We start from the raw sequence: 56492 nt of genomic DNA, 5'->3' as shown, positions 1-56492 counted from the left end.
GCACAGCCGCAGCTCAAGTCGTACGAGAGTCGGACCTCCGGGACGCACGACGTTCGTTACCGCGTCACCAGGTCGGGCGTCGTCGTCGAAGGCCATGACGGTCTGACGGTCGTCGAAGCGACGCCGACCCATGTGGTCATGACCGAGCCGAACGGCCCGCAACGGCGTTTCGAGGTCGCGCGCTACGGCGACCTGGTGTGCATCGACTCCGCACTCGGCCCGGTGACGGTCCGACGTTTGCCGCGCTTCATCGACCCGTCGGCGCAAGTTGCCGCCGGTTCGTTGCTCGCGCCGATGCCGGGCTCGGTCATCCGGTTGGGTGCTGAGGTCGGCGCGGAAGTAACGGCAGGACAACCGATCCTGTGGCTAGAGGCGATGAAGATGGAGCACAAGATCGTCGCACCCGCTGCGGGTGTGCTCACCGAATTGAACGTCACCGTCGGCCAACAGGTCGAGGTCGGAGCCGTGTTGGCAGTAGTCGAGAACGAGGAGTCGAAATGAGCTTTATCGAGACCGAAGAGCAGAAGGAACTACGCGCGGCGGTTGCGGCGCTCACGGAGAAGTACAACTACCGCGACTACGTGCTACCCAAGGCACGGGTCGGCGAAGCACTGACCGAATTGTGGGACGAGGCAGGCAAACTCGGCTTCCTCGGCGTCAATCTGCCGGAGGAGTACGGCGGCGGGGGCGCGGGCATCTACGAGCTGGCGCTCGTGCAGGAAGAGATGGCCGCAAACGGTGCAGGACTGCTGCTGGTCGTTGTCTCCCCGGCGATCTGCGGCACGATCATCACGAAGTACGGCACGGACGCGCAGAAGGAAAAGTGGCTGCCGCGCCTGGCCGACGGGTCGACCAAGATGGTCTTTGCGATCACCGAGCCCGACGCGGGCTCCAACTCGCACCAGATCACTACGACCGCTCGGCGCGATGGTGACGACTGGATTATCAGCGGCCAGAAGATCTACATCTCGGGCGTCGATCAAGCCGAAGCGATTCTCGTCGTGTCGCGCACCGAGGACTCGAAGACCGGCAAGCTCAAGCCGGCGCTGTTCATCATGCCGACCGATGCCGAAGGCCTCGTCAAGACCCAGCAAGAGATGGACATCATCGAGCCGGATCACCAGTATTCGCTGTTCTTCGACGATGTCCGGCTGCCGGCCGATGCTCTGGTCGGGCAGGAAGACGCTGCCATCGCACAGCTCTTCGCCGGACTGAACCCAGAGCGCATCCTGGGCGCGGCCATGGCTGTCGGAATGGGTCGCTACGCGATCGACCGCGCCGTGGAGTACGCGAAGGAGCGCACGGTATGGAAAACCTCCATCGGTGCGCACCAAGGTATTGCGCACCCGCTCGCACAGATCAAGATCGAGCTCGAGCTCGCGAAGGTCATGATGCAGAAGGCTGCGACGCTCTACGATGCCGGCGATGAGTTCGGCGCTGCCGAGGCCGCCAACATGGCGAAGTACGCCGCTGCCGAAGCGAGCATCAGGGCTCTCGATCAGGCGATCCAGACTCACGGTGGCGCCGGGCTGACCAAGGAATACGGCCTTGCCTCGATGCTGGGTGCTGCGCGAATTGCGCGTATTGCGCCGGTCAGCCGCGAGATGGTGCTCAACTTCGTGGCGCAGCACTCGCTCGGCCTGCCGAAGTCTTACTGATATGGCAGACGAACCGTTCGTGCAGTACGGCGTCGACAGCGGGTTCGCGACGCTGACCCTCGACTCGCCGCACAACCGTAATGCGCTCTCGTCGAAGCTCGTTCGCGAGTTGCTCGAAGGTCTGCAGCAGGCTGCCGCGGACCCCGCGGTTCGCGGAATCGTGCTCACGCACACCGGCAACACGTTCTGCGCGGGTGCCGATCTGAGCGAGGCGAGCAATGCAGATCCGGCGGTTGCAGCCGACGATCGAACCCGGGTGATGCTCACCTTGCTGCGCGGGATCATCGAGGTGCCCAAGCCGGTCGTCGCTGTGATCGACGGAAATGTCCGCGCCGGTGGCATGGGGATCGTCGCGGCCTGCGACATCGTCATTGCCGGTCGGGACAGCTCGTTCGCGCTCACCGAGGTCCGGTTGGGACTTGCTCCCTTCATGATCTCGTTGACGCTGCTTCCCCGGCTCAGCTCGCGCGCGGCCAGCCGCTACTACCTCACCGGCGAAAAGTTCGACGCCGACGAGGCCGCTGCGATCGGCCTGATCACGACCGCCGTCGACGACCCGAAGGCCGAGCTTGCCACGGTGTGCGCCAATCTCCGCAAAGGATCTCCGCAGGGCTTGGCCGAGAGCAAGCGACTCGTCACGGCAGCGATGCTGGCCGAGTTCGATCGGTCCGCAGACGAACTTGCGGCGCGGTCAGCGAGCTTCTTCGGCACCGAGGAAGTACGAGAAGGCATGATGGCTTTCTTGCAGCGGCGAACACCGAGCTGGGCACAGTAGAAGGAGGTGAGTGGCGTGACGACGGTTCGTGAACCGAAGCAGGACCGAAGCCGCGCCACTCGCTTGCGTCTGCTGGAGGCGACGATCGACTGCCTGGCCGAGTCAGGCTGGAGCGCAACGACGGTGGCGGACGTCGCCGAACGAGCTGGGGTCTCGCGCGGCGCGGCACAACACCACTTCCCGGTCCGCGAAGACCTCATCACGGCAGCCTTGGAGTTCATGTTCGATTCGCGCATGACGACCGCTATGGACGCGGCAAAATCAGCCGGCGCAAGTGCTGCACGTAAGACGGAAACGGTGATTTCCGAGCTGGTCGAGTACTTCACCGGCCCGATGTTCAAGGCGGCTTTGCAAGTGTGGACCGCTGCTGCGGCCGACCCTGCGTTGAAGGAGCGAATCGTCCCCCTCGAGGCCAAGTTCGGCCGGACAGCTCATCGACTGACGATCGACGCGCTCGGTGTCGACGACTCGGACCCTGCGACGCACCAATTGGTCCAGGCGACGCTCGACCTCGCTCGAGGTCTCGGCCTCGCCGATGTGCTCACCGACGACTCGGCACGCCGAAAGAAGATCGTCCGCCGGTGGGCAGCGACCCTCGATACGGCGCTGAAACCCAAGCCCTGAGGACCTTGCAGCATCGGTTCTGCAGGAGCAGGATCGATCTTGTAGCCATCGTCGACACAGCCCATTCGGCGGGGCATATCCAACGATGTGGACTCGGGTATGAGCACCCAGGTAGATCCGGAATCCGTCGTCGGCACCACGGTCCAACGGCGCCGAATGATTGTTCGCGGCATCGTGCAAGGTGTCGGGTTCCGCCCTTTCGTTGCCAAGCTCGCGCGCGACCTCGGTTTGTCCGGGCATTGCGGTAACGACGATTACTGCGTGTTCATCGAGATCGAGGGACCCTCCGCGACGATCGCGGCCTTCGCGACGCGGCTGCGGACGGATGCGCCGCCACTCTCGGTCATCGTCGACATCCACACCGATATCGTTGCAGCACAGGGTGACACGTCGTTCGACATCGTCGACAGCCGGCATCGGGCCGATGCGCGAACATTGATTTCACCTGATGTCGCCACCTGCGCGGACTGCGTGCGCGAATTCAACGATCCGACCGACCGGCGCTACCTGCATCCGTTCATCAACTGCACCAACTGCGGGCCTCGCTTCACGGTCATCACGGACCTCCCTTACGACCGGCCAGCCACGACGATGGCGCCGTTCCCGATGTGCGCGCAATGCCTCATCGAGTACCACATGCCATCGAATCGCCGCTATCACGCGCAGCCGATCTCGTGCCACGCGTGCGGACCACGCATCTACTTCGAGCAGGCAGGCCGACAAGAGTTCGGCGACGACGTCGTCATGCGTCGCGTACACGACGCGCTCGACGCCGGACGCATCGTCGCAGTCAAAGGATTGGGTGGATTCCACCTCGTCTGCGATGCCGCAAACTCCGCGGCCGTCGCCCGGTTGCGCTCCCGAAAGCGGCGACCGGACAAGCCGTTCGCCCTGATGGCAGCCGATCTCGGTGTCGTCGGTGCGATCTGCGAGGTGTCGGACATCGATGAGCGGTTATTGGCCGGCGCGGCTCACCCGATCGTGCTCATGAAGCGGCGATCGACGACGCTGGTCGCCACCGAGGTGGCGCCCGGTGTCGACGAGTTCGGCGTGATGCTGCCGTACACGCCCCTGCACCACTTGTTGTTCCGCGGCGGTCCGCGGCTGCTCGTCATGACATCGGGTAACGCCAGCGACGAACCGTTGTGTTTCGACAACGACGACGCCCGTCAGCGACTTGGCGCCATCGCCGATGCATTCCTGCTGCACGACCGCAAAATTGCTGTGCCGTGTGAGGATTCGGTGCTCACCGTGACCGACGGCGCGGTGTTGCCGATCCGGCGGTCGCGCGGCTACGCACCGCTCCCCGTTCTGCTGCCCGAGCCGGGACCGGTCGTGCTCGCCGTCGGCGCCGAGGTCAAGAACACCTTCTGCCTGACGCGGGAGAACTACGCATTCTGTTCGGCGCATCTGGGCGATATGGGATCGCTGGAAAGTCAGCGGGCGTTCGAGAGTTCGGTCGCGCAGTTGACGACGCTGCATCGCGTCACGCCGCAACTGCTGGTCGCCGACGACCACCCCGGGTACTCGACACGCCATTGGGCGCAACGCCACAGCGACGCGAGCGGGATCGAGTTGCGCACGGTCCAGCACCATCACGCGCACGTCGCGTCCTTGCTCGCCGAGCATGGCCGGCTCGGCACGAAGGTGCTCGGAATTGCCTTCGACGGCACGGGATACGGCTGTGACCGTACGGTCTGGGGTGGTGAGCTCCTCGAAGTCGGTCCGGATGTTCGCGACGCCGTGCGCGTCGGCCACCTGCAACCGTTCTGGCTGCCCGGCGGTGATGCGGCGGTGCGCAATCCCGCTCGTGTCGCTGCAGCGCTGCTGCACGAAGCTGGACTGATCGACATCGACGACCTGCCGTGCACGGCTGCGCTCGAGCCGGTCGAGCGGCGGCTCGTTGCGTCGCAACTGCGCGAGGGGACCGCATGTGCCCGGACGACGAGCGTCGGACGGCTGTTCGACGGTGTGTCATCGCTGCTCGGTGTGTGTCACAGGGCGAGCTACGAAGCCCAGGCAGCCGTCGAGCTGGAGGCGCTGGCCCGGACCGCCGGCAGCGCCGCTCCCCTACGAATGACGATCGAAGGCAACGAGATCCGCTTCGACTCGTTGCTGGCCGATGTGATCGGGGAGATGCGGGAAGGCCGACCGATTGCCGAACTCGCGCTCGGCTTCCATTACGCCCTCGCGGATGCGACGGCCGAGCTGGTCCGTCGGCACGACGTCTCGACGGTCGGGCTGACCGGCGGCGTGTTCCAGAACCGCCTGCTTCTTCGGCTGCTGCGGAAGAACTTGCAGGACAGTGGGTTCGAAGTGTTGACCCACGAGAAGGTACCCCCGAACGACGGTGGACTATCGCTCGGTCAAGCGGTGATCGGTCGGGCAATTGCCCGGGAAATGGGAGCGATTACATGACTGCGGCACCCGCGGACGTTGAACTCATCGACACCGATCTCGCCGCCGACCTGGCCACTGCGGCATTGGCTTTGGCGCGACGATTCAATGCAGGCGCGACCCTGTGGACGATCTCGCCGCAATGGGAACCACACGCGCATCACATCGCAGTCGAGTTCGTCCATCCGGTGATCATGGGTAAGCGAGCGTTGCCGTCGGTCGCTCTGGTCGAGCCGGATCCGGTGGCGCAGTGCCGGGTCGCGACCCGGCCGGGTGATGTGATCATCGCCGTCGCGTCGGCTGATCAGCCGCAAGTCCTCGACGCGATGCGCCGGGCGCCGGTGTGGGGAGCCGATACGATCTGGATCGGCTACGGCGATCGACCCCCGCCTGGTAGCGCCAACCACATTCTCTGGGTCAACTCCGACGATCCGATGGTTCCAGCGACCGGCCGGTTCGTGCTGATGTATCACCTGTTGTGGGAGCTCACGCACGTCTGCTTCGAACATCCTGGGCTGATGACCGTCGACGAGCCGGAATGTACCGACGAGGTCTGCATCACCTGCAGCGACGAGGGGCGTCTCGCCGAAGTGATCCTGCCCCCTCAGTCCGCGTTCGAATCTGCGCTGGTCCGAACGGCTTCGGGCGAAGAGTTGATCGACGTCACAGTCCTCGGCGAGGTCGAAGTCAACGATTTGGTCCTTGTCCACGGCGGCGCTGCGATCACCCGACTGGACGATCGAGCGGGAGCGATGTGATGACCGAGAACACGAATTTCCTGTACCCGTTCATCGACGCCGAAGAGACCAACGCGAGCGCCCTACTGGCCGATCTCGCGGAGTCCGCACGTGGCAAGGCTGCGGTCAGCGCTGCCCTGCAACGCGAGTCGATGGCCGAGTGGGGCGAGGCAATCCGCGCCGCGGGCACGCAGATGGCCGACCGATTCGCCCTCGGTGGCCGGCTCTACACGCTCGGCAACGGCGGAAGCTCCACGGATGCAGCAACATTGGCGACCCTGTTCAGCCGCCCTGCTCGAGGCAGGCCGGTGGCAGCCTGGTCGCTTGCCGCGGACACCTCCGTCGTCACTGCACTCGGCAACGACGTCGGCTTCGACCTCATTTTCAAGCGACAGATCATCGCGCACTCCCGAGACCGTGACATCGCGATCGCGCTGTCGACGTCTGGGAACTCCGACGACCTGCTTTCGGCGTTGGCGGAAGCGAAGACGCGCGGCTTGCTCACCATCGGGTTCGCGGGGCACGACGGCGGCAGGATGGCCGTCACCGCAGACCTGGACTTCTGCTTCACCATTCGCTCCCAGAGTATTCACCGGATTCAAGAAAGCCACGCCGTCGTCGGCTACCAACTGTGGGTGGCGATGCAGGAACGGATGACCGAACTCACCAGGGCTGCAGCACGATCGATGACAGGAGCGCACTGATGGTCAGTACCGAATCGGCGACAGCCTCCGAACGTGAAGGCAGGGTGCTCGAACGCATCAACGAGTACCGCAAACGTAGACCGCGGCTGCTCGAATCGGTCGTGACCCTGGCGCATGGCGCCGGCGGCAAATCGTCGGCTGCACTGATCGACTCGGTCTTCGTCGAAGCGTTTCGGAATCCTGAGTTGGAACAACTCGGCGACGCCGCGGTCATGACCCTGCCGTCCGGCGAACGCATGGCATTCTCCACGGACTCGTTCGTCGTGCAGCCGCTCGAGTTCCCAGGCGGCTCGATCGGGAACCTCGCCGTGCATGGGACCGTCAACGATCTCGCAGTCTCGGGCGCTGTCCCACAATGGCTTTGCGCGGCGTTCGTGATCGAGGAGGGTTTCGACATCGGTCGACTCCGAGACATCGTCGTCGACATGAGCGATTCGGCGTCGGCGGCCGGGGTTCAGATCGTCACCGGCGACACCAAGGTCGTCGGCAAAGGCGCCGCGGACGGGCTGTACATCTCTACTGCCGGAATGGGATTGGTCCCGGCGGGGCGGATGCTGTCACCCATGCTCGTCAAGCCGGGCGACCGCGTGCTGGTCTCGGGGACCATCGGCGAGCACGGCATGGCAGTGATGCTGGCTCGCGGCGAGTTGGCCATCGAAGCAGACATCGTCTCCGACACCGCAGCCGTCAACCACCTGGTCGAGGCGATGTTGGCCGCCGCGCCGTCCACCCGATGGATGCGCGATGCCACACGCGGCGGCGTAGGCACGGTCTGCAACGAGTTGGCCCAAACTGCCGGAGTCGCTGTCATTCTCGACGAAGGCCAGTTGCCGATGCAACCGCAGGTTCTCGGCGCGTGCGACATGTTGGGCATCGACCCGCTGTACGTCGCCAACGAGGGCAAGTTCATCGCGATCGTGCCACCGGAAGAAACCGACGCCGCACTCGCCGCGCTTCGATCGCACAAACTCGGCGCGAATGCCGCCGTGATCGGCGAAGTGCTCGGCGATCCGCCCGGAATCGTCGCATTGCGAACGTCGTTCGGCGGCAGCCGCATTGTCGACATGCTCGTCGGCGATCCGCTACCGAGAATCTGTTGAAGGAGGAGCCGCCATGTGCTTGGGAATCCCCGGACAAGTCGTGGACATCGTCGACGCCGAACAACACCTTGCGAAGGTGGATGTCAACGGAATTCGACGGATCATCAGCGTGCGACTGCTTGCCGACGAAGGCTTGGTAGTCGGCGATTGGGTACTCGTCCACGTCGGCTTCGCCATGTCGAAGATCGATGAAGTCGAGGCGCAACTCACGCTCGATCAAGTCCAGAAGATGGGCGCCGATTACGTGAACGAGATCGACGCATTCAACTCCTCACAGATTGCTTGAGGTAGCACCGTGAAGTTCGTCGACGAATACCGAGACCCCGCGGCCGCGCGGGCGTTGGTCAAATCCATCAACGAACTCGCCGGTGACGGTGAGTACAAATTCATGGAAGTCTGTGGCGGGCATACCCACACCATCTATCGACACGGCATCGAGCACCTGCTCCCGTCGTCGGTGGAGCTGGTGCATGGCCCAGGCTGTCCGGTGTGCGTGATACCCATGGGCAGGGTCGACGACGCGATGTCGCTCGCCGAACACCCCGCGGTGATCTTCACGACCTTCGGCGACATGATGCGAGTGCCCGGTTCGCGCGGCAACCTCATCGAGGCGAAAGCCCGCGGTGCTGACGTTCGATTCGTCTATTCGCCGCTGGATGCGTTGAAGATCGCGGTCGACAACCCGTCGAAGGAGGTCGTCTTCTTCGCAGTGGGTTTCGAGACCACGGCGCCGTCTACCGCGGTCACGTTGGTCCGCGCAAAACAGTTGGGTGTCAAGAACTTCACGGTGTTCTGCAATCACGTGACGATCGTGCCGCCGATCAAAGCAATCCTGGATTCGCCGGACCTGCGACTGTCCGGGTTCCTGGGTCCGGGGCACGTATCCACCGTGGTCGGCACCCGGCCCTATCGGTTCGTGTCCGAGGTCTACGGCAAACCGATGGTGGTCGCCGGTTTCGAACCGCTGGACATCCTGGCGTCGGTCCACATGCTGCTGCAACAGATACGCGACGGACGCTGCGAGATCGAGAACCAGTACACCCGCGTGGTGAAGACCGAAGGCAACGTCCAAGCGTTGAAACTGATGGCCGAAACCTTCGAGCTGCGACCACATTTCGAATGGCGCGGCCTCGGCTTCATCTCGCAGAGCGCACTCAAGGTTCATCGGAACTACAGCGAATTCGATGCCGAAGAGCGGTTCTCCATGCCTGGAGTCCGGGTTGCCGACCCGAAAGCATGCCAGTGTGGCGAGGTACTGAAGGGCGTCATCAAGCCGTGGGAGTGCAAGGTGTTCGGCACAGCCTGCACGCCCGAGACCCCGATCGGTACTTGCATGGTCTCACCCGAAGGCGCCTGCGCGGCGTACTACAACTTCGGCCGGTTGCACAGGGAGACTGCACTTTTGGTGGGACAACGCGCAGGAGTTTGAGTGTCGACACCGCCAGGCCATCGTTTGTTCGCGCAGTACGCATACGCGCCGAATGCTCTCGGCTATTGCGGTCCGGCCGATGCGCGAGCGCTCGAAGCTGCCGCGTGCGGCGCTGACGTCGACGCCGATATCGCGGCGATCGCTCGACGGTTCAGTGGCGCATGGCCCTACCAGCAACTGATCGCCGAGTTGAGCGGTCTGGACGATCCGCTCGACGACCATGTGGTCCGCGCATACTGGACCGGCTCGGAGCTGACCGGCGAAATCGATCGCGCCCGTTTCGGTTCGGAGTTGTTGACCCGCTTCGCGTCCCAGGCCGGTCACTACTGGAAGCACCTCACCGATGCGCTGCTCGACGAGGCCGCACCCACCCACGCATTCCACGTCTTCGGCGTCTACCCCTGGACGCGGTTGCTCGGCAGCGGGATGCCGCAACCACTGCAGGTCCTCGACTCGTGCCGCATCAGCTGGGGCAAGGTCACCGAGGTCCGCGCCGGCGAAGTGGTCGTGCAGTCGAGGCCGCTCGAGTTCGACGGCACGCTGGAACTCGGCGATCCGCAGGAACGTACGGTCCGTAGTCGAGTGGACGCCGGCGAGTTCGTCTCGCACCTACACGCAGGCGATTACGTTGCCATCCACTGGGACTTCGTCTGCGATTGGCTCGCGCCCCAACAGGTCGACGAACTTCGCTACTGGACGGAATGGCAGCTCGAACGGACCAATCGGCGCCTCGCCACCACCTGACCCCGTGCGCGCGTCTCACCCTCCCAGGGGTGAAATTCACGCACAGTTCCCGGCGTCAGGAGGCGACCGAGATCGAGCGCCTGATCGACGAGCGGTCCTCGATCGTGCGCAACATGCAGTGAGCGAGGTCCGCGCGCGAGGTGGTCAGGCCGTGCTTGATGTTTCGGTCGACGGCGGTACGGTACGGCAGCTTCAACTCGGCATTGGTCAGTTTGGACGGCCGGAAGAAGGTCCAATCCAGATCGGTTGCCTCCAGATGCCGCTCCGCCGCGCGCATATCGTCGTACACCTTCTTGAAAATCGGTTGCAGGATAAGCGGTTTCAACACGGTCCGCATGATGGCGCCGTCACCGGAGTCGGCAACTTGACCGCTCGTACTGACCATCAGCAACCGACGAGTCTGCGTGGCCGCCATCGCGAGCGCGATCGCGTGCGCACTATCCGCACACACTGTTGTGGCCTTCAGGCCCGTCCGCGAACCCATTGCGGTCAGCACCGCATCGCGCCCCTTCACCGCGGCTTCGAGCGCTGCCGGATCGAAAACGTCAGCGGTCACAGCGTCGACTCGATCCCGAAGCTCGGCAGGTAGGCGCGCGGGATCGCGAACGACCACCGTGACCCGATGACCAGCGTCGAGCGACTGCCGGACCAACTCGACGCCGGTTCCGCCTGTCGCGCCAAAGATTGTTATTTCCATCCGAACCTCCCGTGGTTAGTGATTACTAACCTCTATGGTTAGTGATCGCTAACGCGCTTGTCAAGGTGGAGGACTGTGAGCACCAGGGATCGAATACTCGACGCGGCCGCGCAGGTCATGCGCACGCAGGGCTATGCACGCGCGACGACGAAAGAGATTGCGCGCGTGGCCGAATGCTCCGAGCCGCTGCTCTACAAGTACTTTCGCGACAAAGAAGATCTGTTGCTGCACGTGTTTTCCGAGCGGGTCCAGGCATTCGCGCCGGTCTCGAAGGCAGGGTCCGGGACGGTCGCCGACAACCTCGTCGCGGCTGCGAACGATGCGTTGCGCTTCTACGGGACGACGTTCCCGATGATGGGCTCACTCCTGGCGGCGCCGAGCCTCCTCGCCGCGACCCGCGAGTCACTCGCCAAGTACGGTGCCGGACCGGCAAACGTGGTCTCGTGGCTGGCCAACTACCTGCGCGACGAGCAACGACTCGGCCGCATCGCCGCCGACTCCGACCCGGACGCAATCGCTGCCTTGCTATTCGGCGCCTGCTTTCAACAAGCGTTCCTGCACTACTTCGAGCACGGACCTGACGGCGGCGAAATACCCAGCCGCGTAGCTCAATCGCTGGTCGACGCCGTCATGCGCGGCCTGCACTGACTGTGCGTGAATTTCACCCCGGCAGGGGTGAGACGCGCGCACGGCTCTCGCGTGCGGGACTGTCGAGGCCTTGCAGAAACTCCACAATCGTCTGGCCGTACAGGCTCGGGTGGGTGAAGCGAAACATGTGCCCCGTGCTAGGGAGCACCACCTCACGGGCGTTCTGGAGGCCTTCGCGCAGCTCCCGAGCGGCTTGGTCGCCGACGAGTTGGTCGTCTTCCGGGGTGATGAGCAGGGTGGGGACGCTGACTTTGGCGAGTTGATCGCGCACGTCGAAGGAAATGACGCTCGTGACACGCGCGCTATAGGAGCCCGCTGGCGTGTTCTCCACGAACAACTGGCGGTAATCGTTTTGGGTGTGCGGAACCTCGGCATCGCGGTCGAACCGCGACGCGAGCTCGCGAGCATGGAAGCGCAGTGTGCCGTTCCGGTAGAGCGGTCCGCGGGCGTAGTGCGAGGCGCGCGCGGCGATGCCCTTCCAGCGCGGGAGGGGGTTGGCCGCGAACCCGCCGGAGAGCACCAATCCACGAAGTCCGGTTGGTTGCCGCAGCGCGAGGGTGAGGCTGATGACGGCGCCGAACGAGTCGCCGACTAGTACATAGTCATCGAGGCCCTCGACTTGCTCGGCGACGAAGTCCGCGTACCGCTCGACCTCGTCGACCGCCTCGGGGAGGCGCATCGTGCGCACCGGGTAGGCCTGCAGCGGTGCGAGCTGATGCTCGTCCCACGGAGCTCCCGAGAAGCAAGGGACTGTGACGAGGGTTGGCTGAGTGGATGACATGTGGCCTCTTTCAAAGTAGGTGACGTGTCATCATATTAACGTGACACGTCATCGATTTGCAAGACGCAATATGCTGTGAAGATGGACTCGATAGAGGAATTCCGCTACCTCGTCCTCGCCGCCCAGCGCGAAGGGGCGCGGGCGCTCACGGCAGCACTCAAGCCGCACGACCTCACGCCTTCGCAAGCTGAGGCAATCGCGGTTTTGCGGGATGCAAAGAGCCCGTTGACCGTACGAGAGATTGGGCAGCGTCTTGTCTGCGAGGGAGGTAGCCCGAGCAGGCTGATGAGCACGCTCGCAAGCAAGGGCCTTGTCGAGTCGACTGCCGGTACTGCGGACCGGCGGACCACAGTACTGTCGCTCACCTCGGCGGGCCTCGTCGCCGCACAAATCGTGAGCCAGATCGAACAAAACCTCTATCAAGGCCTCAACTACATTTTGGATGACGCCCAGGTCGCGGCTGCGATGCCTGTGCTGCGCACCCTCGTGGCGCAACTTCCAGCCGGACAGGCGTTGCAACGCCGGATCAGCGATATGACCGCAGCGAACCGTGCGTGAATTTCACCCCTGGATGGGTGAGACGCGCGCACGGGTTAGGGGAGGTCGCGGGGACGACCCATCATCTCCAAGCCGGACATCGCCTTCTCTGCGCCGGCAGCGTCGGTCTTCTCCATGGCGAAACCCATGTGAATGACGATCCAATCCCCCGCGCCGACCGTGACGCCTTCGGGGAGCATGCCGATGTTCACGCGGCGTTGTTCGCCGACCACGTCGACCAAGGCGAGTTGGTCGCCGTACCCCTCGAGCATGCGGACTACCTGGCCGGGGATTCCGAGGCACATTGCGCCACCATCCTTCCGAGCACATCGAACACTGCGTCGACGGCCTCGTCGACCGCTCCCGCCACCGCCGGTGTCAGACCGATTCCCTCGTCGACGCTGCCCACCTGGCAGCCGACGACGACGGTCGGCGGTAGCTCGCCGCCGAGCGCGCGCAGACTTGCGATCACCGCGCCGGGATCCATTGCATGAGCATCGAATTGCGCATGACCCAGCGCGCTCGGATCGTCGATTTCGAACACTCTGAGCGTTCCCGGCGCACCGCGGTTCGGCACGGCGTCTACAAGAACGAGCCCGTCCCAGCCGTCGAGCAGTTCGTAGGCGAGATGCACACCACGAATGCCGAAGTCGACCGCGCGAACTCCGCTGGGGAGCTCACGAGTTGCCATCCTGCGCAACACTTCCGGTCCGAAACCGTCGTCACACAGGAAGATGTTGCCGATGCCCGCGACGAGGACTTTCACTACATATGACGAATTCGCAGGTACCGCTTGATATCCGGGATCGAGCTGATGCCGATAGCAATTCCGGCGACCAGCCCGACCGCCACAAATACGGTGGCAATCTCTCCCATAATCCTCATTGGATTTTCTCCTTTCCTTTCACCGCTTCTGACGAAAGTGGCTGCAATTCGTCAGGCGCGAAGTACAAGTACCGGCCATACCATTCGTGCATTTCCGAGGCCGGATCCTCGACGAGGACGACCCCGACGTGGATTTCGCCGTCGACGTCACCATGTACGAGCGTCACCCGCGCGATCTGCCCGGCATAGAACAAGTCGTGCGCATCCGCGCGACGGGACGGCTGAATGCGGACCATGCTGCCCTTCGCGATGCGTACGCCGTCGACGATCACGCCATCGACATCGGGTTGGACCGTGCCGTCGGCCTCCTCTGTCCACCACGGGATGTCGTCGTCCAACTCAGGGACGAGACGAGCGTGCGGGTCGCGCAAGATGCCGTGCAGTTGTTGCATGTCGGCGGGCGACATCGCATCGCAACGGTCGATGATCGCCGCCGCCATTGGGTCGGTTGCGCGCGCCTGCGCCTTCTCCTCGTCGGTCAACGTCATGATGCGCAGACTCAGAATCTCGTCGATCTCCGTCGAGTCGAAAAGCGCTCCTGCGCTCTGTTCGGCAACCTCCGGATAGTCGTAGAGGATGATCGGCGACACCAACATCGTGTCGGTCTCCCCCGGCAACCCAGCCAGGACCGGGAAGCACCGCGAGTGCTTGCACGCCGCTGCGGCGGTAGCGTCGTCGTCCGACGGTTCGAGCAACGAGACGAACTGAGCACCTTGGACCGTAAGAATCTGGTGGGCGCCGATGAACGACGTCCGGATTGCGGCATCCTTGTCGGCCGCCGGCTCGGCAGTGTTGCGCACCTCGATACCCACGCGAACCAACCCGCCGATATTCGTACCGGTCAACGTCATGACGCCTCGCAGCGGCCACCTCGTCCGAGATATCCGACCGCCGTCGAGAGACTCATATTCCACGCCGCCAGAGAACTCGACATGAAGACTGAACCCACCGAGCAACTCGTCGACCGTGAACGGACCCAGCTCGACCTCACGCTCGATGGCCTCGTCCCACGTGATCCATTGCGTCCCAGCGACTACCAGCTCGTCGACCGGCTGATACTCGCCGTCGGACGCGGCCTCGACCTGCCGATGCTGCAGTTGCAAGCACCGGACGGTGACGGAAAGCTGAGCCCAGTCACCAGGACGGAGGAGCACCTGGCTCGACATCCCTGGCTCTTCCCCCATCCCACCGGCTGCGGCACCGGGTGGTCCGAGAACGCCGAACTGCCAGCGTGATTGGTTCTTCGAGGACGTCGACCGATACGGATACAGCAAGTACCCCTCGTACAGAACGGCGTCAGCCACCGCACGCACATTGTCTGCACTATTCGCCGGGCTCATTCGACCGCCTCCCGTGCCACAAGCAGATTGATCGCGTCGTCGAGACTGATCAACCCGCGTTCGGACTTGAAGCGGGCAAGGGTCGCAACCGTCGCGTGATCAAGCCGCACCCAGCCGCTGTTCGGAAAGTGGGCGGCCACCAAGTCTTTCCATGCCTGCACCGGCATGTCGTAGGACGCTTCGCGGTCCCATGGCACCTGGCCGACGCTGAATCCCGACTCCGACTTGGTGAAAATCGTTCCGCTGAAAAGAAATTCGAGCGGCACCGCGAGGCCGCCCGCTTCTAGCGCATGCAAGTACTTCGACGCGGATACCTCGAAGTCGTACGTACACGGCATCGGTAGGTCCACCTCACACGAGCCAGTGAAGCCCTGAACCATCGCACTGGCATTGAGCCACAAGAAGTTTCGCAGCGTCGACCCCCACCGATCACGCGGACCGAAAAGGTCGAGCAGCCCTTCGGCCTCAGCTTCGGAGTAGCGGCGCTTGTGCGGCTGGATCCGGACCTGACAGCGCAGCGCAATGGCATGGACGGTCGCGCCCGTGCCTTCCTCGATGCGAAGCCGCGCGTTGAGGATCGGCTCGGCAGCGTATGGCTGCGGTGCGACATCCAGAACGGTGAAGGTCAAGGCGGTCATGGCACCTTCGCCACCCTACTCCGCGCGGTGACCGTCGCGAAGAACTCGTCGATTGCCCGTCGCGCGTCCTGGCCACCGTCGAACCCTCGCCACACTTGCCGCAAGCCGCCGACCAACTGATAGCAGGCATCGATCGGAACGAGGTAGCACTCCGGATCGCCTTCGCCGCGCTCCGGAATTCGGATCAACAACGCTTCGACGTCTGGCAGTACGACCGAGAGCAACGGGTTCTCCGCACACACCTGCTCCCACGCGTCGAGCGGGAGCTCCGATTCCGTCGCACCGGCCGGACCCGGGTAGAACGCAACGGTCCGGCCGATCGTCGAATTGTGGAAGAAGAACGCGAGCGCGACAGGAATCTCCAGTGCGTCCCAACGACCGGGCGACAGAGCGAAATCGGGGAACGACAAATAGCGGTCCGGGACCGCGCGGAACCGCAGCTCCGCCTGCTGGTCGGTGAAGAGTAAATAGCAGCCGCGACACACGCACATGAGTTGGCGCCCTTGCAAACTCACCACATGTTGATGTTCGTCACGAATCGGCTCGGCACACATCTCGCAGCGCTCACCGACGACGGCTCGCGGTCGGTCGGCCGCTATCCGACGCAATACGTCCAACGGCGAGCCACTCACCCGGCGCCCTCCGTCACCGGAACCGCGACGGAAAGAACGCCGTCACGGACCAGAACAGGTAGGGGGTCGAGGTGTTCCGAACTGTCATCGATTCCGGCGCCAGCGTGCCGAATGTCGTAGTGCGCGTGGCAGACCGGGCAGCGCAGCACCACATCGCCCGCAACTCCGCCCGCGCGGCGAGCCAGCAGCGCACCCGCCAACGACTTCATGCACGACGGACATCGATCCCGGTACGCGTAGAGATCGTCGCCGATCCGGCAAGTCAAGATCGGCAAGCCCGCGACCGCAAACCCGCCGATCTCGCCCGGTTGCAACTCCGCGAGTTCCGGAATCGCCACCCACGCGCCAGCGTGGTGAGACTCCGAATGCACGCGCGACATCAGCGATTCCGCCGAAATCAGGCCGGCACTCTTGACGGGCTCGCCGACCACTTCGATGTCGGTCGTCTCGGGCGCGGCTGCCTGGACCGCATCCTTCACAGCGAGCTCGAGCGTCACCGACGACGACGGACAGCTCTTGCAACTGCCCGTCAATCGCAGCCGCACGACGTCATTTTCGACGGCAATCAGTTCGACGTCGCCGCCATGACTACCGAGGTAGGGCCGGACGCTGTCGAGCGCGGACCGGACCCGGGTCTCGACGTCGTGCGGGTGCAGTCCGTGCACGAGCAGCAGGCTGGCAATCAGCTCGTCCGACGCGAATTGGTCCAGCAGCGCATGGTTGGTGCGCACCAACGCGACGATGCGCTCCAACCCTGCGCCGTAGAGATCTACAACCTCGCGGACGAGTTGCTCGGCACGTTCGCGAGCAACCACGCCGCCAGCCGAGCTGGCGTCGAGCAATGTCTCGATTCGATCGCCAGCTTCGCGCCACCCATCCGCATCCGTCGTCATTCGGCTGTCATTCGCCGGTGACGGATTGCGTTGGCGAATGCAACTTTTCGAGCGTCTTGCCCTCTCCGAGATACATATGGACGCCGCATGGCAGGCAAGGGTCGAAGCTGCGGACGGTCCGCATGATGTCGATGCCCTTGAAGTGGTCGCGGTCGTTCTCCTCGAAGATCGGCTGCCCTTGCACCGCGTCTTCGTACGGTCCCGGTGTGCCGTAGCTGTCGCGTGGATTCGCGTTCCACGGCGTCGGCGGATACGGGTGGTAGTTGGCGATCTTGCCGTCGCGAATCACCATGTGGTGGGACAGAACTCCGCGGACCGCCTCGGTGAATCCGCAACCGATTGCCTCGTCGGGTACCTCGAATTTCTCCCACGTCTTGGTCCGGCCCGCGCGAATCTCCACGAGCGCCTTCTCCGCAAAGTGCAGCGCACACGCCGCCGCGTAGGCCTGGAAGTACGTCCGTGCGCGGTTGCGTTCGATCGTGTTGCTGCCGTGCACCGGAATCTTCCACTCGAACGAGACCGGTCCCTTCAGCACAGTCTTCGGCAGATTGATCTGCACGCTGTGCCCTGTCGACTTCACATAGCCGATGTCGACGAGCCCAGCCAACGCCGTCGGCCACAACCGCGCGAGCGGGCCGCCACCGGTGTCGAGCGCGAGATGGTCGGTGCCGTCGTACCAACGCGGCGACATCACCCAGCTGTACTTGTCGTCCATGTTCCGCTTCTGCGGATGCGGGTTCGTGTGCTGATTCCACGGGTGCCGCCGGTCGACCGGGTTGCCGAGCGGATCCTTCTTCACGAACATTTCCTGGTCGGTCCAGTCGTCGTAATACGAACTGCCCAAAAGGATTCGGATGCCGAGGTTGATGTCGACCAGTGATGTCGTGACCAGTTTTCCGTCGACGACGACGCCCGGCGTGACGAACATCGCCCGGCCCCACTTCTCCATGTCCTTGTAGGCGAAGTTGCAGACATCCGGATCCTGGAACGATCCCCAGCAGCCGAGCAGTGTCCTGCGCAGGCCGACCTTTTCGTAGCCGGGCAGCGCCTCGTAGAAGAAGTCGAACAGGTCGTCGTGCATGGGCACGACCTTCTTCATGAACTCGACGTAGCGCATGAGTCGCGTGATGTAGTCCGTCATCAACTGAATCGTTGCGACGGTGCCCACGCCGCCCGGATAGAGCGTCGACGGATGAACGTGGCGACCCTCCATGAGGCAGAACATCTCTCGCGTCCACCGACTGACCTGCAGGGCCTCGCGGTAGAACTCGCCCGTGAACGGGTTCAGCGACCGCATGATGTCGCCGATGGTCTTCATTCCGTGGTCGCCGGCATGCGGCGCCTCGGTGCGATTGGCCAGTTCGAGCACGCCGGGGTTGGTCTCGGACACCATCTTCTCGCAGAAGTCCACGCCGACCAGGTTCTCTTGGAAGATGTTGTGGTCGAACATGTATTCAGCGGCCTCGCCGAGATTGACGATCCATTCGCCGAGGTTCGGCGGCTTTACCCCGTAGGCCATGTTCTGGCAGTAGCACGAACAGGTCGCGTGGTTGTCGCCGCAGATGCCGCAGATGCGGCTCGTGATGAAGTGCGCGTCGCGCGGGTCTTTGCCCTTCATGAAGATCGAATAGCCCCGGAAGATCGAGGACGTGCTGTGGCACTCCACGACTTCCTTCTGTTTGAAATCGATCTTCGTGTAGATGCCGAGACTGCCGACGATGCGGGTGATGGGGTCCCACGCCATCTCCACCAGACCGTCGGCGTCTGTCGACTTGCTCGATGCACCCGGAATTATCGTTGTCATGGAAAATTGCCTCTCAAACTGCAAGTCTGGCCGTGCTGGAGTTACCAGGTGCGCGTGGCACCGGTGGTGAGTTTCGGTCCGCGGGCACGCCAAGCAGGCTCTTTGTCGAGTGTCTTCTTGGTGACCTTGCGCAGGTTGCGAATCGCTGACCCATAGAGTCCAGAGGCCTTGGTCGACAGCTTCCCACCTGGCGGCTCGTCCATGAACGGCATGAACTTGTCCGGGAATCCCGGCATCGTGCAACCGATGCAGATTCCGCCGACATTCGGGCAACCGCCGACACCGTTGATCCAACCCCGTTTGGGGACATTGCATTTGACTACCGGCCCCCAGCAGCCGAGCTTCACGATGCACTTCGGCGAGCCGTACTCGCTGGCGAAATCACCCTGCTCGTAATAGCCGGCGCGGTCGCACCCTTCGTGCACGGTGCTGCCGAACAACCACTGCGGGCGCAGCGCGTCGTCGAGCGGAATCATCGGAGCTTGACCCGTTGCCATGTACAGCAGGTAGGTCAGGGTCTCCGACAGGTTGTCCGGATGGATCGGGCACCCGGGAACACACACAATTGGTATGCCCGCCTTGGACTTCCAATCCCAGCCGAGGTAATCGGGAACACCCATCGCGCCGGTTGGGTTACCTGCCATCGCGTGGATGCCGCCGTAGGTCGCGCACGTGCCGACTGCGACGATCGCAGTCGCCTTGGGCGCCAGCTTGTCGAGCCACTCGCTGGTGGTGACAGGTTGTCCGGTCTCTCTGTTGTTGCCGAAACCGCACCAATAGCCTTCGTCGTGCAGCTGCTCGTTCGGAATCGATCCTTCGACGACCAGGACGAATGGATCCAGCTCGCCGCGGTCGGCTTTCCAGAACCACTCGAGGAAGTCGTCCGCACCGCCTTGCGGTCCGCACTCGAAATCGATCAACGGCCAGTGCACCGCGATCTGAGGAAGTCCGGGTAATGCACCGAGGGCAATCTCCTCGATGCTGGGTTGAGTGGCGGCGGTCAGGGCGACCGAATCACCATCACAACTGAGGCCCGCATTGATCCACAGCACGTGAATGAGGGTCTCTTCGGCTTTGATTGCTTCTTTCGTCGGCATAGTGAGCTGCCTTCCAGGACTGGGGCTGTAGTCCCTGTGTCACCGGAGTCGACCGTCGGCCCTCTTGTGTGACACTGCTCACTAATCTGCTACTCAAGATCGTGAATGTCAACGCCGTAGATGATCTATGTTGTACGATCTTCGACCCACTCGTACCAGCGGTCGATCCCCTCCCCAGTTGTCGCCGACAGGGTCATCAGCTCGAGCCCGGGATTGATTGAGCGAGCGTACTTTTCGCACATTGCGACGTCGAAGTCGACGTAGGGCAGCAGATCGACCTTGTTGACGATCACCAGGTCCGCGGCGCCGAACATATGAGGGTATTTCAACGGTTTGTCGGTACCTTCGGTAACCGACACCACCACCACTCTCGCGCGCTCGCCAAGATCGAACAAAGCCGGGCACACGAGGTTCCCGACGTTCTCGATGAAGAGCAACGATCCGGTCGGCGGATCCAACGCGGTCAGCGCGTTCTGCATCATTTCGGCGTCGAGATGACAGCCTGCCCCGGTGTTGACCTGAACGACCGAGGCACCCGCCGACTTGATCCGATCGGCGTCGAGCGTCGTCTCCTGATCGCCCTCGATGACGGCAATCGGGCGACTGCTCGACATCTCACGAATGGTGCGCGCGAGCAACGTCGTCTTCCCCGAGCCTGGTGAACTCATCATGTTGAGCGCCACGATCCCCCGCCCAGCCAGCCAGCCGCGATTGCGCTCGGCGAGCAGGTCGTTCTTGGCGAGCACCTTTTGCTCGAGCGTGATCGTCTCGGTATGGCCGTGGTCATGGTCGTGGTCGTGGTCATGGCCGTGTGAATGGTCGTGCACGTGGTCATGCGAATGACTGTGGTCGTGCACATGGTCGTGCGAGTGATCGTCCCCGTGCTCATGGACGTGATCGTGTTCGTGTGAATGGTCGTGGGGCACAGTGATAACCACGCCGTCGTCGTCGCCGCACCCACACGTTGCGCACATTGCTAGCTCACTTCCATGGAAAGGATCCGCAACTCGCGGCCGGTCAGAATCTCGACATCGGCACTACCGCACGGACAGAGCATGATGAAGTCCGCGACGCTGAAGTCGCTGCCGCACACGTGGCAGTGGCCTGTCGCGGGCGGCTCGTCGATGACGAGACTGGCACCCTCTGCGACGGTCCCGGCGGTGACCAGTTCGAAGCAGAACTGCATCGAATCACCGACGACCGCGCACAACGCACCGACCTGAATCTTCACCGAGAGCACATGGCGCCCGGCGGCATGCTCGCACACAGCATCGACAACGCTCTGCGTGATCGACATCTCGTGCATCGCTGCCTCGCTCGGACCACTGAGACGTGGGCCCGGTACCCACGATAGGACGGAGCCCAGGCCCGCACAATGACGACCTACTCGGCGGGCACCTTCAGGCGAGCGTCCCAGCGGTCCTGCACGCCAGCGACTTTCCAGACGACGATCGCGACCGTCCACGTCGCGATGAACAGTCCGACGATGATGAATCCCATCGCGCCGAGATCGAGGCCGCCGATCCACCCGAGCGGGCCGGTCGTGATCTCGAGGCGATCGGTGAAGATCGAGATGATCTCCTGGACTCCGATCAACAGGGCCACCACGATCGAGAGCCCGGTGATGACGAGGTTGTAGTAGAGCTTGCGTACCGGCCGCGCGAACGCCCAGCCGTAGGCGTAGTTCATCAGCGAACCATCGAGCGAATCGAACAGTGACATGCCCGCGCTGAAGAGGACGGGCAACACGAGGATCGAGTACCACGGCAATCCGGTCGTCGCCGCGCCGCCTGCAATGACGAGCAAGCTCACCTCGGTCACGGTATCGAAGCCGAGGCCGAACAGCAGCCCGACCGGATACATGTGCCACGGCTTACGGACCGCTTTGACGACCGGTCCGAGCAGTCGGTTGAGCACACCGCGGTTGTCGAGCTGCCGCTCGAGCTCTTCTTCGTCGTAGCGGCCGAGCTTCGCCTCCTGGAACACCCGATAGATCCCGACCATCGACGCCAGATTGAGCAGACCGATCAGGATGAGGAAGGTCCCCGAGACGGTCGTGCCGAACAACCCGGTCCAGCGTTCGAGATCGGACCCTTCGTCGGACAACGACGACGCAAGTTGCTTGACGCCGAACGCCAGCATCGCGACAAGGACGAACACGACCGTCGAGTGACCCAACGAGAACCAGAAACCGACCGACATCGGTTTTTTGTCCTCCGCCATCAGCTTGCGGGTCGTATTGTCTATCGCCGCAATGTGATCGGCGTCGAAGGCGTGCCTGCAACCGAGGGTGTACGCAGTGACGCCGAGCCCGATTCCGAACACACTGCCCTGCACGGTGTAGTTGCCTGGCGCGACGAAGAAGATGAGAACGCCCCAGCCGACAACGTGAAGCGCGATGACCACGACGGCCATGCCGACGACGCTGCGGAGTTGGCTGCGGTCCACCAAATGACCGTACACCTGTTCAGGTGATCAGATGAAGGCCCAAATCGGTCGTGAGTCTTTTAGGAGTCTATGGACTCCAAAAAGACTCACAACGGTAGGAAGACCGGCGTCTTGTCGGGCTCCAGGAATCGCAGCAGAGCCATCGCCTCGGCCTCGATTTCACCGACCTCGCGACGAGAGAAACGACGTCCCGACGCGAGGCGAAGGGTCGCGGTGTCGGCCGAAGTGACGACGTCGTACATGCCTGCTACGTATCCGTCCAAGAGCATGGAAGCGGGTAGGCCGCCGAGCGAACCGAGCGGAATCTGCAGGTCCGGCGGCACGATTCGAGTGCGGTCCTTGTGCGACAAGAGCGCGTTGTCGTACCAACCCAGAAACCGAACGGGCGCAACCACGTCGGGTTCGGCCAACTGCCCGTCGGCGACGTCGTAGAGCATCCTGCCCGCTTCGTCTCGATAGGTGCGGACCCGATCACCGAGACGTTCGACGACCTCCTTCAGGCCGGTCAGTTTGGACCACGTCGAAACGTCCATGGTCGACGCCGGACCGAACGCGCGCAGGTACCGCAGGACCAGATCGTCCACCGGGTAGTCGCGTACCAGCGGACTCCCCAGCCACGCTTCGATCCGCGACCAGGTCGGGCGGTTGTTGCATTTCCACTTGCCGCGAGGTGGCGTTTGCAGGACGGGAAGCAGATACAGCAGCGCTTGCAGTACCGGTCCGGGTTCGCGGTCGGGCCATTCGGCAGCAACGAGCGCACGGAGGTCCGCGGCAGTCATCGGCTCGTCACCGAGTAGAGCCTCACTGCGAGCGCGCACGTCCTCGGGATCCATCCCGAACGTCGCACCGTAGTTGAAGCCCTTCCGAAACGGGATCTTCTCGAGCTGTGGCTGGATGTGCGGTGCGATCCGCAACGCATCGGCGGCTGTGACAAGGTGAATGGTGCCGCGCATCAAAGTGATTCGTGCCATCGAACGGTCGTCGAGCCCGGCTGATACAACCTCGGGATCGAAGTCGGCGACGCGGCTCCACAACGCGACGAACGGCGGCGGGACGTCTTGTGCCTGCAGCCCGACGAGGTGGTCGAGCATGTCGGGCACACTGCGCTCGGTCCGCTCCAGCAAATGCTGGCGGGCAAGCAGCGTTCGGTTGAGCGTGCGGTTCGACAGCACCTTCTCGACCATGGCCGACGCTAACATTGCGGCCTATGAGCCCAGCGCCGCCGTGGTCGATGATCCGCGTGCGCGGCGCGCGCGAGCACAACCTCAAGGACGTCTCACTGGATATCCCCCTGCACCGACTGATTGCCATCACAGGCGTCTCCGGGTCCGGAAAATCCAGTCTCGCAATGGGAATTCTTTACGGCGAAGGCAGCCGACGGTACCTGGAAGGACTGTCTGCCTACACCCGCCGCCGACTCGACCAGTCCGAGCGGCCTGCAGTCGACTCGGTCGAATACCTTCCGCCGGCGCTCGCCCTGCGGCAGCGCCCACCCGTTCCCGGACCGCGCAGCACCGTCGGGACCGCGTCCGAGCTGCTCAACGGCCTCCGACTCATGTACTCGCGGCTCGGCGTTCGGCACTGCGTGAACGGTCACGGTGTCGACGCGTCGTACTTCGACGTTCCCGAGCTGCCGAAACCCTGCCCGATCTGCAGCGAGCCGATACCGAACCCGTCGGCGATCGACTTCTCGTTCAACAGTCCGCAAGGAGCGTGCCCCACCTGTGGCGGTCTCGGCGTACGCGACGACATCGATCCGTCGTCGATGATTCCGGACGACACGATCTCGATCGACGACGGCGCAGTCGTCACCTGGCGCATCGCTGGCCGACCGTTTCTCGCAACGGCGGCGAAGGAACTCGGCGTGCGCACCGACGTCCCGTTCCGCGAACTTACCGAACGCGAGCGCGACATCGTGCTGAACGGTCCGTCGACGCACGTCCCCATCACGGTGATTTCCAAGGCGGGCAACCCTTTTGCAATGAACGCGACGTACGACAACGCGGTCGAGGCCTTACGGAAGCTGGCGGAGAAGACGACCAGCGACGCGACCCGAACCCGGATCGCGCCGTTCATGCATCGGACTACCTGTTCCGTGTGCCACGGCACGAAGCTCAACCCGCAGGCGTTGTCGGTCACGTTGGCGGGCCGAAACGTCGCGGAGGCAAGCGATCTCACCATCGCCGGGGTCGAGGCGTTTCTCGACGAGGTCGGTAGCGCGTTGGCGGGCCCGCAAGCCGAGATCGCACGCACCCTAGCCGCCGACATCGTCCGCCTGCGCGAGCCACTGGTGGAACTGGGTGTCGGCTACCTGGCCTTGAGTCGGTCCGCAGCGACGCTGTCCACCGGCGAACGGCAGCGGCTCCAACTCGCAGCAGCGACAGTCAACGACTCGACGGGCGTGCTCTACGTGCTCGACGAGCCGTCCACCGGCATGCATCCGTCCAATACGGCCGCACTGGTGAAGATGTTGCGGCGCATGGTGGCTCGTGGCCACACAGTCGTCGTTGTCGATCACAATCTCGACCTGATCCGCGAGTGCGACCACATCATCGAACTCGGTCCGGGCGCGGGTGACTACGGTGGCTCGATCGTCGCGACCGGCACGCCGGACGAGATTCGCGAATCCAGTTGTTCGACAGGCGAATTCCTCTCAGGCGAGCGAACGGTCCGTGGCGTCGCGTCGTACGCACCTAGGGCGCCAGGGTCCGTGACCGTACGAAACGTGCGGCGCCACAACGTGCACGGCGTCGACCTCGCGCTGCCGTTGGGCGCGATCACAGCCGTGACCGGGGTGTCGGGCGCTGGCAAGAGCGTGTTGTTGCTGGAGTCGGCTGTACCCGCGCTGGTTGCCAGGCTGAACGGCGAGCCGCTTCCACAGCACGTCGGGGCAGTGGAGATCGAGGGCCCGCTCGCACGCGTCAAGGTCGTCGATGCCACACCGATCGGACGCAACTCCCGATCCACACCCGCCACTTACAACGGCGTCTTCGATCGAATCCGCGCGCTGTTCGCTTTGTCTCCCGTTGCCCGCGAACATGATTGGAACGCGAGCCGCTTCTCCTACAACACACCGGACGGTCGGTGCCCCGCATGCGACGGGCTCGGCGAGCTGGTCATCGATCTGCAGTACCTGCCTGATCTGAGAACGATGTGCCCGACGTGCCGTGGTCTGCGGTACAACCCGGAGACCCTGACGGCGACGGTCCATGGCTTGACCATCGCCGATGTGCTCGCCCTCAGCGTCGACCGCGCGGTGACCGTGTTCGACCGCGAGGACGCCATCCGGTCCGCACTCGAAGATCTGCAGCGCGTCGGCCTCGGATACCTTCATCTCGGCGAACCCGCGCCGCAGCTGTCCGGCGGCGAGGCGCAGCGGCTGCGGATGGCGACCGAACTACGGTCCGGGGGTAGTGCCGCAACGCTGTACGTCCTCGACGAACCCACGACAGGTCTGCACCTCGCCGACACCGATGTGCTGCTATCGGTGTTGCAACAGCTCGTCACCGACGGCGGCACGGTCGTCGTGATCACGCACGAACACCAGCTGATCGCGGCTGCCGACCACGTCATAGAAATGGGACCCGGCGGCGGACCTGACGGCGGTCGGATCGTGCGCAGGTCCAACCGGTTGTGAGTCTTTTAGGAGTCCAGAGACTCCAAAAAGACTCACGAGGGTCAGGATTCGCGAACCGTCAGAACGACCTTGCCTTTGGCGGTCCGGTTCTCGAGAGACGCGATGGCCGCACCAGCTTCTTCGAGCGGGTAGGTGACCGGCTCCGGGGCAACGAGTGTGCCGGAGGCGAGCAGCGGTTCGAAGTCCGTCCACTGCTCTGTGAGGAAGCCGGGGTGGCTCATGAACCAGGCACCCCAACCGACTCCGACGACGTCGACGTTGTTGAGCAGCAACCGATTGACCTTGACGGTCGGGATCTCGCCGCCGGTGAAACCGACGACCAGAAGACGTCCCGCAGGCGCGAGGGCACGCAAGCTGTCTGTGAAACGGTCGCCGCCGACCGGGTCGAGGACGATATCGACGCCCTTGCCGCCGGTCAGTTCCTTGACCTTCGCCAGGAACCCGTCCGCGAGGACGACGTCGGTCGCGCGGGCCGCCCGCGCGACTTCGGCCTTCTCTTCCGAGCTGACCACTGCGATCGTCCGCGACGCACCGAGCGCTCCGGCCAGGCGCAGCGTCGACGTGCCGATGCCGCCGGCCGCGCCGTGCACGAGCACCGTCTCACCCTTCGTAAGTCGACCACGGCGGAGCAACGCGAAGTGAACGGTCAGGTCGTTGAACAACAAGCCAGCTCCAGCGGTCAGCGACACGCTGTCCGGCAGCTTGAACACCAGATCCGGTTGCAGCGCAGCAACTTCTGCCATTCCCCCGCCAAGCGCGGTGAGGCCGACAACGCGGTCGCCGGCTGACACGCCTGCGCCTTCGGGCGCCGATCGCACAATCCCGGCGACCTCGCTACCCGGCACGAAGGGAACGGGAGGTTTGTACTGGTAGAGACCGCGACTCTGCAGGGCATCGGGGAACGCAACCCCCGCCGCATAGACGTCGATCACGACCTTGCCATCACCGTTCGGCTCGTCGATGTCGACAAGTTCGACCGCTTCGGGTCCATCGAGCCGGGTCACCTGGATTGCGCGCACGCGAATGTCCTCTCGTCGACCACGAGTATGCCCGCTACCCCTCGTGAGTCTTTTTGGAGTCCCTGGACTCCTAAAGGACTCACAAGGGTGGGTGAAGCTATTCTCTGAACAGTGACGCTGGAACCGGGTTCGACCTTCGCTGGTTACACCATCGAACGGCGACTCGGAAGCGGCGGGATGGGATCGGTCTACCTCGCCCGGCACCCACGCTTACCGCGGATGGAAGCGCTGAAGTTGCTCAACAGTGAGCATTCGAGCAGCACGATGTCCCGCACGCGATTCGAACGGGAAGCCGATCTCGCGGCACGTCTGCACCACCCCAATATCGTCGCCGTGCACGACCGTGGCGTCGAAGGCGACCAGCTCTGGATTGCCATGCAGTACATCGAGGGAACCGATGTGGCGGGTCTGGTCGCGGCTGGGACGAACGTCTTGTCGCCCGGGCGCGCAGTAGCGATCGTGCACGGTGCGGCCAAAGGGCTCGATCATGCGCATCGGTTCGGGATGCTGCATCGAGATGTGAAGCCCGCGAACATCCTGGTGACGGCAGCGCCCGACGAAGACAGCGGCGAACGAGCCCTGATCTCCGACTTCGGCATCGCGCGCTCGATGGAAGAGACTCGGCAACTCACGATCGCCGGCGAGGTGATTGCCACCATCGCGTACGCCGCACCTGAACAGCTGCAGGGACACGCTGTCGACCACCGTGCCGACATCTACGCGCTCGGCGCGACGCTGTACGAGATGCTGACCGGGTTTCACCCGTATCCACGCAAGAACATGATCGCCGTCGTGACCGCACATCTCGAGGAGCCGCCCCCTCGAGTGACGACGGTGCGCCCGCAACTGCCGCCCGAGATCGACGCGGTCATCGCGCGGGCATTGGCGAAAAACCCGCAGCACCGATACGACTCGTGCCGCGACCTGGCGATCGCCGCAGCCCGGGCGCTGTCGATTCAGTTGCCGACGAACAACCGCGCCGATCCGCCCCCGCAGACCCAGCGACGAATGGTGCACCGTCAGCCGACGCCACCACCCAGGCCGACCCTTCCACCACCCCGGCCGACTCCACCGCCGCAGCCAACTCGGCCGCCGCAGCAACCGCCCGCGCCTACCACTCCGCCCGCGAAATCACGCCGACCGATGTGGATCGCAATTGCTGCGGCCGCGGTATTGGTGTTCATCGTCGGCGGCGTGGCGTTCGCAATGCGCTCGTCGTCGGATTCGAGCACCGCGGCCGCGACGTCGACGACTCGCGCAGCTACGAAGTCGAGTGCACCGTCGACGACGACCGTCGCCGTCGAACCAGCCGCGGCGTTCACGAAAACGTCGATTCAGGTGAAGGGTACGACGCCCAACAACTCGACCTACGACGTCGATCTGCCGCAGATCGAGGGCGCAAATGCCGCGGTGACAAAGGAATTCAACGAATCGATCCGGGCAGCGCTGCAGGATCAGATCGACAGCAATGCCGACCAGGTATTCACCTTGACGGGTGCCGACAGCGAAGTCAGCCACATCGGCGAACACGTCGTCGGCGGACTGCTCCTGACCTCATGGAACGCCGTCCCGCCAGGCGCACACCCGAGTGCGCTGGTCGCCACCGTCGTGATCGACACCGACAACGCGCAGCCCATCACTCTCGATGTGCTGTTCGCAGACAAAGCGGCCGGCCTGCGTAAGCTCTCGACCGAGGCAGCGACCCTTCTGCCCACCACCGACGCAGGCGCCGACTACTTCACCGGCGGCATCGAACCGACCGAAGCCAACTTCGCGAACTGGCTGCCGACGCCGTCGGGCATGGAGATCCATTTCACCGACGGACAAGTCGGTCCGCATGCGGTGGGGCTCATCGTCGTGACCATTCCGTGGGAGAACCTGAGCGATGTCCTAGCTCCTGGAATCGAGCAGGTCGTCAGCAGCTAGCCGACCCGGTCTGCCGTTTCCGGCGCGATCCGCGGTCGGTGATATTGCAATAAGAGGCAACCCTACGTTAGTTTCGCCTAACCTTTCTTAGGTTGTCCTGCATATGAGATCAGAGAGCGAGATTACGCGTGTCGAAAACGATGCGATCGACTATGGCACTGACGACTGCGGTCGGCGTTGCACTCGCCGTCGCCACCGGTTGCTCGAGCGATTCCGGCAGCTCGTCGTCGGAGTCCAAGGTCCCCGAGATCGAGTCATTGCCCGGTAACAGCTACCTACAGACCAACTTTGCGGCCAACAAGGACGAATACAAGGCCAAGTTCGTTTTCCCTGACCTGGTCAACGCCTGGGGTCTGGCCATTCGACCCAAGGGCGCGGGTGGCCATTTCTGGGTCGGAGCCGGCGACAAGTCGTTCGAGTTCGTCGGCGATGTCACCAAGTCGCCCGACGAGGCACTTCGCACGCTGCACCAAGATGGGCTCAAAGAAGTCACGATCCCCAACGCGGACCACGACACGTCCGACGCCAGCATCGGCAAGACCACCGGCGTGATCTTCAATCCGGCCCCGATCACATCGGACAAGTTCGTCGTCACCGATCAGCCGGTCGACTTCGAGGGTCAGCACCAACTCCTCACCGGCTCAGCGCGATTCATCTTCGCCACCGATTCCGGCACCATCTCGGCCTGGACCGAGCAGGCTCCGGGCGGAGCGATCGTCCGCCACAACGGACCGTCGAAGGAGGTGTTCAACGGCAAAGACCAGGGCATGGCGTTCCTCGGCATCGCGATCGCGCCCGGTGACGGCGGAACGCTACTTGCAGCCGACTTCGGCGAGGACCCCCAGGTCCGCCAGTTAGACAAGGACTGGAAGTTGGTCCCCACTGTCGGCTATGCGAACCCCTTCGCCTCGGGCGACCTGATCGATCCGGCGGACCCCAGCAAGGGCAAGAAGACCAAGCCTGGCGACCCGGCACCGTTCAACATCACGACGATCGGTGAGCGGGTGTTCGTGTCGTATGCGACCACGATGGAGCCCGAAGACGCCAAGGGTTCCGGCAAGTTCGATGCAGGCGAAGAGGATTCGCTCGACAAGGACCAGGAGGCCGCAGCCAAGGACCTGCCAGGCAAGGGCAAGTTGGCGGAGTTCGACGGCACAGGCAAATTGGTCCGGACCTTCGTCGACAAGGACCGCCTGAACGCACCATGGGGCGTCGCGATCGCTCCCGAAGGCTTCGGACCGCTCAGCGGCAAGATCCTCGTCGGCAACTTTGCGGGCGCAGGCCGGATCGTGGCATTCGACGACGCCACCGCCACGTTCGTGGATTTCGTCCGCAACGACGAGGGCAAGTACGTCGAGATCGAGGGCATCTGGGCACTGCTGTTCGGCAACGGGGAGAGCTTGGGCGACAACAACGCGCTCTACTTCACTGCGGGACCGGACGACGAAAAGGACGGCTTGTTCGGCGCATTACGCCCCAAGTCCTGATCTGACGCTCCGCGACTCGATCCTCGTCACCCAGTGGCGAGGATCGAGTTGTCTTTCCACCAATCCCGCAGACCCTCGGGGTCCAGCGAGTCCGATCTGGCTTGCATGACGATGTTCTCGGTGTCGTAGTTCCAGGACATGACATTCGTTCCGTTTTTGGCGGTCGAGACGAGAGTGCCGCCCCGAACCTTCTGGGGGTTGTTCCAGTCGTCTTTCGACGTCGGCGTCGGGAATGTCGCGGCTCGATTTTCCCGAAGACCCTCGTCGTAGATCTTCTGAATCGCCGCGTTCATCGCGGCCGCGCTCGCGAGCTGGACCAACAACACGCTGGGCGACCCGTCGCACTGGATGGCGGCCCGGCCCTCGATCATCACCGAATCGTCCGCCGCCTTGCATTCGTACGCGCTCAGCGATGCCGGAAGGCGTTTGCGAAGATCACATTGAGCGTTGCTGAGGCCCTTGCAGCGCGGGTCGTCGTTGACCGGCGTGCTCGACGTCGTGATCGTGTCCTGGGTCGGACGATCAGGGGAATTGTTGTTGATGGCGAAGAAGACGGCGACGACGAAAACCAACGCTGCCGCCACGGACGCGCCCATGATCAGCGGTCGACGCGACCCCGGTGGCTGCGTTCGGCCAAGCGTTCCACCGACGTTGACCGGCCCTTTCGGCGGCACCGGCGGTACTTGTGGTCGAGGCGGCGGCTGTGGTGCGAGCGGGCGGATCGGCGCGGGCACGGTTTGGGGTGCCGACGTTCGGACGGTCGGCGGGACGGGGATCTGCGGCGGCGGTTGAATCAACAGCGCCCGATTCGCGGCGTCCGCGAGTTCGCGGCAGGTGTTGTAGCGGTCGCGCGGGTTTTTTGCCATCGCACGCGCAATGACGTCGTCGAGCGCGCGGGGTAGCGACGGCATCTTGTCGGAAGGGTGTGGCGGTGGCGCCGACAGATGGGCATTGATCATTGCCGGCATCGACGACCGAGCGAAAGGCTTCTCCCCGGTCAGCATCTCGTAAAGCGTGCAGCCCAACGCATAAATGTCGGAATGGTGATCGAGGTCGCGATCCTCCAACTGCTCCGGTGATGCGTATGCGATCGTCGCGATGATGTCGCCTGCGACCGTCAGATGCTGAGTCTCGTTGGTCGTCCTCGCAATACCGAAATCGGTGATGAGCGCCTGCTCGCCACTCGGCTCGTCGGGGGCAGACCGAACGAGGATGTTCGCGGGTTTGACGTCGCGATGCAGCAGTCCGTGTCGATGCGCGTAGTCGAGGCCGCGCGCGACGTCGGTGATGATGTTGACGGCACGTCGCGGGGTCAGTGATTTAGGGCCGGCCTTGATCAGGTCCGCCGCGTCCCTGCCCTCGATGAACTGCATCGCAATCCACAACTGACCGTCGATCGCGCCGCGGTCGTAGACCGAGACGATGTTCTTGTGGGTGAGACCGGCGGTGATGTCGGCCTCGCGCTCGAAACGTTTACGGGTATCACCGCTCTGCGAAAAGTCGGCGCTCAGCAGCTTGAGGGCATCGTTTCTGGGCAGCCGGGGATGCCGCGCGAGGTATACCGTTCCCATGCCGCCCACGCCGAGCAGCCGCACAATCCGGTAGCCCGCGAACTCCGACCCTGGTGCGAGCGTCACGGCGCGAGAATATCCCACTGGTCAGGGCTGATGCGCGAACTCGACCCGAACTCCGAGTAGCCGAACCGGGCGGTCCAGCGGAAATAGGTCCAGAACGGCCAGCGCGGCAGCGACGATGGCGTCGACAGACGACGTGGGCGAATCCAGCTTGCGGATCTTGGTCCGCGTGTAGAACGAGGCGGTCCGTACGGTCACCGCGACACGCGAAACGAGGCGTGAGCCGCCCACTTCGGCCGCGACCCGCTGCGCAAGAGCCGTCACCTGGGCGTCGATATCGGCGCGATCGGTCAGGTCGGACGCGAAGGTCGTCGAGTGACTCCGAGAGGTCGGCTCGCGAGGCGTCGTATCGACTTCCGTTCCGCCTATGCCTTGCCCTAGCCGCCCCAGCCACGGACCGATCCGTGGACCGAATTCCTTTGCAAGCAAAGCAGGTTCGGCACGGGCAAGGTGGTCGACTGTCGAAATACCGAGTGTCTGGAGCCGAATTGCCGTGCGCTTGCCGATCCCCCACAACGCCTCGGTCTGTCGGTGGGCCATCAGCTCCGACCAGTTGTCGGCCGTAACTCGGTACACACCAGCAGGTTTAGCGAACCCAGTGGCGATCTTCGCGCGCAACATGTTGTCGCCGATCCCGACCGAGCACACCAAACCCGCACGGGTCGAGATCGCTGCGCGAATGTCTTCGGCAAGCCCCTCCGGATCGGCGGTCTCGGCGCCGGCGAACGCTTCGTCCCAACCAAGAACCTGCACCGGCAGCCCGAACGACCGCAGGATCCCCATCACCTCGGCCGACGCTTCGTCGTACGCGGGACCGTCCGATGGCAAGAACACCGCCTCGGGACATTTGCGGAAAGCCGCCCGAAGGGGCATCCCCGCGTGGACGCCGAACGCGCGAGCTTCGTACGACGCGCAGGCCACCACCTGCCGCGCTTTCGTCGGATCTCCAGAACCGCCGACGACCACCGGGACTTCCAGCAACTGCGGGCGGCGTCGCTTCTCGACCGCTGCGAGGAACTGGTCGAGATCGACGTGCAGGATCCACTTCATCGAGATGACTGCGCAATCCGGTCGGCGCGAGTCTTCAGATACCGCTGTTCGGCAATGTTCGTCGCGGCCCGCGCTGCGGCGCGGTAGTGCTCGACCGCTGCCCCCAGGTCGCCAGCCGACTCCAGCAGATGCGCCCGGACCACGTCGACCCTATGCTGCGAGGCCACCCGATCGTCGGTCGCAACAGCGTCGACAGCGGCCAACCCAGCGCGTGGTCCATGCACCTTCGCCACCGCGACCGCGCGATTGAGCCGCACGACGGGATTGTCGGTCAGCTGGTCCAACAGCGTGTACAGCGCGAGGATTTGCAGCCAGTCGGTCTCCTCGGCCGTGGAGGCTTCGTCGTGGACAGCGGCGATAGCAGCCTGCAGCTGGTACGGACCAGCCGAATCACGGCTCATCGAGGCGGTGATCAAGTCGACGCCCTCGTCGATCGCCGCGCGATCCCACAGGTGACGGTCCTGCTCGTCCATCGGAATCAGCATGCCGCCTTGGCCGATTCGCGCGTCGCGCCGCGCATCGGTGAGCAGCAACAGCGCGAGCAATCCGGCGACCTCGCCGTCGTCGGGCAACGCGGCATGCAACATTCGCGCGAGCCGAATCGCTTCGCCGGACAGCTCGATTCGCGTCATGACCGGACCGGCCGTGCTCGCGTAGCCCTCGTTGAAGATCAGGTAGATCACCTGCAGCACCGCGGCCAGCCGCTCGGCTTGCTCACCGGAAGGCGGCATCCCGAACGGGACACCGGACTTGCGAATCGCCTGCTTTGCGCGGCTGATGCGTTGCCCCAACGTCGCCTCGGGGACGAGCAATGCGCGGGCGATCTCGGTCGTCGTCAGACCGCCGACCGCTCGCAGCGTCAGCGCGATCTGCGACGGCATCGTCAGCGCAGGATGACAGCACAGGAACAGCAGGACCAGCGAATCATCCTGACCGTCAACGGGTTCCACGTCGGCGACGGGAGCACGCGCAGCATCGGTCAGCTCTCGCTCGCGACGTGCGGACTCGTTGCGGAGGAGGTCGATCATCTTGCGCGAGCCGATCCTGATCAACCAGGGTCGCGGATCTTGCGGAACCCCGTCGACGGGCCATTGCTGTGCGGCGACGAGAAGTGCCTCCTGGACCGCATCTTCGGCGACGTCGAAATGCCCGTACCGGCGAACCAGCGCGCCGAGGACCTGCGGCGCGAGCTCACGCAGCAGGTCCTCGAACTCAGCAGAATGCCGCACCGGCTCAGTTGTCCCCGGTGGGCGGTGCACCAGGGATCGGGCGGACCTCGATGGTGTCGCCGACGTTCTCGGCAATACGAGCAGCGATCGCCATCGCCCGGTCGTGCGACGCACAATCAACGATCGCGAAGCTCGCGAGCACTTCCTTGACCTCGGCGTACGGTCCGTCGCTGGCGACCGGTCCGGTGGCGGTCTTGCGGACGGTCTTGGTCACCGACGGATCTGCCAAACCCTCCGTCAGCACCAGCTCTCCGGATTCCGTCAACTCGGCCCCGATGTCTTCGTAGAACTTGCACGTCGCCGCAAACTCGGGGCTCGTGTAGTCGAACGATTCCCAGTCCGCCTTGTTGGTGTACGCCAGCAGTAGATATTTCATCGCGTTGCTCCTTGCGGGGTAACGAAGGTCCCTTTGGATCCTTCTACGCGATACCTCGATGCCGCCAGGCGGATTTCGACATCACACAGTCGTGAAATCGGAGGCGTCGAACTTGGCGGTTCTACGACGGTATTCGGTGACGGTTCCTGGCCAGTTGGAACTCACTCGCCCGTTCGCGTTGCGGTACCAACTGCTGCACTTCGACCACACCCCGTCGACCAGACGCTCTTGCAGGGACCGATCGAACTTCTCGGCGACCTCGCCTCGCACCGAGATCGGCCGACCGGTTGCCTGCGAGTGCGCTATGGCCTTGCCGATGTATCGCGCCTGGCTCTCCAGCATCGTCACGATGGACCCCGAACCGAGGTTCGTGTTCGGCCCGTACATGAGGAACAGATTCGGGAAGTCGACGACGCTCATACCCAAGTACGCCTGCGCACCGCCCGCCCACTGTTCACGCAGTTCCTTGCCGCCGCGTCCCCGGATCTGCATCGGTGCCAGGAAGTCGCTCGCCGTGAATCCAGTCCCGAAGATGATGACGTCGACATCGTGGTTCACGCCGTCTGTGGTTCGCACCCCGGTCGGGGTGATCTCGTCGATTCCCTCGGTGACGACCTCCACGTTCGGCTGCGTGAGCGACGGTAAATAGTTGCTGGAAAACAGGATTCGTTTGCACCCGACCGGATAGTCGGGCCACAGCTTGGCCCGCAACACCTTGTCTTTGACCTGATACTTCAGGTGCGTGCGGCAGGCCTGTTCGATCGCCTTGGACAGCGGGCGCGCATAAAGGAACGCGATGCCCATGGTCTCGGTGATGCCGAACCAGCCGAGCCGCTCCGCGCGCTGAGTGAGCGGTACGCGAGTGAACACCTTGTGATGCCGTGCCGAGAACTCAGTGTCGGGACGCGGTAGGACGTAGGGAGGCGTGCGTTGAAAGAGCGACAGCCTCGCGACCTGCGGCTGAATCTCCGGCACGAACTGGATCGCGCTCGCTCCGGTGCCGATCACCGCGACCCGCTTCCCTGCGAGGTCGACGCTGTGGTCCCACTCGGCGGAGTGGAAGCTCGCCCCTTCGAAGGTGTCGCGGCCCTTGATGTTCGGCCAGGATGGCCGCGACAGCTGCCCGACCGCCGAGATCACGACGTCCACCTCGACATCGCCGCCGCTGGTCCGCACGGTCCACCGCGAGGTCGACTCGTCGAAGTCGGCGCCTGTCACTGCGGTGCTGAAACGTATGTGCCGCTTGATGTCGTACTCGTCGGCGACGCCGCGCAGATAGTCGAGGATGGCGGGCTGCTCGGAAAACCGGCGCGGCCACAACGGGTTCGGCTCGAACGAGAACGAGTAATACGGCGACGGGACGTCGCACGCCGCTCCCGGGTAGGTGTTCTCGCGCCACACTCCGCCGACGCCGTCGGCGCGCTCGAAAATCACCAGGTCCGTGTAGCCGGCCTTCTTCAGTTCGATCGCTGCGGCAAGGCCGCCGAACCCGGTCCCGACGATGGCGATGGACGGGCTTGCTTTGTTCTCGGATGTCACGCCTCGACGTTAGGCCCCGAGACGCTGCAATGGTGCAGGTGGCCGAATTTCTCGATTTCCTGGCCGCAACACACTTCAGCGCCTGCACACCACCGCCTACCGTGGTGTCATGACTGACTTCGACTACGACGTCCTGGTGATCGGTTCCGGCTTCGGCGGCAGCGTCACCGCACTCCGCCTGACCGAGAAGGGGTATCGCGTCGGCGTGCTCGAAGCGGGTCGAAGGTGGGGTCCCGAGAATCTGCCGAAAACGAACTGGAACATCAAGAAATCCATCTGGGCGCCGAAGCTCGGCCTGACGGGCACACAGCGCATCAGCCTGCTCGGCAAGTGCCTCGTGTTCAGCGGATCCGGCGTCGGTGGTGGTTCGTTGATCTACGGCAACACGCTGTACGAGCCGCTGCCCGCGTTCTACTCCGACAAGGCCTGGGCGCACATCACCGACTGGCGTTCCGAACTCGCGCCGTACTACGACCAGGCCAAGCGGATGCTCGGCGTCACGACCAACCCGAGGCTCACACCAGCGGACGACGTGCTCAGGCAGGTCGCCGACGATCTCGGTGTCAGCGACACCTTCCACCGCACCGAGGTCGGCGTGTTCTTCAACGAAGAGGCGAAGGGCGAACTAGTCGCTGATCCGTACTTCGGTGGCGTCGGTCCGCAACGCAAGGGCTGCGTCCACTGCGCACAATGCTTCACCGGCTGCCCACACAACGCCAAGAACACGACGGACCGCAACTACCTCTACCTCGCCGAGAAGGCGGGCGCGAAGGTCCACGAGCTCACAACCGTGACCGCGGTGTCACCACGGCCCGGCGGTGGCTACAACGTGCACACTCGCCGGTCCAACGGTGTGGTACGCAGGGGCACAACGACTCTCACCGCTGAGCACGTCGTCTTCGCCGCTGCCGCGTTGGGCACGCAGAAGTTGCTGCACCAACTGAAGGACGACGGCACCCTGCCGAACCTCTCGCCGACCCTGGGTGAGCTGACACGGAGCAACTCGGAAGCGATCATCAACGTGTCCGCCCGTAATCGGAACGACTTCGCCCAAGGCATCGCGATCACGTCGTCGATCCACCCGACGGCGGATACGCACATCGAAGTCTGCCATTACGGCACCGGTCAGAACGTGCTCTTCCCGCAGACCGTTCCGATGATCGACGGCGGGGCGTTCCGTTTCCTGCGGTTCCTGCTCGCAATCGTCTTGCACCCGTTGGTGTTCGCGCGCAGCCTCAACGCACACAAAGCATCGGACCGCTCTGTGATCCTGCTGGTCATGCAGTCGCTGGACAACTCGCTGACCTCCTACCGCAAGCACGGCCAGCTACGGACCGGTCCGGGCATCGGCGAGCCGAACCCCACCTGGATACCGCTGGCACACGACGTCGCACGGCGATTCGCGAAGAAGGTCGAAGGTGACCCGCAAAGCTTGGCGACCGACATCTTCAACGTGCCCGCGACCGCCCACTACATCGGCGGCTGCGTGATCAGTGACTCGGCCGAGCACGGCGTCATCGACCCGTTCCAACGGGTCTACGGCCATCCAGGTCTGCACATCGCCGACGGTTCGGCGATCACGGCAAACCTGGGTGTGAACCCGTCGCTGACGATCACCGCGCAGGCCGAACGCGCTATGGCGTTTTGGCCGAACAAGGGCGAAGCCGACACCCGGCCGCCGTTGGGCGCGCCGTATCAGCGGATCGCGCCGGTCCGTCCGAAGGCTCCCACGGTCCCTGACTTCGCCTCCGGCGCGCTGCGCTTGCCACTGTTCGACGTCACGAACTGACCGATCACCCCGCCGAGCGCGCGAGCGATGGAGTATCAGCCTCCAGCAGCTCGCGCACTCGCGGGATGACGGCCGAACCGTAGAGGTCGATAGTGTTCATCAGGAGCTCGTGGGGCATCGTCCCGTTGCTGTACTTCAGGTCGAAGCGGTCCACACCGAGCGCCGTCACCGTCTTCGCTATCTTCTGAGCGACGGTTTCCGGCGACCCGACGTACAGCGCCCCGTGATCCACCTCGGCTTCGAACCCAGTCCTGGTGGCAGGTGGCCAACCGCGTTCCGCGCCGATCCGGTCGCGCATCGCCTTGTAGTGCGGGTAGACCAGGTCACGCGCCGTGCGGTCGTCGTCGTGGATGAACCCGGGCGAGTGCACCCCGATCGGTAGCGCAGGGACCTCCAACTGCTCCAGCGCATTTCGGTAGAGCTCGACATACGGAGCGAATCGCACGGGGTCGCCACCGATGATGGCGAGCATCAACGGCATGCGATATCGAGCGGCGCGAACGACCGACTCCGGTGAGCCTCCGACGCCGATCCACACATCGAGGTTCCCTCGTTCCGTCTTCGGATAGACCTCGGTATCGATCAGGGGACGCCGGGTGGCGCCTTCCCAGGTCACCGCCTCCTCGGTTCGAAGAGCGTCGAAAAGATCGAGCTTCTCGGCGAAGAGCTTGTCGTAGTCGGCAAGGTCGTAACCGAAGAGCGGGAACGATTCGGTGAACGACCCTCGTCCCAGCGTCACTTCGGCCCGCCCGTTCGAGACCGCGTCCAGCGTGGCGAAGCGCTCGTAGACCCGCACCGGGTCGTCGGAGCTGAGCACCGTGACAGCGGTCCCGAGCTTGATCCGCGAAGTACGCGACGCTGCGGCGGCGAGCAGGATGTCGGGAGCCGACACGGCGAAATCGTCGCGGTGATGCTCGCCGATCCCGAATGCATCGACGCCGAGTTCATCGGCGAGTACCGCTTGGTCGACGGTATTCCTGATCACCTGAGCCTGGTGAAGGCGGTTGCCATCGCCGTCGACGGTCACGTCGCCGAAGGTATCGAGTCCGAATCGAACGTCCACGTAACACTCCCTTGCCCTGCAGTAGTTGATTGTTCAACGAGTTACCGCCTGGCGGAATTCCCGCTTGCAACCCCGCCAGACCGAACTATATTCGGTATATGCAGGTTCGAGATCGGTTACTGCTGGCAGCAGAAACGGAGTTCGCGGACAAAGGCCCACTCGACGCGCGGTTGGCCGACATCCGCGCAGACGTCGGGGTGTCCGTCGGCGCGCTGTATCACCACTTCCCCGACAAGTCGGACCTGTATCGCCAGGTCTGGTTGCACGCGCTGGCCGACTACCAAGCGCAGTTCTGGGCAGCGGTCGGCGAGTGCACCACAGCACGCGAGGGCGTCGAAGCGGGCGTCGTTGCGCACCTGCGCTGGATCGACGAGCACCCCGCGCGCGCAAAAGTGCTCTCCGCAACCAGGCCCGCGGGTGTGGAACAGTCTCCGAGCAATCGGGAGTTTTTTCGAAACACCATGCGCTGGTGGCGAACTTACGCCGGGTATGGAGCGGTCCGGGCCTTGGACTTCGAGATCGCCTACGCATTGTGGCTCGGTCCCGCGCAGGAGTACTCACGACTGTGGCTCGACGGAGCGGTCACAGCGGCACCAGCGACTGTCGCCGCGACCTTCGCCGACGCAGCGTGGAAGGCGGTCCAGGCATGACGATCACTCTCGACGACGCCCAAGGCGTCTTGGCAGCACAGCCCTTCGCCTCGCTGGTCGGTGGGCGAATCGCTGCGTTCGAGACCGGATCGGCAACGTTGGAGATTCCGATCACGCCGGCGTTGCTGCAGCAGTTCGGCGTGGTGCATGGTGGCGTTCTCGCCTACTCGGCCGACAATGCGCTGACGTTCGCAGCTGGGTCCGTGCTCGGCCCCAAGGTGCTGACCAGCGGATTCACCATCACCTACCTTCGCCCGGCTACCGGGTCGCTGTTACGTGCCGAAGCTTCCGTGGTCAGCGCGACCCGTCGACAAGCAGTCTGCCGCTGCGAGATCTTCAGCATCGCGGACGGGCGTGCGCCGGTGCTCTGCGCGGCCGCTCAAGGCGCCGCCAGCGTCGTCGACGACATTCCCGGGAGCTGAACGCGGTTCCTTGCCGCCATGCGGTACCAATGACACCGGTAATGTGCGATAAGTCGGTGCAATGCCGACAACGCGGGCGTACGAGGAGCCAGTAGCAGTGTCATTGGATAAGCCGCTCCCCCCACCACCTCCGGGAGGGCTCGGATTCAACACGGCGTGGCCGGTGCGCGCCGCTGATGTCGACCCAGACAACCGACTCCGCTTCGACGGCGTCGCGCGGTACCTGCAAGACATCGCGTGGGAAAACCTGCACGCGACGTTCTTCGAGCAGACTGACCCGTACTGGTTGGTCCGGCGGACGGTCGTCGATGTCATCCGTCCCGTCATCTGGCCGGACGAAGTGTCGCTGCGCCGTTGGTGCTCGGGCATGTCGACCCGCTGGACGAACATGAGAGTCCAGATCAACAGCGAACGTGGCGGGTTGATCGAATCCGAGGGGTTCTGGATCAACTTCAGCGACAAGACAGGCATGCCGTCGCGCATCAGCGACCGCGGCCTCGAATACCTCGGTACAACCACCGACCAGCATCGCCTGCGGTGGAAGGCGTGGCTGACCGACCCCGCACCGCCGGAGTCCGACGCCGACATGCAATTTCACATCCGCGCGACCGACATCGACCAGTTCAACCACCTGAACAATTGCGCTTACTGGCATGCGGTCGAGGAAAAGCTGGTCGACCTGCCGAAGCTGGTCGCCAAACCGCATCGAGCGGTGATCGAGTACAACAATGGCGTGCTGCCTCGCGACCACGTCATGGTGCGGTCGCGCTACGACAACGACACCGAGGTACTGCGGTTGTGGTACCTCGTCGACGGCACGATCCGGGCAGCAGCGCGCGTCAGTCCACTCGCCGAATACGAGTAGTCTCCGTCAGTCCTTGGTGACGGCGACCATCTCGTCGACGGCCGTGAACTTCACGCGCGGCCGTCCACCAGCCTTGCCACGCTGACGCTCTGCCTGGTCGATCTTGCGCCAGCCGGTCCGGTCGATCAGGTCCGCCTGGCGCTCGTCGAGGAGTTGCTTCAAGGCGTTGCGGTCGTGTGCCGGCTTCTCGAGCTTCATGGCCTGGAAGTCCTGCAGGATCAGGTCGACCGTTTCGTCGGCGTCGGTCTTGTTGGTGCCGATCACACCGCGCGGACCACGTTTGATCCAGCCGCTGACGAACACACCTTCGACGGGCACGCCAGCCTCGTCGATGACCCGGCCGTTCTCGTTCGGCACGACACCGCGGCGATCGTCGAACGGCAAACCCTCGATGGCAACACCGCGGTAGCCGACGGACCGAATGACCAAACCGGTGTCGATGGTCTCCGTCTGGTCGGTCGCGACCGCGCTGCCGTCGACAAGTTCGTTGCGGACGATCTTCAGGCCTTCGACCTTGTCGGACCCGATCACCTCGACCGGCGACGCGAGGTAACGGAACACGATGCGCTTCTTCGACGGGTCGACCGGCCGCGCGGCGTACTCACCGGCAAGCTGGACCTTCATGCGCAATGACGGCTCGGCGTCCGCGCTGTCGACCTCGGCCTGACTTGCCGGGTCGAGCACGAGGTCGTCGGGGTCGATGACGACGTCGATGTCAGGCAGATAACCGAGCGCAAGGAACTCCGGCGACGTGTACGCCGCCTGGGCGGGACCACGACGACCGAGCAGCACGACCTCACGAATATTGCTGTTACGCAGCGCTTCCAGCGCGTGGTCGGCGATGTCGGTCTTCTTGAGAGCATCGGGTCCGAGGGTCAGCACACGGGCGACATCAAGTGCGACGTTGCCGTTGCCGATGATCACGGCGCGCTCACCGGACAGGTCGAACGTGCGGTCCGCGTAGCTGGGATGGCCGTTGTACCAGGCGACAAATTCCGTCGCGGCGTGGCTGCCTGGCAGGTCTTCACCAGGGATCTCGAGGCGGCGGTCCGACGATGCGCCGACCGCGTAGATCACCGCATGGTGGTGGGCGAGCAGTTCGTCGTGGCTGATGTGCTTGCCGACCTCGACGTTGAGGTAGTACTGGAAGGCCTCGCGCTTGAAGGCCGACTCGAACATCGCGGTGACGCCCTTGGTGCCCGGGTGATCGGGGGCCACGCCGGCGCGGACGAGGCCGAACGGAGTCGGCAGCTTGTCGAACATCTCGACCTCGACGTCGGCGCGCTTCAGCAAGGCTTCGGCGGCGTAGCACGCGGCCGGTCCGGCGCCGACGATCGCGACCCGCAACGTCCCGAGTTCTTTCGCCGGACGCGGGGGAACCTTCAGCGGCGACAGGTCGGATTCCAGCGGATGCCGATCGAACCAGGCAGCGTTGATGTCCTTGAACCGCGCCAGCGGCGCCGACAGCTCGTCTTCGGAGAAGATGGCGTCGACCGGGCAGGCGTCTACACAAGCACCGCAATCGATACAGGTATCCGGATCGATGTAGAGCATCTCGGTGTTCGCGAACTCGCGCTGCTCCGGAGTCGGCCGAATGCAGTCCACTGGGCATTCACTGATGCAACTGGCATCGTTGCAGCATCGTTGCGTGATGACGTAGGCCATTGATCGATCCCTGTTCGCGCGGAGGTCGGAGCAGCGGTCATGGTAACCGGAGTTTGAACATTCATTGTCGCGTGTGACGCGGCCGGATGGGCCGCATACCGTGTCCGGTATGACCTCGCGGGTTCTCATCCTTATGCGGCACGGAAAATCAGCCTATCCGACCGGCATCGGCGACCACGAGCGCCCTCTAGCACCGCGCGGTCAACGGGAAGCTGCGCTGGCAGGCGACTGGTTGCGCGAGAACCAACCCGTCGTCGACGCCGTCCTCTGCTCGACCTCGACGCGCACCAGGCAGACCCTCGAAGCAACCGGGCTGATCGCCCCGACCACGTACGAGGAACTGATCTACGGCGCCTCACCACACGAGTTGATCGACCTGGTCCGCAGCGTCGACGACGCGGTCGACACGTTGCTCATGATCGGCCACTCCCCCGGAATGCCGTGGACAACCTGGGAGCTCGCGGCGAACCGAAGCTCGCCTGCCGCCGACGCGGTCAGTAAGAAGTTCCCCACCTCCGCCATGGCGGTCCTCGAGTTCGACCAGCCATGGAGCGAGCTCGACACCGGCTTGGCGGAGCTCACGATGTTCCACATCCCCCGCTAGTCGTGAGTCTTTTCGGAGTCCAGAGACTCCAAAAAGACTCACGAGGTAGCAGCGTGCGAGTTGATCTCCATTCGGCGAAACCACAGCTCGACGCTGTCGAGAAACGCCACGACGGCGAGTTCGCGCGTCGTTGCGCCGAGCGAATAGCCGACCGCAAGCCCGACACCAGTCGCCAGAAGTGCGGCGCAGGCCCGCTCGAGTAGTTCGGGGTCGACCGACTGCACTCCGAGCGCGGCGGCCTGCACAAGGACCAGGGCTTGGATCCCAGCGATGAACCCATCGACGGTGTCACGGTTGGACTCTTCTTGCAGCGGGTCGCTGCGAGTGGCGATCGTGAAGTCGGCGGCGAGTCTGATCCAGGCCGGTTCCTCGAGCAGTTTCTCCCACTGCTGTTGCGTTGCAATCCTTTTGGCATCCATGCCGTCGGCAGTAAGGACCGCAGTGGACAGCCCTGCAAGCACGTGTTCGAAATGACTGCGAAGCACGTGGAGGCACAGGTCCTCTTTACCCGCGAAGTTGCCATAGATCGACCCGTGCGTGCGGCCCGCCTCCTCGGCGATCTGCGCGATCGTCGTCGGGTGGTAGCCGCGGGCCAAGAACACCCGTTCCGCTGCCGACACGATCAGGTCGCGGGTCTGCGCTTGTAATTCTTCACGCGTCAACGCCTTCGGCATCGGCTCATTCTTCCTCACCCGCTTCCCATTGCCATGGCGGCCCAATTCATATAACTTTGCAATACAGATTGCATTGTAATCTCAACAGCCGACACAACGACGTGAGAGAAGGTCTCGTGAGCTTCGTCAGCGAAATGTTGAGCAAGACGCCCGACGAACGCCGAGCGGCAGACAGAAAGTACGACTTCCTGCTGAAGCTGCACGGCAAGAACGGCGATAAGGCACTCGCCATGGCCGAGGCTCCGCGGATCGACGATGGATATTTCGGTCCGGACTCGATCAGTTGGAAGGTCTACGAAAACGTGCTCGTCGCCGGAATGGGCGCGATGTCAGGCCTCGTTCTCGCCATGCTCGATCCAGTCGGCGCATATGGGGTCGGGCAGCACTCCGTCTACTACTACGACACGCTCGGCAGGGCTCGGCGGAGTCTGTTGTTCTTCGCCGGTGCGGTATTCGGCGACAGCGCGACCGCAGACAAGGTCGGTCGTGACCTGTTCCGCAAGCATTCGCACGTCAACGGCGAGATTCCTGGCAACGGCCAAGAGTTTCGCGCCAACCATGTCGAGGCCTTGAAGTTCACCTATGTGGCCGGGTGGCAGCTCCTGTGGCGCGCCTACAAGACCTACGGCGATCCGAACGCCACGGCGGACGACGAGCGGCAGTTCTACGCCGAGCAACACAAGGTCGCGGAGTTGCTCGGGATCCCTGCCGGGGAACTGCCGCTGACGCCGGAAGCCGTGGACGCCTGGGTGCGCAACGCCGAGCAAAATATCATGGCGTTCACCCGACCGGCCCAAGAAATCGTCGACTTCCTGACCTCGCCACCCTGGACCCCGGTGTGGCCTCTCGGCGGGATCAATCTGTTTGTGCGCCTGTTCTTCTGGTCCTCGGTACCGCTGCTGAGTCCGTACGTCCGAGAGATCATCGGGCTGGCGAACATACCTATGCGCACCAAACTCTCCGCGGCCGTCATCAAGCAGGTCGCCAAGGTAGCCACACACCCGCTCGTGGACCACCTGATCGTGCCGTTCGTCGGCTACGAAATGTGGGGATACGCGCATAACGCGCTCCGCCACACACCGGAGACCGGGCAAGTCCCCTTCACCCACGACCCCGGTTTGACGCTCCAGCGAGGTAAAGGCGGCACGTTGCAGGAGGTCGGTCGATGAGCCGCGTAGACGTCATCGCGAACGAGCGGTTGATCGACGACCGCCACCATCAGCACGAGATCCGTGATTTCTGGCGCGACGGCCCCGTCGCATTCGTGTTCCTTCGTCAATTCGGCAGCGCATTCGCGCTCGAACAAGCGCGGGCGCTCAATGGCCGCTACCCCGACATAACGGCAGCGGGGGGCAACGTGGTGTTCATCGGGCTGGGTACACCGATTCAGGCCTTCACCTTCCGGAAGCGCGCAGGCACACGGTTCCCCGTGCTGACGACCAATGACCAGACCCTGTACCGAACGATGGGTCTGCAGCGGGCCTGGATCGGTGCGCACGGACCTGCCAATGTCGCGCCGCTGGTCGGACTCATCCGCACAGGCGTGTACCCGTACCAGCGGACCGGCGACAACCGCCAACTCGGCGGAGTCTTCGTCGCCAGCATCGGCGGCAAGGAAGTGCTCTGGGACTTCCGCGCTCATCACGCCCACGACATCGCCCCCGCCGACGACATCGTCAGGGCGCTGAACTCGGTCGTAACCGAACAAGCCTCGTGAGTCTTTTTGGAGTCTCTGGACTCCAAAAAGACTCACGACAGTGGGGTTAACCGGGGAGCAAGTCGCGGAGTCGTTCGATCAGCGAATCCTTCACCGCCTTGCTGACCTTGGCATTGATCATGCGGGTGATGTCGTCGGGATCGTTCAGGTCGGCGAGCAGCGCGCGGAGGTCGAGGTCGTTGATCACGCGGCGCAGCACGTCGTCGGTCTTGAGGGCACCGTTGACGAGTGAGTCGGGCAGACGGCGGATCAGCCATTCGACGTAGCCAGGCAGGTCCGCGTTGTCGAGCGCCTCGTCGGTGAGATCGGACGCGGACGGCAGGGTGCCTTCGGACTTCATCCGGTCCACCGCGTCGAGCAGACCCGCCCGCATTGCGTCGATCTCGGCGTCCGTGCGCTCCCCCGGCTGCGCCAGTCGCAGCACCAGCGCCTCGCGGGAGATGTGCAGGCGGCATGCGGCGCCGTCCAATCCGATGAAGACCAGACGCGCGCCGAGCGCTTCGATGCCGGTTGCGAGCGGTTCGATCACTCTGGCCTTGCACGGGTCCGCAGGCTGCGCAGGTGCAAAATCACCGCCGCCGTGCGCGACCTGGAAACCGAGCACGACGCTCACCAGCACCGCAGCAATGACAGGAAGGACCGCCGCGCGCAGCCTCATGCGTGCACCCGCCTGCGTAGCCGACCGAACGGAATCAGAGGCACCAGCGCGGCAAGCGCCAAGGCCGCGCCGATGAGGAACGAGTCGCGAAACGCGTACGTTGCTGCCCGCTCGAGTTGTTCATCGAGGTTGCGTTCGAGCGTCGCCGCGGCCGCGCGCTGCTCATCGGCAACTTGCAATTCGGCAAACGCCGGGTGCAGGTCGGGCACGCGGCCGCGCTCGCGCGCCAGTTGGTCGCTCAATCCCTGGGCGAGCGCAATCTTCTCCTGCGTTCGCAACGGGGCATCCAACACCAGCCCGGTGATGGCCTCCTGCGCGGGTACCTGGGCGTCGACGAGGTCGGCGGTGAACACCGGCGTCAAAATCGCAAGGCCGAGAACGACTCCCGCGTGCCGAGCACCGATCGTCCAACCGCCGTGCATCGCTCGCGGCATCCGATCGCGCAGCGCCTCGAACGTGAGGGAGTCCACTGTCAGACCGAGTCCGAGGCCGATCAGCGCCTGTGGAGCGATCGTCCACGCCAGGTGCGCGGACGGGGGGATTGCGAGGCCGACCAACCCGCCCGCGATGAGGATGCAACCGGCCGCGGACTCCGAGCGCGGCCCAGCCCGGACTCGTCTGGCCAGCGGCGTGGCAATGAACGCTGCGACCGGCACTACCGACACGGTCAGCGCGGCGGTGGCGGGCGAGCGACCCCAGCCCTCGACGAGTAATAGGACGAGCAGGAACAAGGCGGCGGTCAGCGCAGCGGACAGCAAGACCAACGCGAGGTTCGGCGCGATCGCTGGGCGATGCTTGTCAACGGCGTGTACCGAATTGCCGCGGATCGCGAGCGCAGCCGGCACCGCGAGGACCGCGATCGGAACCTGGACGACGAAGATCGCCTGCCACGAAATTGCTTCGGTGAGAAGGCCACCCGCGACCGGCCCTACAGCTGTTCCGAGCACGCCCGCCGTGGTCCAGCGAGCGACTCCCCGTTTCTCGTCGGTCGCAGCGACCAGCAATTCCAGGCAGCCGACGAGAGCGAACGCACCACCCAACGCCTGCACGCAACGGGCGGCGATCAACACGTCCATCGTCCCGGCGAGCGCACACGCGGCCGACGCGGCAGCGAACATCGCGATCCCGGCCGCACACATCGGCGCGGGGTTGCGACGAGTACAGGCCCACGCCGCGGGCACTACTAGCAATGCCAACACGAGGTTGAACGCGATCAGCACCCAGGCAACCTGCGCAACGCTGCCACCGAGGTGCCGCAGGATCTCGGGCAGCGCGAGCGTGACGATCGCCGAGTCCGCGAGGACGACTCCAACGGTCAAGGACAGCAATGCAACTGCGGCACGACGCACGACAACAGACTTACACGCTCGTGAGTCTTTTAGGAGTCTCTGGACTCCTAAAAGACTCACGAGGTGATGGCGACGCCTCGTGACTCGAGCGTCGCGGCGAGCCCGCCCCACACGACGATGAGCATCTGTTCGACCAATTCGTCGGCACTGATGGTCGGGTAATTCAGCCACCGCAGCACCCCGAGCGCGACGGCGCCGAGGAGCGCGTCGACGACGACCTCGACGCCTTCCCCTGCGTTGCCACCGCCCGCTTCGATGATCGCGGTCAACGTGGCCGCACCCATCGCGGCGAGCGTCTGACCACCCGCACGGATTCGCTCCATCGCCGTCTGACCGTCGATGAAATGCGAATTGACCAGAAAGCGAAAGAGATTCGGGTGCTCGTCCACGAGTCCGATGTAGGCGGCGAGGCCCGATCGAATGGCATCCCGCGGTGGTCCCGACAGCTCGAGATGCGGCGTGATCCGCTCGAGCATCATCGCGTGGACCCGATCGCTGACGGCATCGAAAAGCTCGCTCTTGTCACTGAAGTAGCGGTAGAGCTTGGGCTTCGGCACCCCAGCCGTCTTGGCGATGTCGTCGACCGACACGTCCGGACCGAACAGCTCGATTGCTCTCACCGTCTCGTCGAGCAGCTGCTCCCGAACCGCCGCGCGATGCTCACGCCAACGGTCGGTACGCGCGTCTGTCCGAGTACCTGACACGCGTCCGATCGTAGGCGCCGCAGTCATGTCCGCTACTGAATGACCTGTCGTGCCGCTGCACCGAACCGCACGACCGCGGGCGCAAGCCTGCTCCCGTGGTAGCTGATGTGCGCCTCCGGCGTGACGGGAACGATCGACTTGTTCTTCTTGACCGCGTTGACGATTCGGTCGGCCACCTTGTCGGGCGTGTACCCACGCTTCTCGTAGAGCTTGTCGAACTTCGCCTGCTTCGACGCCTCTTCGTCCGCACTCACACCGGAAAACTCTGTAGTTGCAACGATATTCGTATGCACGATTCCGGGGCAGATCGTGCTGACGCCGATATTGGCGCTGGCGAATTCCGCGCGCAGGCAATCGGAGAACATGAAGACTGCGGACTTGCTGGTCGCGTACGAGCTGAAGCCCTGTTGCGGGCCGAAGGCCGCCATGGACGACAGGTTGACGATCTGCCCACCGACGCCGCGCTCGACCATCTTGCGGCCGAAGGCACGCGAACCGTTGATCACACCGAACAGGTTGATGTCGATGACCTTGCGGAAGCTCTCGCTCGACGTGTCGAGGAATCTGCCGGCGTGGCCAATCCCCGCGTTGTTGATCAGGATGTCGGGCACGCCATGCTTTTCGGCGACCTCGTCGGCGTGGGCCTCCACGGCCGCTTCGTCGGAGACGTCAAGCTGGTACGGGTGTGCCACACCGCCGAATTCGGCGATAAGTGCCGCAGTCTCCTTCGCGGACGCAAGGTTGACGTCCGACAGCACGACCTCCGCACCTTCGCGCGCAAAGGCCAAAGCGGTCTCGCGGCCGATACCGCTGCCGCCGCCGGTGATGACGAGGAGTTGGTCGCCGAAATATTTGCGATCGCGACCGACCTCGGCCCGGCGCAGCCCACGAGCGGGCTCGCCACCGGACAACGCGTCGATGAGTTCGATCGTCGCCTGAGCAAGGACCTGCGGATGGGAGAACGGCGACCAGTGACCCGCCTTGAGGTCGCGGCGCCAGAGCCGTTCGGTCCAGCGCGCTTCGTCGTCGTAGCCGGCAGGCCGGATGGCGACGTCCTGCGAGTCGACGATCAGCTGGACCGGAACCTTGGTCCGCCGCTCCCGCGCACCGACCGAACGCTGCAGAATGTTCGCGCGGTAGATCTTCATCCCGTTGACGAAGTCTTGTTCGAAGGTGTCAGCAAGATAGACCTTGTCAGCGGGCGTGCCCTGCGAGACATTCAAGAACAGCTTCCACAGCTTCTCGTTGATGGCCATGCCGAAGAGCTTCTGCAGGCCGGGCACCATGAACGGGAACGTGTAGCCCGACGACAGCAACTGCGATACCGGTTGCCACACGTTCTTGGGTGTCGGGCGCGAGATGCGCTTTTTCATCCACTGACCCACGTGGTCGATATTCGGGCCGGATACCGACGTGAACGACGCGATGCGCCGCTCCGCGTCCGGTTCACATACCGCCTCCCACAGCGAGATTCCGCCCCAGTCGTGCGCGAGCACGTGGACCGGGCTGACGGGGCTGACCGCGTTCGCTACAGCAAAGAAATCGGTCGCAAGTTCGGCAAGGCCGAATGCCTTGTAGTCCTTCGGATTTGTCGTCTTGCCGTGCCCGCGGGTGTCGTAGGAGACGACATGGAAACGCTCGACCAGATACGGCAGCACCCCGTCCCACAGCCGGTGGGTGTCGGGCCAGCCGTGTACGAGGATGATCGTCTCGCCGTCGAGCTTGCCCTGCTCGTAGACGGCAATCTCGATGTCACCGTTGCGCACGAATCGCTCGACCGGCGGCGCGACCGTCTTGGCTACGCGGCCCGGGGCCTTGGTATCTGTCATCGTTGGCTCTTCTTTCATTGGTCGAAAGCAATCTCAACATTGTCGCTCAGCGGCACAGCCTGGCAGGCGAGTGTCAGACCGATCGCCAGGTCTGCCTCGACGAGTGTGTCGTTGCGCAACATCCGCACTTCTCCTGTTCGGACCGTACAGGCGCAGGCACTGCACGCGCCTTCCCGGCAGGAGTATGGAGCGTCGTAGCCCCTGCTGAGCAGCACATCCAGCAGCGGCGTCGTCCGCGGCCACGCGACCTCGACCTTCGCTCCGTCGAGTTCGACGACGGCGGTGGCAGGGGTTTCGCCATCGGTGATCTCGGGGATCACGATGTCGGCGAACGGATCACCCGTCAGCGACTGGTAGCGCTCGATGTGGATATGCGAATCGGGCATTCCGATCGCGGCGAGCGCGTCGCCCACCACCGCCATGAACGGCGTGGGTCCGCACACGAACGCGTCGTAGGTCGGAAAGGGCGCCACCAGATCGACGAGCGCGTCGGCGGTCGGCAAACCCCGGTCGATTTCGAGCCAATGCTCGACGATGATTCGGTCGGGGAATTCGACCATCATCTCGTCCAACTCGGCGCCGAAGATCACCGAGCGCTCGTCCCGGTTTGCGTAGATCAAGTAGACGGTCGCAGCTCCGCCGACGAGGGCAGACTTCGCGATCGACATCAGCGGCGTCACGCCGCTTCCCGCACCGATCAAGAGCAGGTCGGCGTCCAACGACTTCGGGACGAACACTCCCGAAGGCGACAACACCGTCATTCGGGTCCCGACGGCCACGTTGTCACAGATCCAGTTGGACGCGTAGCCGTCGAATGTCCGCTTGACCGTCACGATAAGATCGTCGTCCAGATGCGGTGAGCTCGACAGTGAATAGCACCGAGCGACCGATCCTGTTGTCGCACTGGGAATTCGCAGTGTCAGAAACTGCCCCGGCTGGTACCGGAACTTGTGCACGAGGTGCTCGGGCACCTCGAAGACCACCGACATGGCGTCGTCGGTCTCCTTGATCACCTCGACGACCTCGAGGTTGTGGACATGGGTGTTCGCCGTTTCGGCCATCGCACTCCCCTATAGGTCGAAGCCGAACCGCTCGGCTGCTTTGAGCCCGACGCGGGCGATGGGCGCGCTGAGATCCTGATAGCGCGGACCGACGACGCGCGGGATCAGATCGAAGCCCCGCGCATCCGGACCGATCAGCACACGAGCCTTGTTCTTCTCCACGCCTTTCAGAATGATCTTGGCGGCAGAGCTCGGCCGGGTGAGCGCAATCAGCTCGAAACCCTCGCGCACCTTCTCGATGTCGTTGGTCTCCTTGATACCTCGTGCATTGACGGCGATGTTTGTCTTGATCCCGCCGGGGTGTACACACGTGACGCCGACGGGATACCGAGCGATCTTCATTTCCTGCCGAAGCGCTTCCGTAAACCCGCGGACCGCGAATTTCGCTGCGTTGTAGGCACTTTGCGACGGAATGCCCATCAGCCCGAACACCGAGGAGATGTTCACCACGTGTCCGTCGCCCGAGGCGATCAGGTCCGGCAAAAAAGCCTTGGTGCCGTGGGCAACTCCCCAGAAGTCGATGTTCATCAGCCAGTCGAAGTCTTCCCAGGTCATGTCGATGACATCGGCACTCAACGCGACACCGGCGTTGTTGAACACCAGGTTGACGCCACCGAATTCGGCGCGGACGTCCTCGGCGTGGGCGTAGACCGCAGCGCGATCGGCGACATCCAAGTTGTACGGAAGCGCCTTGACGCCCAGCTTCTCGCACCGCCCGGCGGTATCGGCGACGGCGGTCGTGTCGACATCGGAGAGCGCCAACCTCGTTCCACGCTCCGCGAGATTCAGCGCGAGTGCGCGGCCGATGCCCGACCCTGCCCCCGTGATGACGGCGACTTTGTCTTTGAAGTCCTTCATGGCTTCGTGGTTCCTATCAGCTCGTATTCTTCGGGTTTGATCCTGCGAGTGTCGCGCCAGTACTCCCAGGTGAAGCCGGCCCACAGCGTCCGGTTGTTGCCGTGCTCGTCGAGGTACCAACTCGAGCAGCCACCCGAGTTCCACACCGAGCCTGCCAGCTTCCGTTGCAGCTCGGCGTTGAAACGGTCCTGCACGTCGCGACGCGGGGCAATTGCTTTCGCGCGCTTGGCATCGACCAGCCGCAGTGCCTCGACGACGTAGCGGATCTGGGATTCGATCATGAAGACGATCGAGTTGTGGCCGAGTCCGGTGTTCGGACCGAGCAGAAAGAACGCGTTGGGCACATTGGCGACGGTGATTCCGCGGTGCGCCTGCATGCCTTCCTGGGCCCACCGATCGACGAGGTCCTCGCCGTCGCGGCCCTTGATGCTCAGGTGCTCGAACGAATCCGTGACGTGGAAGCCGGTGCCGTAGATGATTGCGTCGACCTTGCGCTCTACGCCGTCAGCAGTGATGATGCTGTCCGCCGTGACCCGTGCGATGCGTTCGGTGACAAGTTCGGTCTTCGGATTCGCGATCGCCTTGTAGTAGGTGTTCGAGCCGAGGAGTCGCTTGCAACCTGCTCGATAGTCGGGGGTGACCTTCGCACGCAATTGTCGGTCCGCGATCTGATTGCGGATGTGACGCTTTCCGATCAATTCGAGGCCGCGCAACAGATTCGGCCGCTTGTTCATGGCGTATGCGCCGCCCTCGGCACCCCAATAGATGCCGTTGCGGAACGCTCGACGCAGACCTGGCACATATTCGAACGCGGCTTTCAGACCTGCTGGGAAGGCGATGTTCTCGCGCGGGAGGACCCACGGCGCCGTGCGCTGGTAGACCTGCAAACTACCGACCTTGCCAACGATCTCGGGGACGAATTGAATTGCGCTGGCGCCGGTTCCGATGACGGCTACCCGCTTGCCCGCAAGGTCGTAGTCGTGATTCCACTGCGCCGAATGGAACGCGACGCCCTCGAAATTCTCGATGCCGTCGAGGTGCGGAATGCTCGGAATGTGGAGTGCGCCGATCGCCGACACGATGAACTGGGCGACGTATTCCTGTCCGTCGTCGGCGAACGCGTGCCACCGGGCTTCCGCTTCGTCCCAGTACCCGCGGACGAGCGTCTTGCCGAACGTGATGTGCGGACGCAACCCGTACTTGTCGGTGACCTCTTTGAGGTAGTCGAAAATCTCCGGCTGATATGAGAACAGCGACTTCCACTTGCTTCGAGGCTCGAACGAATACGAGTAGAGGTGCGTCGGCACGTCGCACGCGGCGCCGGGGTAAGTGTTGTCTCGCCACGTACCACCGACCTCAGTGGCCTTCTCGAGGATGATGAAGTCGTCCCGGCCGTCCTTCTTGAGGGCAATTCCCATGCCGAGGCCGGAGAATCCGCTGCCGACGATGAGGACTCGAGTATGGATGGGCTCGGTTGATGTCATGCGCTGCGCTTTCCGGTGAGTTCCTCGAAGATGTCGTCTGGCAAGGCACGCGCCAACCGCAGAATTCGCGTGCTGATCGCACCTTTGATGAAGCCGGCCTCGTGCGCGAACCGCAGCAACGGCTCGCCCGCAAACACGGTGTTTCGCTTGTACTGAGGGCTGGTCTGTGCGGCGATGAGACCTTCCAGGGCCCCGATGCCGACCGACCGATAGACCTTCGGATTGATCAGTACCGGGAAGACGCCGAGCACCATCACGGCGAAGACGCCACGGTGAAATGCGTTGGACGCCTTACCTCGCGCGGCGATGCTGCGCACCAATTCCTCACGGGCATAGGTGATGTGGCGCGCTTCCTCGAGGACGTGGATCTTCATCAGCTGACGCACGTGCGGCTGCACCTCGGGATCGTTCATCATTTCGCGTTGCAGCCGGTCGAGGACTTCCTCGATGAGCAGCGTCCCCGCATACGCCGAGGGCCCGATCGGTATGAGGCCGGTCAGCCGCAGAATCGAGCGGCTGAATTTCGGGGCCGTGTACGGCGCCAGCCCCGACTTGTTGATCAGTCGGCTGAACATCGTCGAATGTCTTGTCTCTTCGCCTATTTCGGCAAGGGCATAGCGGCAGTGGTCGTCGACGAGGCCGTCGCTCTCCAGGACGGTGCGCAACAGCATGCCGCTCAGCCCGACCTCGGCGAGGATGCCAAAGCTGAGCACACTGACCACTTCGTGCTTTCCGAGTTCGTTGCGCTGTTCGGGAGTCAGCTTGTCCCAAAGCTTTGTGCCGTACAGGGTTTGGCGATGTTCGGACATCCACTTCTTTTCCGGGTCGATCGGCGCGTCCCAGTTGATGTCCAGTTCGCCGTCGTAGGAGCGGTCCGCGGTCGAACGGAGCAGCCGTTGAGCGGTCTTTTGGCGGTCACCGACGTTGTGTCCCCGCGTGGTCGAGGCACCGGCGGTCGTTACTACAGAAGTCATTGCTATCGAGCTCCAATCATCTCGCGTTGCTGTTGCGGTGGCCACACTCGGCCGAGGCGCAGAACGGCTTTCGCCATCTCGCCGCTCACGCCGCCGAACAGCCCGACGCGTGAGCCGAAATGCACAAACGAATTCGTGACCGCACGCGCTTGCGTCGCGTACTGGTCGCTGAGGAATGCCGCGAGCAACCCGCGGACCGGGTTGATGCCGACGGCGCTGTAGGCCTCGGGATTGATCAACAGCGGATAGATCGACGCCGCAACGGCGGCTGCCGCAATCGAATGAATAGCGTTGGCGATTGCGTTGCGTTCGGCGATGGTGCGCTGCACCTCGGCTCGCGCGAATTCGATGTGACGATCGCCGGCGAGCGCGTGAATCTTCATGAGCTGCCGTACATGTGGCTGAATGTCGGGATCGACAGCAAGCTCCACGACGAGGCGATGCATGGCCTCTTCGACCAGCAGCATCGTTGCCCGCCCTGCGGGGCCTGTCGGCGCGAACATCACCAACCGCGACAGCAGGCCGACGGCACGCGGGCGTTTGTAGGGCGGGAGGTCCGCCTTGTTGATCAGCCGCCCGAACATTGTCGCGTTGCGAGTGTCCTCGTTGATCGCTGCGAGGCCGAATCGTGAACTGTCGTCGGCTAATCCGTCGGCTTCCGCGATGTCGCGGAACATGAGCATCGACAGCGCGCACTCGGCATAGACACCGAGCGTGAGAATGTTGACCAACTCGTGTTTGCCCAGTTCGGTTTTTTGCTGCTCGGTCAGCGAATCCCAGAGCCGAGTGCCGTATACCGACACCAGATGCGGTGGCAGCCAGTATTTCCCTGGCTCGATGGGCGCATCCCAGTTGATGTCCAACTCACCGTCGTAGCTCGCTTCTGCTGCCGCGAACAACAAACGCTGGGCGGTCTTCTGTCGTTCGCCGACGCCGCGACGGTGCACAACTCTGGCGCCCGTGGTCGTAGTCGGCCGGTGAAACCTAGCTTCGCTGTCGGACTCCATTGTCCAACTCCCTTCGCAGTACGTCTCGAACTATCGGTATCTCATACCGCCGGTTCCGTGTACTGTTCAGAGTGTGATCGAGGCCACCGACCTTGTCAATGACAACAAAGATGACGTCAAAGGTGGCGACAAGAGGAGGACCCATGAGCAGCGCCTTCGCCCACAGCCCGCACGAAGGTTCCGATTACATCGGCCCCGCGACGATCATCGTCCGCGGCACCGAGATACCTGCGCAGGTCGAAATCAAGGGATATCGGGAGCCGATCGACGGCATCTACCGCTGGATCGGTCGCATCGAACCCAACGACGCGCTGACCGAGATACTGGCCGGCGAGCAGCGCACGAAAGCCACGATCCGCACCGAGCACAGCGCACGGCCTGCCTATCTCGGCGACCCGGATCCATGGAATCGGTACCGCATCATCGGCAAGAGCACTCCCCCTTACCACGTGCCCACCGAGCTGAGCGAGGTCGAATAGCTCGTGAGTCTTTCAGGAGTCCAGGGACTCCTAAAAGAGGCTCTACTGACTCATCCGTGGGTCTCTGCCGGGTAGCTGGGGTCGGGAACCGCCGAGGCTGAGCATCGCCAGCGCGACGACGGCTTCGGGGGTGTGAAACCCGAAGCCGCGTCGCGTGATCAACCGGATCTTGGTG

General features: G+C 63.8%; 58 protein-coding genes (1 of these 58 running past the window's edge). 24 read left to right on the top strand and 34 right to left on the bottom strand.

Annotated features, from left to right (window positions below; all coding sequences use genetic code 11):
• From FGL95_RS30890 to FGL95_RS30840, 11 genes are all read left to right on the top strand, one after another.
• Window positions 1–501 carry the final stretch of an acetyl/propionyl/methylcrotonyl-CoA carboxylase subunit alpha gene (locus tag FGL95_RS30890; protein ID WP_169594643.1) on the top strand. The gene continues 1476 nt to the left of window position 1, outside the view, so only the last 501 of its 1977 coding nucleotides appear in the window; the start codon falls outside the window, past its left edge; it ends in the stop codon at window positions 499–501.
• Window positions 498–1658, top strand: a complete 1161-nt coding sequence (locus FGL95_RS30885; RefSeq protein WP_169594641.1) for an acyl-CoA dehydrogenase family protein — start codon at window positions 498–500, stop codon at window positions 1656–1658. The genes FGL95_RS30890 and FGL95_RS30885 overlap by 4 nt, the downstream gene beginning before the upstream one ends.
• 1 nt (window position 1659) lies before the next feature.
• Entirely contained in the window at window positions 1660–2433 is a 774-nt protein-coding gene (locus FGL95_RS30880) for an enoyl-CoA hydratase family protein (RefSeq protein ID WP_169594639.1), read from the top strand.
• A 15-nt stretch (window positions 2434–2448) separates the two neighbouring features.
• A complete protein-coding gene (locus tag FGL95_RS30875; RefSeq protein WP_169594637.1) occupies window positions 2449–3057 on the top strand; it encodes a TetR family transcriptional regulator in 609 nt (202 codons plus the stop codon).
• 99 nt (window positions 3058–3156) lie between these two features.
• Complete coding sequence (gene hypF / locus FGL95_RS30870; RefSeq protein ID WP_169594635.1) at window positions 3157–5475, top strand: carbamoyltransferase HypF; 2319 nt, start codon at window positions 3157–3159, stop codon at window positions 5473–5475.
• The gene (locus FGL95_RS30865; protein ID WP_169594633.1) at window positions 5472–6212 is read left to right on the top strand and encodes a hydrogenase assembly protein HupF; all 741 of its coding nucleotides are present in this window, start codon (window positions 5472–5474) and stop codon (window positions 6210–6212) included. Before hypF ends, FGL95_RS30865 begins: the two co-directional genes overlap by 4 nt.
• Entirely contained in the window at window positions 6212–6895 is a 684-nt protein-coding gene (locus FGL95_RS30860; RefSeq protein ID WP_169594631.1) for a D-sedoheptulose-7-phosphate isomerase, read from the top strand. Before FGL95_RS30865 ends, FGL95_RS30860 begins: the two co-directional genes overlap by 1 nt.
• Window positions 6895–7995 carry a hydrogenase expression/formation protein HypE gene (hypE, locus tag FGL95_RS30855; protein WP_169594629.1) on the top strand — a complete coding sequence of 367 codons (1101 nt, stop codon included), beginning with the start codon at window positions 6895–6897 and terminating at the stop codon, window positions 7993–7995. Before FGL95_RS30860 ends, hypE begins: the two co-directional genes overlap by 1 nt.
• A gap of 13 nt (window positions 7996–8008) precedes the next feature.
• Entirely contained in the window at window positions 8009–8281 is a 273-nt protein-coding gene (locus FGL95_RS30850) for a HypC/HybG/HupF family hydrogenase formation chaperone (protein WP_169594627.1), read from the top strand.
• Window positions 8282–8290: 9 nt separating this feature from the next.
• The gene (hypD, locus tag FGL95_RS30845; RefSeq protein ID WP_169594625.1) at window positions 8291–9424 is read left to right on the top strand and encodes a hydrogenase formation protein HypD; all 1134 of its coding nucleotides are present in this window, start codon (window positions 8291–8293) and stop codon (window positions 9422–9424) included.
• Window positions 9425–10168 carry a DUF6390 family protein gene (locus FGL95_RS30840; protein ID WP_169594623.1) on the top strand — a complete coding sequence of 248 codons (744 nt, stop codon included), beginning with the start codon at window positions 9425–9427 and terminating at the stop codon, window positions 10166–10168.
• Between the two features lie 55 nt (window positions 10169–10223).
• On the opposite strand, the gene FGL95_RS30835 is transcribed toward FGL95_RS30840, so the two are convergent.
• Window positions 10224–10865, bottom strand: a complete 642-nt coding sequence (locus FGL95_RS30835) for an NAD(P)-dependent oxidoreductase (RefSeq protein ID WP_169594621.1) — start codon at window positions 10863–10865, stop codon at window positions 10224–10226.
• Window positions 10866–10940: 75 nt separating this feature from the next.
• On the opposite strand from FGL95_RS30835, the gene FGL95_RS30830 reads away from it, so the two are divergent.
• Window positions 10941–11513 (top strand): TetR family transcriptional regulator, encoded by a 573-nt coding sequence (locus FGL95_RS30830; protein ID WP_169594619.1) that lies wholly within the window; start codon window positions 10941–10943, stop codon window positions 11511–11513.
• 13 nt (window positions 11514–11526) lie between these two features.
• On the opposite strand, the gene FGL95_RS30825 is transcribed toward FGL95_RS30830, so the two are convergent.
• Complete coding sequence (locus FGL95_RS30825) at window positions 11527–12294, bottom strand: alpha/beta fold hydrolase (RefSeq protein ID WP_169594617.1); 768 nt, start codon at window positions 12292–12294, stop codon at window positions 11527–11529.
• Window positions 12295–12375: 81 nt separating this feature from the next.
• Between FGL95_RS30825 and FGL95_RS30820 the strand changes: the two genes are divergently transcribed.
• Window positions 12376–12852: a MarR family winged helix-turn-helix transcriptional regulator gene (locus tag FGL95_RS30820; protein ID WP_169594615.1), complete on the top strand. Its 477-nt coding sequence runs from the start codon at window positions 12376–12378 to the stop codon at window positions 12850–12852.
• Window positions 12853–12887: 35 nt separating this feature from the next.
• Here FGL95_RS30820 and FGL95_RS30815 read toward each other — a convergent pair whose 3' ends face one another.
• The 13 genes from FGL95_RS30815 to FGL95_RS30760 all read right to left on the bottom strand — a co-directional run bounded on the left by FGL95_RS30815 (window position 12888) and on the right by FGL95_RS30760 (window position 23752).
• Window positions 12888–13136 carry a HypC/HybG/HupF family hydrogenase formation chaperone gene (locus FGL95_RS30815; protein ID WP_169594613.1) on the bottom strand — a complete coding sequence of 83 codons (249 nt, stop codon included), beginning with the start codon at window positions 13134–13136 and terminating at the stop codon, window positions 12888–12890.
• The gene (locus FGL95_RS30810; RefSeq protein ID WP_169594611.1) at window positions 13109–13597 is read right to left on the bottom strand and encodes a hydrogenase maturation protease; all 489 of its coding nucleotides are present in this window, start codon (window positions 13595–13597) and stop codon (window positions 13109–13111) included. Before FGL95_RS30810 ends, FGL95_RS30815 begins: the two co-directional genes overlap by 28 nt.
• Window positions 13597–13716 carry a DUF6893 family small protein gene (locus FGL95_RS33245; RefSeq protein ID WP_420838103.1) on the bottom strand — a complete coding sequence of 40 codons (120 nt, stop codon included), beginning with the start codon at window positions 13714–13716 and terminating at the stop codon, window positions 13597–13599. Before FGL95_RS33245 ends, FGL95_RS30810 begins: the two co-directional genes overlap by 1 nt.
• The gene (locus FGL95_RS30805) at window positions 13713–15056 is read right to left on the bottom strand and encodes a hypothetical protein (protein ID WP_169594609.1); all 1344 of its coding nucleotides are present in this window, start codon (window positions 15054–15056) and stop codon (window positions 13713–13715) included. The genes FGL95_RS33245 and FGL95_RS30805 overlap by 4 nt, the downstream gene beginning before the upstream one ends.
• A complete protein-coding gene (locus FGL95_RS30800) occupies window positions 15053–15694 on the bottom strand; it encodes a DUF6084 family protein (protein ID WP_169594607.1) in 642 nt (213 codons plus the stop codon). The genes FGL95_RS30805 and FGL95_RS30800 overlap by 4 nt, the downstream gene beginning before the upstream one ends.
• On the bottom strand, window positions 15691–16326 hold the full coding sequence (locus tag FGL95_RS30795; protein ID WP_169594605.1) for a DUF5947 family protein: 636 nt from the start codon (window positions 16324–16326) through the stop codon (window positions 15691–15693). Before FGL95_RS30795 ends, FGL95_RS30800 begins: the two co-directional genes overlap by 4 nt.
• Window positions 16323–17219 (bottom strand): NifU family protein, encoded by an 897-nt coding sequence (locus FGL95_RS30790; protein ID WP_169594603.1) that lies wholly within the window; start codon window positions 17217–17219, stop codon window positions 16323–16325. The genes FGL95_RS30795 and FGL95_RS30790 overlap by 4 nt, the downstream gene beginning before the upstream one ends.
• A gap of 7 nt (window positions 17220–17226) precedes the next feature.
• Window positions 17227–19023 carry a nickel-dependent hydrogenase large subunit gene (locus FGL95_RS30785; protein ID WP_169594601.1) on the bottom strand — a complete coding sequence of 599 codons (1797 nt, stop codon included), beginning with the start codon at window positions 19021–19023 and terminating at the stop codon, window positions 17227–17229.
• A 41-nt stretch (window positions 19024–19064) separates the two neighbouring features.
• Window positions 19065–20120, bottom strand: coding sequence for an NADH-quinone oxidoreductase subunit B family protein (locus tag FGL95_RS30780; RefSeq protein WP_169594599.1), 1056 nt, complete (start codon window positions 20118–20120; stop codon window positions 19065–19067).
• A gap of 125 nt (window positions 20121–20245) precedes the next feature.
• The gene (hypB, locus tag FGL95_RS30775; protein ID WP_169594597.1) at window positions 20246–21094 is read right to left on the bottom strand and encodes a hydrogenase nickel incorporation protein HypB; all 849 of its coding nucleotides are present in this window, start codon (window positions 21092–21094) and stop codon (window positions 20246–20248) included.
• A gap of 2 nt (window positions 21095–21096) precedes the next feature.
• Window positions 21097–21426 (bottom strand): hydrogenase maturation nickel metallochaperone HypA/HybF, encoded by a 330-nt coding sequence (locus FGL95_RS30770; protein WP_169594595.1) that lies wholly within the window; start codon window positions 21424–21426, stop codon window positions 21097–21099.
• 77 nt (window positions 21427–21503) lie between these two features.
• Window positions 21504–22568, bottom strand: coding sequence for a Nickel transporter NicT (nicT, locus tag FGL95_RS30765; RefSeq protein WP_338080101.1), 1065 nt, complete (start codon window positions 22566–22568; stop codon window positions 21504–21506).
• An 86-nt stretch (window positions 22569–22654) separates the two neighbouring features.
• Entirely contained in the window at window positions 22655–23752 is a 1098-nt protein-coding gene (locus FGL95_RS30760; protein ID WP_169594593.1) for a winged helix DNA-binding domain-containing protein, read from the bottom strand.
• A 23-nt stretch (window positions 23753–23775) separates the two neighbouring features.
• Here FGL95_RS30760 and FGL95_RS30755 point away from each other — a divergent pair, with 23 nt between their 5' ends.
• Window positions 23776–26205 carry an excinuclease ABC subunit UvrA gene (locus tag FGL95_RS30755; RefSeq protein WP_169594591.1) on the top strand — a complete coding sequence of 810 codons (2430 nt, stop codon included), beginning with the start codon at window positions 23776–23778 and terminating at the stop codon, window positions 26203–26205.
• Window positions 26206–26246: 41 nt separating this feature from the next.
• Here FGL95_RS30755 and FGL95_RS30750 read toward each other — a convergent pair whose 3' ends face one another.
• Complete coding sequence (locus FGL95_RS30750) at window positions 26247–27224, bottom strand: zinc-binding dehydrogenase (protein ID WP_169594588.1); 978 nt, start codon at window positions 27222–27224, stop codon at window positions 26247–26249.
• 111 nt (window positions 27225–27335) lie between these two features.
• Between FGL95_RS30750 and FGL95_RS30745 the strand changes: the two genes are divergently transcribed.
• Window positions 27336–29150 carry a protein kinase domain-containing protein gene (locus tag FGL95_RS30745; RefSeq protein WP_169594586.1) on the top strand — a complete coding sequence of 605 codons (1815 nt, stop codon included), beginning with the start codon at window positions 27336–27338 and terminating at the stop codon, window positions 29148–29150.
• Between the two features lie 152 nt (window positions 29151–29302).
• The gene (locus FGL95_RS30740) at window positions 29303–30637 is read left to right on the top strand and encodes a TIGR03118 family protein (protein WP_169594584.1); all 1335 of its coding nucleotides are present in this window, start codon (window positions 29303–29305) and stop codon (window positions 30635–30637) included.
• Window positions 30638–30663: 26 nt separating this feature from the next.
• On the opposite strand, the gene FGL95_RS30735 is transcribed toward FGL95_RS30740, so the two are convergent.
• From FGL95_RS30735 to FGL95_RS30715, 5 genes are all read right to left on the bottom strand, one after another.
• Window positions 30664–32274 (bottom strand): protein kinase domain-containing protein, encoded by a 1611-nt coding sequence (locus tag FGL95_RS30735; protein ID WP_169594582.1) that lies wholly within the window; start codon window positions 32272–32274, stop codon window positions 30664–30666.
• A 21-nt stretch (window positions 32275–32295) separates the two neighbouring features.
• On the bottom strand, window positions 32296–33321 hold the full coding sequence (locus tag FGL95_RS30730) for a DNA polymerase IV (RefSeq protein WP_169594580.1): 1026 nt from the start codon (window positions 33319–33321) through the stop codon (window positions 32296–32298).
• Window positions 33318–34550, bottom strand: coding sequence for a DUF6596 domain-containing protein (locus tag FGL95_RS30725; protein ID WP_169594578.1), 1233 nt, complete (start codon window positions 34548–34550; stop codon window positions 33318–33320). The genes FGL95_RS30730 and FGL95_RS30725 overlap by 4 nt, the downstream gene beginning before the upstream one ends.
• A gap of 4 nt (window positions 34551–34554) precedes the next feature.
• Window positions 34555–34926 carry a YciI family protein gene (locus FGL95_RS30720; RefSeq protein WP_169594576.1) on the bottom strand — a complete coding sequence of 124 codons (372 nt, stop codon included), beginning with the start codon at window positions 34924–34926 and terminating at the stop codon, window positions 34555–34557.
• Between the two features lie 81 nt (window positions 34927–35007).
• Window positions 35008–36465, bottom strand: a complete 1458-nt coding sequence (locus FGL95_RS30715) for an NAD(P)-binding domain-containing protein (RefSeq protein WP_169594574.1) — start codon at window positions 36463–36465, stop codon at window positions 35008–35010.
• Window positions 36466–36574: 109 nt separating this feature from the next.
• On the opposite strand from FGL95_RS30715, the gene FGL95_RS30710 reads away from it, so the two are divergent.
• Window positions 36575–38254, top strand: a complete 1680-nt coding sequence (locus tag FGL95_RS30710) for a GMC family oxidoreductase N-terminal domain-containing protein (protein WP_169594572.1) — start codon at window positions 36575–36577, stop codon at window positions 38252–38254.
• A 4-nt stretch (window positions 38255–38258) separates the two neighbouring features.
• On the opposite strand, the gene FGL95_RS30705 is transcribed toward FGL95_RS30710, so the two are convergent.
• A complete protein-coding gene (locus tag FGL95_RS30705) occupies window positions 38259–39317 on the bottom strand; it encodes an Atu2307/SP_0267 family LLM class monooxygenase (protein WP_169594570.1) in 1059 nt (352 codons plus the stop codon).
• 98 nt (window positions 39318–39415) lie between these two features.
• Between FGL95_RS30705 and FGL95_RS30700 the strand changes: the two genes are divergently transcribed.
• The 3 genes from FGL95_RS30700 to FGL95_RS30690 all read left to right on the top strand — a co-directional run bounded on the left by FGL95_RS30700 (window position 39416) and on the right by FGL95_RS30690 (window position 41254).
• On the top strand, window positions 39416–39967 hold the full coding sequence (locus FGL95_RS30700; RefSeq protein WP_169594568.1) for a TetR/AcrR family transcriptional regulator: 552 nt from the start codon (window positions 39416–39418) through the stop codon (window positions 39965–39967).
• On the top strand, window positions 39964–40389 hold the full coding sequence (locus tag FGL95_RS30695; RefSeq protein WP_169594566.1) for a PaaI family thioesterase: 426 nt from the start codon (window positions 39964–39966) through the stop codon (window positions 40387–40389). The genes FGL95_RS30700 and FGL95_RS30695 overlap by 4 nt, the downstream gene beginning before the upstream one ends.
• Before the next feature lie 97 nt (window positions 40390–40486).
• Window positions 40487–41254 (top strand): acyl-ACP thioesterase domain-containing protein, encoded by a 768-nt coding sequence (locus FGL95_RS30690; protein WP_169594564.1) that lies wholly within the window; start codon window positions 40487–40489, stop codon window positions 41252–41254.
• A gap of 6 nt (window positions 41255–41260) precedes the next feature.
• Here FGL95_RS30690 and FGL95_RS30685 read toward each other — a convergent pair whose 3' ends face one another.
• Window positions 41261–42919 carry an FAD-dependent oxidoreductase gene (locus FGL95_RS30685; protein ID WP_169594562.1) on the bottom strand — a complete coding sequence of 553 codons (1659 nt, stop codon included), beginning with the start codon at window positions 42917–42919 and terminating at the stop codon, window positions 41261–41263.
• Window positions 42920–43028: 109 nt separating this feature from the next.
• On the opposite strand from FGL95_RS30685, the gene FGL95_RS30680 reads away from it, so the two are divergent.
• Entirely contained in the window at window positions 43029–43523 is a 495-nt protein-coding gene (locus FGL95_RS30680) for a SixA phosphatase family protein (RefSeq protein WP_169594560.1), read from the top strand.
• A 38-nt stretch (window positions 43524–43561) separates the two neighbouring features.
• On the opposite strand, the gene FGL95_RS30675 is transcribed toward FGL95_RS30680, so the two are convergent.
• Window positions 43562–44197, bottom strand: a complete 636-nt coding sequence (locus FGL95_RS30675; RefSeq protein WP_169594559.1) for a TetR/AcrR family transcriptional regulator — start codon at window positions 44195–44197, stop codon at window positions 43562–43564.
• A 134-nt stretch (window positions 44198–44331) separates the two neighbouring features.
• Here FGL95_RS30675 and FGL95_RS30670 point away from each other — a divergent pair, with 134 nt between their 5' ends.
• Both FGL95_RS30670 and FGL95_RS30665 read left to right on the top strand, forming a co-directional pair.
• On the top strand, window positions 44332–45366 hold the full coding sequence (locus FGL95_RS30670; protein ID WP_169594680.1) for an oxygenase MpaB family protein: 1035 nt from the start codon (window positions 44332–44334) through the stop codon (window positions 45364–45366).
• Window positions 45363–45914, top strand: coding sequence for a peroxiredoxin-like family protein (locus tag FGL95_RS30665; RefSeq protein WP_169594557.1), 552 nt, complete (start codon window positions 45363–45365; stop codon window positions 45912–45914). Before FGL95_RS30670 ends, FGL95_RS30665 begins: the two co-directional genes overlap by 4 nt.
• A 46-nt stretch (window positions 45915–45960) precedes the next feature.
• Here FGL95_RS30665 and FGL95_RS30660 read toward each other — a convergent pair whose 3' ends face one another.
• The 9 genes from FGL95_RS30660 to FGL95_RS30620 are packed head-to-tail and all read right to left on the bottom strand — an operon-like array spanning window position 45961 to window position 55838.
• Window positions 45961–46572 carry a hypothetical protein gene (locus FGL95_RS30660; protein ID WP_169594556.1) on the bottom strand — a complete coding sequence of 204 codons (612 nt, stop codon included), beginning with the start codon at window positions 46570–46572 and terminating at the stop codon, window positions 45961–45963.
• Window positions 46569–47921, bottom strand: a complete 1353-nt coding sequence (locus FGL95_RS30655; RefSeq protein ID WP_169594555.1) for an MFS transporter — start codon at window positions 47919–47921, stop codon at window positions 46569–46571. Before FGL95_RS30655 ends, FGL95_RS30660 begins: the two co-directional genes overlap by 4 nt.
• Before the next feature lie 56 nt (window positions 47922–47977).
• Window positions 47978–48625 (bottom strand): TetR/AcrR family transcriptional regulator, encoded by a 648-nt coding sequence (locus FGL95_RS30650; protein WP_338080100.1) that lies wholly within the window; start codon window positions 48623–48625, stop codon window positions 47978–47980.
• Window positions 48626–48657: 32 nt separating this feature from the next.
• Window positions 48658–50454 (bottom strand): SDR family oxidoreductase, encoded by a 1797-nt coding sequence (locus FGL95_RS30645; protein ID WP_169594551.1) that lies wholly within the window; start codon window positions 50452–50454, stop codon window positions 48658–48660.
• 14 nt (window positions 50455–50468) lie between these two features.
• Window positions 50469–51515 (bottom strand): ferredoxin--NADP reductase, encoded by a 1047-nt coding sequence (locus FGL95_RS30640; protein ID WP_169594549.1) that lies wholly within the window; start codon window positions 51513–51515, stop codon window positions 50469–50471.
• Between the two features lie 9 nt (window positions 51516–51524).
• Window positions 51525–52373, bottom strand: a complete 849-nt coding sequence (locus FGL95_RS30635) for an SDR family NAD(P)-dependent oxidoreductase (RefSeq protein ID WP_169594547.1) — start codon at window positions 52371–52373, stop codon at window positions 51525–51527.
• Window positions 52370–53857 (bottom strand): flavin-containing monooxygenase, encoded by a 1488-nt coding sequence (locus tag FGL95_RS30630; RefSeq protein ID WP_169594545.1) that lies wholly within the window; start codon window positions 53855–53857, stop codon window positions 52370–52372. Before FGL95_RS30630 ends, FGL95_RS30635 begins: the two co-directional genes overlap by 4 nt.
• Complete coding sequence (locus FGL95_RS30625) at window positions 53854–54831, bottom strand: AurF N-oxygenase family protein (RefSeq protein WP_169594544.1); 978 nt, start codon at window positions 54829–54831, stop codon at window positions 53854–53856. The genes FGL95_RS30630 and FGL95_RS30625 overlap by 4 nt, the downstream gene beginning before the upstream one ends.
• Before the next feature lie 2 nt (window positions 54832–54833).
• Entirely contained in the window at window positions 54834–55838 is a 1005-nt protein-coding gene (locus FGL95_RS30620; protein ID WP_169594542.1) for a diiron oxygenase, read from the bottom strand.
• 143 nt (window positions 55839–55981) lie between these two features.
• Between FGL95_RS30620 and FGL95_RS30615 the strand changes: the two genes are divergently transcribed.
• Window positions 55982–56317 (top strand): DUF4873 domain-containing protein, encoded by a 336-nt coding sequence (locus FGL95_RS30615; protein WP_169594540.1) that lies wholly within the window; start codon window positions 55982–55984, stop codon window positions 56315–56317.
• A 42-nt stretch (window positions 56318–56359) separates the two neighbouring features.
• Here FGL95_RS30615 and FGL95_RS32680 read toward each other — a convergent pair.
• Window positions 56360–56492 (bottom strand): hypothetical protein (locus FGL95_RS32680; RefSeq protein ID WP_240963446.1); only part of this gene is annotated, 133 nt, incomplete at its 5' end.

It is taken from the genome of Antrihabitans stalactiti (assembly GCF_012932915.1).
GTDB classification, from domain to species: Bacteria; Actinomycetota; Actinomycetes; order Mycobacteriales; family Mycobacteriaceae; genus Antrihabitans; species Antrihabitans stalactiti.
This window is presented reverse-complemented; position numbering and strand designations above follow the sequence as displayed.

Excerpts from the sequence above, each read along its gene's own strand:
- FGL95_RS30835 (WP_169594621.1), bottom strand. The coding sequence starts at position 10,865 with ATGGAAATAACAATCTTTGGCGCGACAGGCGGAACCGGCGTCGAGTTG.
- FGL95_RS30770 (WP_169594595.1), bottom strand. The coding sequence starts at position 21,426 with ATGCACGAGATGTCGATCACGCAGAGCGTTGTCGATGCTGTGTGCGAG.
- FGL95_RS30790 (WP_169594603.1), bottom strand. The coding sequence starts at position 17,219 with ATGACGACGGATGCGGATGGGTGGCGCGAAGCTGGCGATCGAATCGAG.
- FGL95_RS30740 (WP_169594584.1), top strand. The coding sequence starts at position 29,303 with ATGGCACTGACGACTGCGGTCGGCGTTGCACTCGCCGTCGCCACCGGT.
- FGL95_RS30615 (WP_169594540.1), top strand. The coding sequence starts at position 55,982 with ATGAGCAGCGCCTTCGCCCACAGCCCGCACGAAGGTTCCGATTACATC.
- FGL95_RS30815 (WP_169594613.1), bottom strand. The coding sequence starts at position 13,136 with ATGTGCCTCGGAATCCCCGGCCAGGTAGTCCGCATGCTCGAGGGGTAC.
- FGL95_RS30685 (WP_169594562.1), bottom strand. The coding sequence starts at position 42,919 with ATGGCCTACGTCATCACGCAACGATGCTGCAACGATGCCAGTTGCATC.
- FGL95_RS30640 (WP_169594549.1), bottom strand. The coding sequence starts at position 51,515 with ATGGCCGAAACGGCGAACACCCATGTCCACAACCTCGAGGTCGTCGAG.
- FGL95_RS30695 (WP_169594566.1), top strand. The coding sequence starts at position 39,964 with ATGACGATCACTCTCGACGACGCCCAAGGCGTCTTGGCAGCACAGCCC.
- FGL95_RS30800 (WP_169594607.1), bottom strand. The coding sequence starts at position 15,694 with ATGACCGCCTTGACCTTCACCGTTCTGGATGTCGCACCGCAGCCATAC.
- FGL95_RS30805 (WP_169594609.1), bottom strand. The coding sequence starts at position 15,056 with ATGAGCCCGGCGAATAGTGCAGACAATGTGCGTGCGGTGGCTGACGCC.
- FGL95_RS30825 (WP_169594617.1), bottom strand. The coding sequence starts at position 12,294 with ATGTCATCCACTCAGCCAACCCTCGTCACAGTCCCTTGCTTCTCGGGA.
- FGL95_RS30885 (WP_169594641.1), top strand. The coding sequence starts at position 498 with ATGAGCTTTATCGAGACCGAAGAGCAGAAGGAACTACGCGCGGCGGTT.
- FGL95_RS30700 (WP_169594568.1), top strand. The coding sequence starts at position 39,416 with ATGCAGGTTCGAGATCGGTTACTGCTGGCAGCAGAAACGGAGTTCGCG.
- FGL95_RS30645 (WP_169594551.1), bottom strand. The coding sequence starts at position 50,454 with ATGACAGATACCAAGGCCCCGGGCCGCGTAGCCAAGACGGTCGCGCCG.
- FGL95_RS30635 (WP_169594547.1), bottom strand. The coding sequence starts at position 52,373 with ATGAAGGACTTCAAAGACAAAGTCGCCGTCATCACGGGGGCAGGGTCG.
- FGL95_RS30665 (WP_169594557.1), top strand. The coding sequence starts at position 45,363 with ATGAGCCGCGTAGACGTCATCGCGAACGAGCGGTTGATCGACGACCGC.
- FGL95_RS30675 (WP_169594559.1), bottom strand. The coding sequence starts at position 44,197 with ATGCCGAAGGCGTTGACGCGTGAAGAATTACAAGCGCAGACCCGCGAC.
- FGL95_RS30730 (WP_169594580.1), bottom strand. The coding sequence starts at position 33,321 with ATGAAGTGGATCCTGCACGTCGATCTCGACCAGTTCCTCGCAGCGGTC.
- FGL95_RS30625 (WP_169594544.1), bottom strand. The coding sequence starts at position 54,831 with ATGACTTCTGTAGTAACGACCGCCGGTGCCTCGACCACGCGGGGACAC.
- FGL95_RS30755 (WP_169594591.1), top strand. The coding sequence starts at position 23,776 with ATGAGCCCAGCGCCGCCGTGGTCGATGATCCGCGTGCGCGGCGCGCGC.
- FGL95_RS30720 (WP_169594576.1), bottom strand. The coding sequence starts at position 34,926 with ATGAAATATCTACTGCTGGCGTACACCAACAAGGCGGACTGGGAATCG.
- FGL95_RS30785 (WP_169594601.1), bottom strand. The coding sequence starts at position 19,023 with ATGACAACGATAATTCCGGGTGCATCGAGCAAGTCGACAGACGCCGAC.
- hypE (WP_169594629.1), top strand. The coding sequence starts at position 6,895 with ATGGTCAGTACCGAATCGGCGACAGCCTCCGAACGTGAAGGCAGGGTG.
- FGL95_RS30820 (WP_169594615.1), top strand. The coding sequence starts at position 12,376 with ATGGACTCGATAGAGGAATTCCGCTACCTCGTCCTCGCCGCCCAGCGC.
- FGL95_RS30760 (WP_169594593.1), bottom strand. The coding sequence starts at position 23,752 with ATGGTCGAGAAGGTGCTGTCGAACCGCACGCTCAACCGAACGCTGCTT.
- FGL95_RS30780 (WP_169594599.1), bottom strand. The coding sequence starts at position 20,120 with ATGCCGACGAAAGAAGCAATCAAAGCCGAAGAGACCCTCATTCACGTG.
- FGL95_RS30860 (WP_169594631.1), top strand. The coding sequence starts at position 6,212 with ATGACCGAGAACACGAATTTCCTGTACCCGTTCATCGACGCCGAAGAG.
- hypF (WP_169594635.1), top strand. The coding sequence starts at position 3,157 with ATGAGCACCCAGGTAGATCCGGAATCCGTCGTCGGCACCACGGTCCAA.
- FGL95_RS30630 (WP_169594545.1), bottom strand. The coding sequence starts at position 53,857 with ATGACATCAACCGAGCCCATCCATACTCGAGTCCTCATCGTCGGCAGC.
- FGL95_RS33245 (WP_420838103.1), bottom strand. The coding sequence starts at position 13,716 with ATGAGGATTATGGGAGAGATTGCCACCGTATTTGTGGCGGTCGGGCTG.
- FGL95_RS30710 (WP_169594572.1), top strand. The coding sequence starts at position 36,575 with ATGACTGACTTCGACTACGACGTCCTGGTGATCGGTTCCGGCTTCGGC.
- hypB (WP_169594597.1), bottom strand. The coding sequence starts at position 21,094 with ATGTGCGCAACGTGTGGGTGCGGCGACGACGACGGCGTGGTTATCACT.
- FGL95_RS30850 (WP_169594627.1), top strand. The coding sequence starts at position 8,009 with ATGTGCTTGGGAATCCCCGGACAAGTCGTGGACATCGTCGACGCCGAA.
- FGL95_RS30865 (WP_169594633.1), top strand. The coding sequence starts at position 5,472 with ATGACTGCGGCACCCGCGGACGTTGAACTCATCGACACCGATCTCGCC.
- FGL95_RS30680 (WP_169594560.1), top strand. The coding sequence starts at position 43,029 with ATGACCTCGCGGGTTCTCATCCTTATGCGGCACGGAAAATCAGCCTAT.
- FGL95_RS30880 (WP_169594639.1), top strand. The coding sequence starts at position 1,660 with ATGGCAGACGAACCGTTCGTGCAGTACGGCGTCGACAGCGGGTTCGCG.
- FGL95_RS30670 (WP_169594680.1), top strand. The coding sequence starts at position 44,332 with ATGTTGAGCAAGACGCCCGACGAACGCCGAGCGGCAGACAGAAAGTAC.
- FGL95_RS30660 (WP_169594556.1), bottom strand. The coding sequence starts at position 46,572 with ATGAGGCTGCGCGCGGCGGTCCTTCCTGTCATTGCTGCGGTGCTGGTG.
- FGL95_RS30620 (WP_169594542.1), bottom strand. The coding sequence starts at position 55,838 with ATGGAGTCCGACAGCGAAGCTAGGTTTCACCGGCCGACTACGACCACG.